Raw genomic sequence first — 57,671 nt, 5'->3', positions numbered from 1 at the left:
ATTTTAGATGCTTAGAAGAACAGCTCAAATTGCGAGTTAAAGAATATAAGAGTAAATATGATTTACTTTTTAAACAAAGAGAGATGTTGTTAAAGAGTCTTGATGTAGAAGATGAGAAAATTGATTTAGATGAATATTTGGATTCACTAGAAAAAAAGATAAAGATTAAAGCGATGGAGTACCAGCAAAATGCACAATATTATGAGCAAAAGGCAAAAGAGCTAAATGTCATTGAGATAAATAATCGTCGCTTAGAATATCTAGATGATTTAAAAATCCAGCTATCGAATTATTTAAGCAAAGAGGATTATTATCGAGAATTAGAGAAGATGATCAAAGATTTAAAAAGAGCCAATCAACTTCAAAATATCTATTCACTAATGATTAGTAGTAAAACTAAATTAGCTAAGCTAAGAGAAAAAGAAAAAGTCTTAAATGAACGCTTATCATTTGCAAAAAATGATTTAAAAAAGCAGGAGAAACAGTATGCTTTAGTCTCTAAATATCACGATGAAGTTGCTCAGGGACAAATTGAATTAGAAAAAATGGTAGAACTAAAACAAAATGTTTTAGTATATCAAAAAGATTTAAATCAGGGAAATAACTTAAGGAAACAGATTAAAGTAATTGAGAGTAAAAATATCGGTTTAAATGATAGATTACAAAAAAGTGCTAAAATTATCGAACGAGATAGTAATAGTATTGCTCATTTAGATAAACTTAAGGGTGATTATGAGTTGATAAATCAAAATTATCAAAAAATTCATGCTCATAAACTTGAGATTCATATCTTAAGCTCTGATTATGATAAATTTTTAAGAGAAGAGGAACATTGTTATGAGCTTCGTGAACAGTATCAAAAAATTGAAGAAAAATATTTGAATGAAAAAAATAAATATGATCAAATGGAACATCATTTTAGATCAAGCCAGGCTGGTATTTTAGCAAGCAGTTTAAAGGAAAATGAACCGTGTCCTGTTTGTGGTTCTTTAAACCATCCACAATTGGCAGATTTTGATCAAAAAATAGTTTATCAAGAAGATTTAAAAAAAGCAAAAAAGAATTTTGATAAGTGTAGCGAAACACGAAATGATATTTATAATGCTTTAATATTAAAACAGCAAGAAGTTACTTTATTAAAGAAACAAATGGAAAATGATTGTCAGCGCTTAGGAATTGAAGAAGAATTGGGGAAAGAAGTTTTTATTAAAGTATTAGGAAAGATCAATATCGATGAAAATAAATTATTAAAACAGGCTAAAGAATTGGATAATGAAATTATTTATTTAAATAACTTAAAAATAAGTTTAGCTAATCATCAGAAGGATCTAGATTTATTAGAACAGAATATTCAAAAAAATAATGCACAAGTACAAGCTTATAAAGATCAATTAAATCAAGTCATTGGACGAATGGAACAAAATAAACAATTAAAAGATTTAACGCATCATCAGGTTGATCAGCAAATTGAAGAAAAGCAAAAAGAATTGTTAGGTTTGACTAAAATAATTAAAGATATTGAAGAAAAATACCGTTCTATAAATGAACAGATTATTCAATTGGAAGCTCAAAATAGGTCGTATTGCCAGCAAATCAAAGATGAGGAAAATAATTATCAGCAAGTACTAAGAGAATATCGTGGGAAACTGAATAGTTTATTTACAGATGAAAAGGAATTTTTAGAGATTATTAAAAACGTCAGTCAGCTTGAAAATAAAGAAAAGGAGTATCAGGCTTATTTAATTGCCAAGGATTCTTTGAATAAACAAATTCATGAATTGCAACTTGAATTAAAGGGAATTGAAGTTATAGATGTTGAAGTCGTAAAAGAAAAACTAATTATTTTAAAACAAAAATTAGATTCTGCTTTAAATATTTTAAATAATTTAAATGCCCAATTAATGACAGTAACCAGTACAATCAAGAATATTAAAAATATTGATCAGGAATTAAGTAATAGCCATGATATTTATCAATGTTATTTAGATTTAAGTGAGGTTACATCTGGAAAAAACAGCTATCGAATTTCATTTGAACGTTATGTTTTAGCGGCATATTTTGAAAATATTCTAGTTTATGCTAATACCCTGCTAAAACGTATGTCGCAAGGACGCTATCAGCTTTATCGTCGTGATAACCGCTCTAAAGGGGCAGGAAAGCAAGGACTGGAATTAGATGTTCTTGATTTAGAAAGTGGACTTTTACGTGATGTTAAAACATTGTCGGGTGGAGAGTCTTTTAAAGCGGCATTATCTTTAGCTTTAGGGCTTTCTAAAATGATTCAAGGTTATGCTGGAGGGATAGAATTAAATACTTTATTTATTGATGAGGGCTTTGGTTCTTTGGATAGTCAATCATTAGATCAAGCAATTGACTGTTTGATTGATATTCAACAAGATGGTAAATTAATTGGAATCATTTCGCATGTTAGTGAATTGAAAGAGCGAATTGATCATAAAATTATTCTTTCACGGAAGAACAAAGAAACAAAGATTGCTATTGAATAATCACTTTATTAATAGTAAAATAGGGAAAGATTATAATGAAATGAGGAGAAATAATGGCAAATAATAAGAAAAATGATGCAATAACGGCGATGGAAGACGATTTTGCTCAGTGGTATACTGATGTCTGTCGTAAAGCAGAATTAATGGATTACAGCAGCGTAAAAGGATTTATTATCTATCGACCATATAGTTATGCGATGTGGGAAGCAATCCAACAATACATGGATAAACGTTTTAAAGAAACAGGACATGAGAATGTTTATATGCCGATGCTTATTCCACAATCATTATTACAAAAAGAATCTGATCACGTTGAAGGATTTGCACCAGAATGCGCAATAGTAACGAAAGGTGGGTTAGATGATCTAGAAGAAAATTTGATCATTCGTCCTACTTCAGAAACACTTTTTTGTGAGCATTATGCTAAAATAGTTAATTCATATCGTGATTTACCAAAATTATATAATCAATGGTGTTCGGTAGTACGTTGGGAAAAAACGACAAGACCATTTTTAAGAGGATCTGAATTTTTATGGCAAGAAGGTCATACTGTTCATGCGAGTGAAACAGAAGCTCGGGCTGAAACATTGCAAATGTTAGAAATCTATGAAGATACTGCTAAAAACTTATTAGCAATCCCAATGCTAACGGGACGGAAAACTGAACGTGAAAAATTTGCAGGAGCTGAAGAAACTTATACGATTGAAGCACTAATGCATGATGGTAAAGCTTTACAGTCAGGCACTAGTCATTATTTTGGACAAGGTTTTGCTAAAGCGTTTGATATGAAATTTTTATCAAAAGAAAATAAATTAGAATATGTTTATCAAACATCTTGGGGAGTTTCAACAAGATTGTTAGGAGCAATTATCATGGTTCATGGTGATAATAATGGTTTAGTTTTACCGCCACGGGTGGCACCGACTCAAGTAATGATTATTCCAATTCAACAACAAAAAGCAGGGGTTTTAGATAAAGCTTATGAAATTGAAAAACAGCTAAAAGAAGCTGGAATAAGAGTTAAAGTTGATGCAAGTGATAAATCACCAGGATGGAAGTTCTCGGAAGCAGAGATGCGTGGCGTACCATTAAGATTAGAAATTGGTCCTAAGGATATAGAAAATAATGCTTGTGTAATTGCAAAACGTAATGATGGAACTAAAGAGAAGTATGCATTAGATCAAGAACTAATTAATACAATTGAAACCCTTTTAGACACAATTCATGATGAAATGTATCAAAAAGCATTAAATCATCGCAATTCAAATATTCGTCAAGTTAACACATATGATGAATTTAAAACTACATTGGAAACTAAAGGCGGTTATATCAAAATGATGTGGTGCGGTGATGAGGCTTGTGAAGTTAAAATCAAAGAAGAAACTGGAGCAACCAGCCGATGTATTAAAGAAGAGGAAGAAGCATTTGGTGATGTTTGTCCTATTTGTGGTAAACCAGCTAAAAAGGTTGTGTATTTTGCAAAAGCATATTAAGATACGAAATTTTCGTATCTTTTTTGTTGTTAGTTGACATATCAACTAATGTTGGTATAATAGTTGACATATCAACTAATGGAGGTGCAAAATGGAAAGAATTGGACGGATTATTCATCATTTAGCAATATTAAATCGAAATGATAGTAATCAAAGATTAAAAGAGTATGGATTAACAAGTAATGAAGGTTCTGTCCTAATGTTTTTGAGTCGTCATAGTAAGGTTTATCAAGAAGAATTGATTAAAGAATTACAAATTGATAAAAGTGCTGTAACAAGATTGCTCCAAAATATGGAAAATAAAGGGTTAATCAAACGAATTCAATCGCCTGTTGATAAACGTTTTTATTTATTGGAGATGACAGCCTTAGGTCAAGAAAAACAGCAGATAGTTGACCAGACATTTGCTAAAAAAGATTTTATTTTAGTATCTGGGTTGAGTGAAAAAGAACAAGAAGAACTTCGAAGAATGTTAGATGTGATACAAACAAATCTAAAAGGAGGTAAAATAAATGAATGATGAGAGAATGGGAAATAAAAAAATCCTTCCATTATTAATAGAATTTAGTGTTCCAGCAATTATTGGGATGCTAGTTAATGCAATTTATAATGTGGTTGATCGAATGTTTATTGGAAATGCGCCACAATTAGGAGCGGTAGGGATTGCTGGAATTACAATAAGTTATCCAGTTACATTAGTATTAATGGCAATTTCATTAATGGTAGGAGTAGGTGGAGCTACTCGTTTCAGCATTTCTTTAGGACAAAAAGAGAAAGATAAGGCTTCAATCTATCAGGGTAATGCAATTGTTTTAACAGTTGTTTTTGGGCTGATGTTTACTGTATTAGGGAATATTTTTATAACACCCATGTTAGAAGTTTTAGGTGCTAGTAAAACAGTTTTGCCATATGCCAGCGATTACTTATCAATTGTTTTGTATGGAGCAGTATTTCAGTGTGTTGCAATGTGTGGGAATAATTTTTCTCGGGCACAAGGCAACCCTAAGAATGCAATGATTTCACAATTAATAGGGGCCGGATTTAATATCGTTTTTGATTATATTTTAATCATTCAGTTGCATATGGGAATGAGTGGTGCAGCTATAGCGACAATTGGTGGACAATTCTTAAGTATGATTTGGCAACTGTGCTATCTATGTTCAAATCGCTCTTTGATTAAGTTAGATATCGAACATATGAAACTAAAGCTGATCTATGCGTTAGATATTATTAAAACGGGAATACCAGCATTTTTAATGCAAATGGCTAATAGTGTTTTAAACTTTATTTTGAATAGTACATTAGGAATGTATGGTGGTGATATCGCAATTTCAACAGTAGGAATCATTACTAGTTTCCAAACTATATGCCAGATGCCTTTAACAGGTTTAATGCAAGGGCAACAACCATTGATTAGTTATAATTTTGGGGCAGGCAATTATCATCGAGTTAAAGAAACTTTAAAATATGCGATTATCGGTGGTACAATGATTGCAGTTGTAGGTTTTTTAGCAGTACAATTTTTCCCGGAAACTATAATTAGAATGTTTAATGGTGAGGCAGAAGTTGTAAAACTAGGCACAAAGGCAATTCGAATTTGGTTCTTATTTTTACCATTGTTAGGGGCTCAAATCATGACTGCTAATTATTTCCAATGTATTGGTAAAATTAAAGTAGCAAGTATTTTAAATTTACTTCGTCAAGTAATTATTTTGATTCCAATGATTTTATTGTTAGCGACTTTCTTTGGTTTGAATGGTATTTTCTGGGCTGTTCCAATTGCTGATTTAGGAGCGTTTGTAATTACAATTTTCTGTTTTATAAAAGCAATCAAAAAGCTAAAGTAAAAAGATTTCTACTCTATAGAATAAGACATGAAATAAAAAATGGATTATTCATAGAGTAATTTATTTTTTATTAAAAAATAATAACTTTATTAGCATTATTTCCTAAAATCGACATTAAATTCTCATCAGATAAAAAAGCCATGGATAGAAATCCATGACTTACATGCCTGATTATTTTAACATTTTAATTGAAGTAATTACAGGCTGGTTAGAAGCTTCAACAGTTCCATTATTATCAGTTACTGGAACAGTTGTAGCAATTTTGTCAACTACCTCGATTCCTTCATAAACATAACCAAAAACAGCATAATCCCCATCTAGTGAAGTAGTTGTTTGATGCATAATAAAAAATTGTGAACTTGCACTATCAGGATCAGATGAACGCGCCATTGAGATTGCACCGCGAGTATGTTTTAAAGGATTTTCAACACCGTTAGAACTAAATTCACCTTTGATTGTTTCGTCAGAACCACCAGTTCCATTCCCTTTTGGGTCACCCCCTTGAATCATAAAGCCGTCAATGATCCGATGGAAGGTCAACCCATCATAGAAACCTTCTTTAACTAGTTTTACAAAATTAGTTACAGTAATAGGTGCTTCATCAGCTTGAAGTTCAACTTTGATTACTCCATAATCCTTAACATCGATTTCGATTCGATAATTACCGCTTAACAAATCTTTGGATGCTGTTTTCTTATCTTGTTCATCATTACTTTTTCCACCACATCCGGCTAAGCTTAATGCTAATAGCATAACCATTGTAAATTTAAATAATTTCTTCATATTATCTCCTTATATCTATCTATTATTTATTATACAAAATAGTGGGTGGGATTGTCCATATAAAAATAATCAAAACTGTCATGGTTAAAAAATATAAAAATGTGATAAAATGAATGACAATGATAAGGGGATAAAATGAGATGAAAAGAATTGCTTTAATAAATGATGTAACAGGATATAGTAGATGTTCGATTGCAGCGCAGCTGCCGATAATTTCAGCAATGGGAATTGAATGTGTTTTTGTTCCAACTGCAATCCTATCAGTAAACACAATGCATCCAGAATATTATTTCGATGATTATACGGATCGAATGAATGATTATATTGAAACATATAAAAAAATGAAGGTTAGTTTTGATGGAATTGCTACAGGATTTCTTGGTTCAGAAAGACAAATCGATATTGTCATTGATTTTATAAAAACTTTTAAGAAAAAACATACATTTGTATTAGTAGATCCGGTAATGGGTGATCATGGGAAACTTTATCCGACTTATACTACTGCAATGCAAGATAAAATGCGTCAACTAATACCATATGCGACAATTATGACACCCAATTTAACTGAATTATGCGCACTTTTAGAGGTACCATATCCGCATGATATAATTAATCGGGATGAGCTGATTGAAATGTGTCGCCAATTGTCAAATTTGGGCCCACAAATGGTCGTTGTAACAGGGATTAGTATTGGTGACGAAATTATTAACTTTGCATATGAACAAGGGAAGGAACCTGCCATTATCAAAGTAAAGCGAATAGGCGATGATCGAAGCGGGACTGGTGATGTTATCAGCGGTGTTATTGCGGGAAGTTATTTAAATGGTTTGAATTTCTATCAATGTGTTGAAAAAGCTGCAAATTTTGCATCTAGGTGTATTGAGTATAGTCAAGCAGTTGGAGCTCATAATCATTTGGGACTATGCTTTGAGCCTTTCTTAAAAGAACTTTAGGAGGAAAGAAAATGGTGATTTTATATACGCTACATGGTAATGGATATATTGATTTAAAAGATCTAGATACGTATAAGGGAATAACTTGTTATGTTAACAGCACAAACAGATGTAGTTGTGCATGTACTTTTTGTTTACGTAATACAAAAGAAATGCTTGAATCAAATTCTCTATGGTTAAAAAGGGAGCCGACTGTAGAGATGATTATTGCGGAATTTGAAAAATATGATTTAACAGCATTTAAAGAAGTAGTATTTTGTGGTTTTGGTGAACCGTTAACTCGCCACGATGATTTAATGAAAGTTGCAAAATATATTAAAGAGAAAAGGTCAGATTTATCGATTAGAATCAATACAAATGGCTTATCATCAATTACGTTAGGGCGTGATATTGCGCCTGATTTTAAGGGAGTAATCGATACAGTATCTATAAGTTTAAATGCTCCAACTAAGGAAGAATATTATGAATTAACAAGAGCCTGTTATGGAGTTGATTCATTTAACTACATGCTCCAATTCACAAAAGCGTGTAAAAAATATGTACCAAGTGTTGTTTTGACAGTTGTAGATATAATCGGGGTGGAAAAAATTAAATTGTGTCAAAAAATTGCCGATGGTCTTGGAGTAGAGTTAAGAGTTCGGCCGTTTGAAGAATAATAAATTGTATCAAGATTATAATTATGATAGAATTTATAACAGTGAGGTAATTATAAAATGATGCAATTAAGTCGTGAAGAAAGAATGTTAGATGTAAAAAGTATGACTAATGTTCGTGATTTGGGTGGCTATGAAACTCAAACTGGTTTTTATACAAAAAGTCATAAATTTATTCGTTCAACCAATCCAAGTAAGTTATCAGATGATGAGAAAGAATATCTTTATGATTATGGAATTAGAATGCAAGTAGATTTACGAAGTGACTTTGAAGTCGAACAGTTACCAAGTCAATTAACGGGTTATCGTGATATTGAATACTATAATGTCAATTTAATGCAGTCTAAAGATTTAAATGTTCTCCCTAGTGAAGTAACAAATTATCAAGATTTAGCTGGTTTTTATATTTTTATGCTAGAGGCAAATAAACAGCAGTTTAAAGAAGTTTTTGAATTGTTTTATGATCATCCATACGATGCAATTATGTTTAATTGTTCAGCTGGAAAAGATCGTACTGGGGTGATTGCGGCATTATTGTTAGATTTAGCAGGTTGTCATGATTATGATATTGTTAAAGATTATTCAGAATCATATGAAAATAATCTTAAAATAATTTCTGAATTGGAACGTTTGGTTGATGATGCTAATCGCGCATTTTTAGAATCTGCTCCACAAATGATGATGAAATTTTTGGACTATTTGAGAGAACATTATGGAAGTGCTAAAGAGTATTTGGTAAGTTGCGGTCTTGAAGAAGAAAAGATTATTGAAATTATAGAAAATTTTGTAATTTAAAAAAAGTAATTCTCCTATTTGAGTTGTATATGATAATAGGAGGATTTTTTTATGAGAAAAACAAATAAACTGACATTTAAACAAAAACAAGAAGCAGTAGCGGAGCTGTTTAAGCAGTTTCACCGAGCTAAATTGAAATTGTATTGTTTAGAAAATACTAATTTCTATCCGCAGTTAAATATCGGGATGCTTCATGAAAAGAAAAGTGGATATAATGCTTCAATTGCTGAACGCTTAAATCAACGAATTGATGATAGAGATGAATTGGAGCGAGTGGTGGCAGCATTTGAAATTGTGATTCAAGCATTAAGTCCTGAGAGTCAATTAATTATTACAAATGAATTTGTTTTACAGAAGAATCATGAGTGGTGGCTTGAATTTTATAGTCGAGCAACTTATTATCGTTTAAAAACAAGAGCCTTGGAAGAAATATTATTTTATGTAAATATTTCATAATTGTCATATATTAGCGCTTTTTCCTTGAAAAGACTGGTATTTTAGATATAATAAAAAGGTATTTTTAAAAAGGAGAAAGACAATGCTTGAAAAGATTTTTAAATTAAAAGAAAAGGGAACAACGGTCAAAACAGAGGTTATTGCTGGAATTACTACGTTTTTAGCAATGGCTTATATTTTAGCTGTTAACCCGAACATGTTAAGTGAGACTGGGCTGTCTTATGATGGCGTTTTCTTAGCAACGGCACTATCTTCAGGGATCGCAACTTTGATCATGGGGTTATTAGCCAACTATCCAGTTGCTTTAGCACCGGGGATGGGAGTTAATGCATTATTTACATATACCCTTGTTTTTTCAATGGGGTATAGTCCTGCAGCAGCATTGGCAGCGGTTGTAGTATCAGGAATAATTTTCTTGTTAATTTCAGTTACTGGGGTGCGTAAAGCAATTATTAATGCAATTCCTCAACAATTAAAGCTTGCGATTGGAGCTGGAATTGGATTTTTTATCGCCTTTATTGGACTAAAAAATGCTGGAATCATTATTGGAAGCGAATCAACATTTGTGGCGTTAGGGAAGTTGACTGATCCAGTTGTATTATTAGCAGTATTTGGGGTCTTAATAACAATTATCTTAATGGCTCGTAAGACACCAGCAGCAGTATTTTATGGATTGGTGATTACCGCAATTGTTGGAATTGTAGCTGGTTTATGTGGTATCGAGGGAATGCCGGCAATGCCTTCAAAAATTGTTTCAATTGATTTAGATACTAGTGGGTTTGGTATATTTATGAATGGTTTTGGTGAGTTATTTAGCCATCCGGATTGTATTGTAGCATTATTTTCATTGTTATTTGTTGATTTTTTTGATACCGCAGGAACATTAATTTCAGTTGCGAACAAAACTAATTTAGTTGATGAAAATGGTGAGTTAGATAATATTGAACAAGCATTAGTTGCTGATTCTACAGGAACAGTTATTGGAGGAATTCTAGGAACCTCTACTGTTACTTCTTTTGTTGAATCAACAGCTGGGGTTGAAGCTGGAGGAAGAACAGGATTAACTGCTTGTACTACAGCAATATTATTCTTCTTATCAATTTTATTTGCTCCAGTACTTAGTGTTGTAACTAGTGCGGTTACTGCTCCTGCTTTAGTGGCAGTTGGAATTTCCATGGCAACTCAATTAGGTGGAATTGATTGGGATGATATCGTTTTCGCTGCATCTGGTTTCATCACAGTGATCATGATGATTTTAACTTATTCAATTTCAGATGGGATTGCATTTGGTTTTATTGTTTATGGTATTACTAGTGTAATTGCTGGTAGATCTAAAGAAATCAAACCGATTGTTTGGGCTTTAATTTTAATCTTCGTAGTATATTTTGCTTTAATATAGTGAAAAGATACTTGTGAACTATTTTAAGTAATAGTTTATCAAGTATCTTTTATTATTTAATAAATATGATTTAATTTAAAGTTTTATTAATAATATATGTGGGTTAGCCCCTTGCTGACTAAGATTATTTTTCAATACTTTCTAGTTTTGAATTGATTCAATCAGCTCGGTAATAAAGCAATTTGAGTGACAAGGTCAATCGTTGCAATTAAACCTGTGCTTCGTTAGTATAAAAATGTAATCAACTATTTTGATTTTTTACTATCTAAGTAATCTTGTTTATTAATTTACCAAAAGTAGTAACATTTATAATTACTATATTTCTTATTTTATTAATCATTTGATATTAGAGAATAATATTATTTTTTCCTAATAGCTATTCAATTATATCAAGTGTCCAATTTGACAAAGCAAAGTAATTGTCAATGGAAACTTACTTTAAAAAAATAAACTTAGTTTCTCGGCAACTATTTCTAATATAATATTCAAGACTTTAATTATTTACAAAAATCCAAAAATTTAAATATAAGGCAAAAAGTATCCAACCCATGTAAGGAAGTAATAAAAAAGCTGCTAAAGGACGGATTTGATAAAATAATTTGATAAGAATAGCAACTAGAATACATAGTGTAATCAATATTGCTAGTGCTAATAAAAAACTTTGGTAATTAAAAAAAGCGATAGGCCATGCAAAATTAATCAGTAGTTGAAAATAATAAATAATAAGAGCAGTTTCTTTATTTTTACTATTACTTCGATGAATTAGATAACTTGCTAAACCGATTAAAATATAAAGAAATGTCCAAACGATTGGGAATAGATATCCAGGCGGAGAGCACTTAGGAAGGTTAACTGTTTGGTATACATCCATTGCATTCATTGTAAAAATTGCACTTAAAGCACCGATTCCCAGAGAGATTGATAGATTTAATATAATATATTTGTATTTTTTCAATTTTATCACCTATATTAGTATAGACAGATTATCGGAAAATATTAAAAATCTTAAGAAGTGATAAAGAATGATAAATTTTTTTCTAATATAGAAAAAAACACTTCTATAGAAAAGCGCTTTCATGTATAATAATAGAGTGAGGTAAGAGAATGAAATTAGTATCATGGAATGTTAATGGAATTAGAGCCTGTATTACAAAAGGGTTCTATGATGTTTTAAAAGAAAGTAAAGCAGATATTTTTTGTGTCCAAGAAACAAAGATGCAAGAAGGTCAAATTGAATTAGAAAAGCATGGATATTATACTTATATGAATAGTGCTGAAAAAAAGGGTTATAGTGGAACTTTAGTGTTTTCTAAAGAAAAACCATTAAATTATAGTTATGGAATTGGTATCGAAGAACATGACCATGAAGGCCGCGTTGTTACGCTTGAGTATGAAAAATTTTATTTAGTCAATTGTTATACTCCTAATAGCCAAAATGAATTGAAACGATTGGACTATCGGATGCATTGGGAAGATGATTTTCTTGCATACTTGAAGTCTTTGGAGAAGAGTAAACCGGTTATTTTATGTGGTGATTTAAATGTAGCCCATCAAGAAATTGATTTAAAGAATCCTAAAACGAATCGTAAAAATGCAGGTTTTTCTGATGAAGAGAGAGCTAAGATGACAAATTTATTAGAAAATGGTTTTATAGATACGTATCGATATTTATATCCTGATCAAGAAGGTGTTTATTCTTGGTGGTCATATCGATTTAATGCCCGTAAGAATAATGCTGGATGGCGGATTGATTATTTTATTGTTTCAGATTGTTTAAAAGAAGGGATAAAAGAAGCGTTTATTTGTACTGATATTTTGGGCAGTGATCATTGCCCCGTTGGATTAGAAATAGATTTATAAGATATGTTAAAGGAGATTGTGTCAATGGCACCAGTTACATTATTATCATTTCTTACTCTTTTAGGAATAACCGTATTTTTCTTTGCATGTGTAGCGTACAATAAAATAAAAAACAAGTAATGATTTATTTCATTACTTGTTTTTTTAAATTGAAATAATCCCCATTGTTGATAAGACTGAACTAATTAATATTATTAATAGGCCAGGGACAACAACATATTTCATACAAAATAGATAAGCTTTTTTACGCTTGAATTTAGAACTGTATTCAACTTCGTCAGTAACTGTTTTAAAACCGGTTACTTTGATGATAAGTAGACATGTACAAGCTGCAGAAATTGGCATCATGATTGAGTTTGTCATAAAATCAAAGAAATCAAGAATACTTAAACCAAGCGGTGTAATGAAATCTAAAACACCAAATCCAAGTGAACATGGAATACCTAATAAAGCAATTCCTCCAAAAATAAGAACACAGCATTTTTTTCTTGAAAAATCATATCGATCTTGAATAATTGAAACACAACATTCCATTAATGAAATTGCTGAAGTTAATGCTGCGAACAGTACTAATAAAAAGAATACTAATCCAATAATGTTACCAAATGACATACTGGCAAATACTTTTGGCATTGTAATAAACATTAAGGAAGGACCGGCGTTTAGTGTATCTGGATTTCCACCAGAAAAAGCAAATACTGCGGGGATAATCATTAAACCTGCTAGAAAGGCAATTAATGTATCCATTATCTCTACTTGAGTAATTGATTGTTCCATATCAATTTCACGTTTCATATATGAACCATATGTAAATAAAATTCCCATCCCGATAGACAACGAATAGAACATTTGTCCCATAGCCGCTACTACTGTCATGATTGAAAAACGCGAGAAGTCAGGAATTAAATAGTATTTAACCCCTTCAATAGCACCAGGTGTAAATAATGCATATAAAGCAATGAATAGAGCCATTGCAACTAAAGCAGGCATTAATACTTTACTGCATTTTTCAATTCCTTTTTCAACACCTAGCATAACTACGCCAAATACCATTCCAGCAAAGACAAGTAACCAGATGACAGGCTGTAGTGTTGAAGATGAAAAACCAGTAAAATAGGTATCACTAACTAAGCTGGCAGAATTGTTTGTAATAAATTCAAATAAATATTTACAAACCCATCCCCCAACAACACAGTAGTAAGGTACGATGAGCATTGGCACGATGGCATTTAGCCAACCACCAAATTGAAGTTTTTTTGCACCCAATTGTTTATAGGCTGCAATCGGGCTCTTTTTTGTTTTTCTTCCCAAGGCAGTTTCACTAATTAGCAAAGCAAAACCAAAGGTAATCGCTAAAATAAAATATGTGAATAAAAAAGTACCTCCACCATATTTAGCTGCTAAATAAGGGAAACGCCAAATATTCCCGAGCCCGACAGCAGAACCAGCTACTGCCATAACATAGCCCAGGCGACCAGAAAAGCTACTTCGCTTGTGTTTTGTTTCCATTTTTATCTCCTATTATTAAATTTTCATGCCTTTTCATTATAATAAAATTTGTCTATAAAAGTCAATTAAATGGCACTAAATAGGATGTTTTTGTTATGATTTTGTTAATGCTGAGTTAAATTAGATCAATAGTGTTATGATATAAATATAAATAAGTAAAGAAGGGATAAAATATGGCACGAATAATTGCAATTATTATGGCCTTATTTGGTCATAAAGGGCATTCGTAATTTCGGTATTAAAAAAGATATCTACGTTTAGATATCTTTTTTATATATTGTAATACCATCTTTAATTGTCTCAATGATCTTAATCTGACGAATTTCCTCGATTGCAACTTTGCAAGGATTACGATCAAGGATTAAAAGATCAGCTTTTTTTCCTTCTTTAATAGACCCTTTCAAGTGTTCTTCAAAATATTGATAAGCGGCATTAATTGTTACTCCTTTTAATGCGTTGTAGACAGATATTTGTTCATCTGTCCCCAAAGTAACCCCGTTTTTGGTTTGGCGTTTTACAGCACACCAAATCGTTTCTAACATGTTTGGCTCAATAACAGGGGTATCTTGATGGAAGGTATAAGGTAAATCTAATTTTAAAGCACTATGAACACAAGAAATAGATTCAGCACGTTGTCCAAGATTACGGCGGTGAATATCACCCCAATAATAGATATGAGCAATGAAGAAACTAGGAATCATTCCAATGCTTTTTAGCCGCGGTAGTTGATCTGGTCTTAAGGTTTGACTATGAATCATTACAGGGCGTAGAGGTGTGTACTGATCATTAAAGGCATCAAGTAGTTGATTGGAAGCAGCATCACCGTTACAATGAGTTAGTAGTTGCGCTTTATCATTAATAGCCATATCTACGAATTTTTTAACATCTGAATCTAAGTAGATCGGATATCCACAATAGTCACCACTATTTTCATATGGCTTAGATAACCAGGCGGTTTTTCCTTGTGGAGAACCATCTAGAAATAACTTATAACCGCCTAGTTTAAAATGATTTAAGTAATGATGATATTGTTGATTATCCCGATATAAAGAATAATTATTTTTAATATCAACATAACCTACAACATCGAGAAATAATTTATTTTCTGTCGCCAAAGAGTTCAATAAATCAAATTCATGCTGTTTCATATATCCCTCTTGCACAGTTGTGATTCCATAGCTAGCATAGATTTTTAAGGCATCAAGGATTTGTGTTTTTAAATTTTTATTTTCCTTGCTTCCTTGGCTTGCAATCGTAATAAAAGCTTGTTCCTCAAGATAACCATTTAAATGACCATCCTCATCACGTCCGTATTTACCACCAACAGGATCGTTAATTTGATCAGTTAGTCCTAGTAGCTGCATTGTTTTAGTATTGACTACACCCATATGACCTGATGCATGAGCCGTCATAATTGGATTAGTGGTAGAAATTTTATCTAAATCACTTGCAGTAGGATGGCATTGTTCTTTGAGAAAATTATGATCATAGCCAAAACCTATTAACATTTCTTCTGAAGTAGGATTATTTTCTTCAATATAATTTTTAAAACATTGAATAATTTGAGCAATACTTGTTGCTTTACTTAAATCAACAAGTTTAAGTGTACTTGCTAAAGAAACAACATGACTATGACTATCAATAAAAGAGGGCATTAAACATTTTCCTTGTAAATCAATGAACTCAGTATCAGCACAGACTAGATTTTTTATTTCAGAATAATTACCACATTTTTTAATCACACCATCTTCTACATAAATAGCTTCATAATCACTATTTTCCATCGTTAGAATATCACCATTATAATATATTTTTTTCATATAAACCTCCTATTAATATTATAGCCATTGCAAATGAAATTAATATTAAGTTAAACAAAAAATCAGTTTAAAACTGATTTTATAAATCTTGACTTTCTATTAAAACACAATTTTGATAATAATTAAGATTATTTTCATTAATCAAAGAAATCAAATCATCATTATAAGTACCTGGCTGTAACCAGATATGTTTGATATTAAGCTGGTTACATTCTTTAATATAATCTATTCCAAATTTTGGACTAACAACAAACACAGCAACGTCAATTTTATTTTTAATGGCAGTTAGATTGGGAAAAGTTGACTTTCCATCAATTTCTTTATAAATAGGTGAAACCCCATACACAGTTTTTTCTATTTCATTTAAACGTTGATAAATCTTGTAGCCAAATTTATCAGGATTTGTCGTTACACCGATTACTGCAAAATTTTGATAATGAGTTAAGATATCTTTAGCATTCATAATTTCAGCTCCTTTATTTTGATAAATATATTATATCATGATAATGGCAAGATATAGTGATAGATGCTTCTTTACTTATAAAAGAAGCTAATTTTATAATACTAAAAAGATTATTTTTAGATGCTATACTCACTAATTTATATTGATAGACATACTACTATTTATTATATAGCAGTACTTAGCATTACTGAATACATGGACTTATAAGTAGGGAGGAGTAGTTGACTTGAAGGATATAACAGAGATATTAAAAGGAATATTAGAAGGCTGTGTTTTAGAAATAATTAATCAAGAAGAAACATATGGATATGAGATTACAAGACGACTCAATCAGTTAGGATTTACAGAGGTTGTGGAAGGAACAGTTTATACTATATTAGTTAGGCTTGAAAAGAGTGGATTAGTTAAGATTCAAAAAAAGTTGTCTAAAATGGGACCTCCAAGAAAATTTTATTCTTTAAATGAAAGTGGACGTGAAAAATTACGACTCTTTTGGACAAAATGGGAATTTATGACTGATAAACTTAATGAATTAAAGGAGAGTGGTAAAAATGAATAAATTTTTTGATGATTATTTTAATATTAAAATAATGATAAAAAGTAAAAAGGAATATCGAACGCATATGAAAAGGGTAGAGCAATTACCGGCTGATTAGCAGTGTGTTTAAAAAAAATTCAAGCATATATGTGGCAGTTTGTATCCGGGTCAGGATATGATATGCTTGAAATTCAATGGGGTTACTTGAATTATTTGAAGAAGGGCAGCAGTACGAAGATCAGTTTTAGAAATAACTGGAGATGATGTTGCTGATTTTGTAGAAGAGCTTTTAAAAAATACAAGAACTTATCCAACGGATTGGAAAAGTGAATTTAATCACGAAATTCAAAAAAGCTTAAAATAAAAGCTTCTAAACAATAAACTTTTATAATATAAAGTAATTGATTTGATAAGTTAATTGTTTTTATTAGATACTTTATAAAGTAAAAAGATGTTATATCTCTTTATTGTGATATAACATCTTTATTTAATAATTGTTTATATAAGGTGAGATCTTCTTTAAAAGTATTGATTGATGCTTGCCAGAATGACTTATCTTTTAAATTAATATTAACACTTGAACAAACATCTTCTAATGACATTTTCCCTGTTAAGGATAATAATTTTTCATAAGTATTGCTAAATTTTGAACCTTCTTTTTGGTAAATAGTGTATAATCCTTTAGCTAAAAGAAGACCGAAAGCATAAGGAAAATTATAAAAAGAACAATCTGCATAATAATAGTGTGGTTTCCAGGTCCACATATATGGATGAAGATATTGATGATCTAAACCATCTCCATAAGCATCTTTTTGAGCCTGAATCATTAGTTCTTTGATCTCTTCTACTGACAAAGCACCAGTTTCTCTTTTTTCAAAAAAACGACTTTCAAATAAGTATCTAGAGTAGATATCGACGATTACTTGGGTAGCTCCTGATAATTCATCTTCTAATAAGCTTAGTTTCGTCTGATCATTAGCTTTTTTTAAAGCAGCTTTAGTTACAATTGTTTCGCAAAAAGTTGAAGCAGTCTCCGCAATTGGCATAGGATAGTCACTATTTAAAATAGATTCATCATTTAAACATTCACCATGAAAGCCATGACCTAGCTCGTGAGCCATCGTAATTGCATCAGAAAAGCTGTCACCATAATTTAATAAAAAACGACTTTCCTTGATACTATGAAGATTGCAACAAAAGGCTCCGCCAACTTTACCGCTTTGGGGATAAACATCAATCCAATTATTTTCAATTGCTTTTTTCGCAAAAGTACCTAAATGTTCAGAAAAGGTACTAAATTGATTAATAATAAATTGGCAGCTTTTTTCGTATGGATGACTGTCATGATCTTCGATAACAGGGGCATAAAGCTCAAACCAAGGTAATCCGTTTTGATATCCAAGGGCAGTAGCTTTAGTTTTTAGATAATCCCTAAAGACACTAAGGTTTTCTTGCATCACAGTTAATAAAACATCTAATGTTTCTTTTGACATTCGTGCATTGATAAGGGTTCTTTCTAGTTCATTTTCATACCCTCTTAATTTAGTAGTATAGAGTACTTCTCCTTTGATTCCGTTTAAACAAGCAGCAATAGCCTGTTCTTTATCTTGATAACTGTTTATTTCTGCTTGGTAAGCTTTTTTACGTATTTCGCGATCCTTATCATAGGCCATATTTAAAACCGAAGTTAGAGGGTAGGTTTGGTCCTCGATAGTTACTTCAATTGATGAAATTAATTGATCTTTTAGTTTGCTAAAAGCATTACTACCAGTATTTTGCATGTGTGCAATGATGCTCTCACTCTTTTTATCTAAAGTGTATTTTTGATTTTGCTGAATTTCTTTTAAAATAAATAGATGTTCCTTGATTAAGTTTGATTTTAATGAATCAAGCTTAAAAGTACTGATCCATTGTTGATTTAAGACTTCATCTTCAACAAAAGAAGCTAAAAGGTTATCTAGCTGATCGCTATATTTTAAAGCAATGCTATTTGTTGTATCGACTGATAAAGTTAAACTAATATAATTAGCTACTTTTTCAATTAGTTGATTTAATTTTATTAAATCGACTAAATAATTTTCTAATGATTTTTCATCATTGTTATTACGATATGTATTTATTTGTTTTTGTAATTTAATGATTTGGTTAAAATCAGTAGTAAAACTAGAATCATCAAATGATTGATATAATTTCGATAAATCCCATTCTTTCATTTTCTATCACCTCGTATAATATATTTTGTAAAGATTACAGCACCTTTACAATCTTAATTTCATATTGGATTTTCCTAAGTAATAATATTCTTTTTCACCTTGCTGCATTCTACTTAATGAGTCCGTCTTTCAATTTTAGAATGAATTACCTCATCGAATATTGTTTATTCAATATATTTTGATGCGTAGCCTTGATTAATATTGTTTTATTCTTATGGCGAGATTATGACATATCTAAAGAACAGAGGTTAGTCAAGTATTTATTTTTAGTTATATTTCAATTGAAAGGTGCTGATTTTATGAATACACTCTATGTAGATATTGATGAATCAACTCAAAACAATCAAGTTTATGCAATGAACTTTAATCAGGACATTTTTAATATAACTTCCCTAACAATCCTGATAGATGTGATAATCTTATCTTAACTGTTAAGACTTTTGTCGATAAAGAAAAATTTGATTCTATAATCATCTTAGCTAATCTACTTCTATATACGACTATCATATTTGGGCTTATTTAATAGAGCAGCTCAATTGTTATTATACCAAAATATTGAAATAAATTAACAAACTTTATGCTGATAATGATTTAATTGTTTTCAGCAAGAAAAAAACTGATTAGCAGCAATGTGCATAATTTCTCATCATGTAAATCAACATTGGTAAGTTCCTTGATCTTTTCTAAACGATAAAGTAGTGTATTGCGGTGGATAGCCAATTGTTCAATTGTTTTATGAGAGTCACCAAAATTACAAATATACGATTTTAAAGTATGATAATAATCATTCTTAGTTGATTCATCAATTTGTTTTAGTTTTGTAATAAGTGGATGGAGATATATCTTGTATGAACTAGTAGTAAAAAATGATTCTAAAGCAATATCTTCAAAAAAAGTAAATTGCTGTTTACTTAAATCGTAAGCTTTCAGTGCTTGTTGTTTATAAATATTAATATCTAACAGATTATCGAAAATATAACTAATACCAAACTTTAATTTATAAATATTTACAGCAGTTATTAAACTTTTTACTTTATTAATAATATTGTTTTTTGTTGCTCTATTAAGCCCGGTAATTAAAATATATAAGCAGTTATCTTGGAGATAAGAATATGTATTTGGTAAAGTAATAATATGCTGATGAAGTTGATTTAAATACACTATCTCATTGCTTTTTAAGCCTACCTTTGTAGTAATAATACAGTAATCTCTGCTAAAATTATTGGGTTGTGCAGGTAATAATTTTTCTAAATCATGTTTATTTATATTGTCATTTGAGAATAAGTAATTCATTATTGCAAAATATTCGTAACGATTATAATTATAGCCGGTTTTGCTGTGACAAATAATAGATGCGATAGTTTTAGCTAATTTACTGATAAAACTGAATATTTCAGATGATGGCTTGCCATCTGCAAATAAAATGCATAAGTAACCAATAATATTATCATTGTCTGTTATTGCTGCAATAATTCGTGGAATTGTCTGCCCAACTCCGTAATCGACATAGATAACATTATTATTTTGATCCAAATCTTTTTGATAATTACCTAATTGGATAAATGGGAGCATCTCAACTGCTACTTTTTGATGTTCTTGCATGTGATCAAAGAGCATATCTCCAATTTGTTGATTTGGATGTTGTGCCAAAACTACATAATTCACATCACATAAGACCATTGGATGATGGAAATATTCGTATAATTGTTTCATAAACTGATGCAGATTATGATTTATTAATCCATTGAATAGAAATTCATACATATCTTTCATAAGCTCACCTCCTTTATATTATAAATGTAGTTGTGCAATTTGCACAACCAGTAATTAAATATTTGTATTTTTGCCCATGGTATTTTTTTAACAAGAAAGATAAAATTTAAATATCGACGGAGGTAATTTATATGAAATACGATGCATTATTTACACCTTTTAAAATAGGTAATATGGAAGTGAAAAATCGTTTTGTTATGGCACCAATGGGAACTAATTCTTCACATATTGATGGATGTATTGCTAATGATGAAATTGATTATTTTGAAGCGCGAGCTAAAGGTGGGGTTGGATTGATCATTATGGGATGTCAATTTTTAAATCCTGATTTAGCACAAGGATCATTAGAAGGAGTCTTACAAAATAGTTACGTTATTCCTCAATTGACAACTGTAGTTGAAGCGACACATCGTTGGGGGGCAAAAATTTGTTGTCAAATTAGTTGTGGAACTGGAAGAAATGCTTTTCCTAACATGTATGGAGAACCACCATTCTCTTCAAGTGATACACCATCAACATTTAATCCTGAAATGAAGTGTCGTCCATTGAGTAAAGAAGATATTAAAAAAATTATGACAGAGTTTGCTAATAGCGCAATAATTGCTAAAAACGCTGGTTTTGATGCAATAGAAATTCATGGACATGCGGGCTATTTGGTTGATCAATTCATGTCGCCTGTATGGAATAAGCGAACTGATGAATATGGTGGTAGTGCTGAAAATAGAATGCGTTTTGCTACAGAAATTGTGCAATCTATAAAACAGGCAGTTGATTTACCAGTTATATTTAGAATTGCTTTAGATCATCTATTTGCAGAGGGTAGAACCTTGGATGAAAGTATGGAATTAATTGAGATTTTAGAAAAAGCTGGGGTAGATGCTTTAGATATTGACGCAGGATGTTATGAACGGATTGATTATATTTTCCCAACTGCATATTTAGGTGATGCTTGTATGGATTATGTATGCAAAGAAGCGCGCAAACATGTAAATATTCCGATCATGAATGCTGGAAATCATACACCTGAATCAGCACTTCGATTAATTGAATCTAAAGATGCTGACTTTGTTATGTTTGGTCGTCAATTTATTGCGGATCCAGATACAGTAAATAAATTAATGAATGATCATGAAGAGGATGTTCGCCCATGTATTCGCTGCAATGAAGAATGTGTAGGGAGAATTGTCGGACGTCTTACTAAGTTGAGTTGTGCAGTAAATCCTCAAGCATGTGAAGAAGAACGTTTTGCAATTAAGCCATGTAGTCAAGTAAAAAATATTGTTGTGATTGGTGCAGGACCTGCTGGATTAGAAGCTGCTAGAGTAGCTGCTGCTGAAGGACATAATGTGGAAATTTATGAAAAGACTAATATGATTGGTGGACAATTAAGTGTTGCTGCGACACCAAAATTTAAGGATCAATTAAAGAAATTAGTTAAATGGTTTGAAGTACAATTAAATAAATTGGATGTAATAATACACTTTAATTATGAAGTAAAAGCAGATGATCAAATTTTAAAAAATGCAGATCAAATTATTGTGGCCTGTGGAGCAGATGAAATTATACCTCCAATAAATGGTATCAATAATGAGAATGTAATTAGTGTAATTGACGCACATATGCACAAAGGTATGGTTAAAGGTGAAAATGTCATTATGTGTGGTGGGGGATTGTCAGGTATTGATAGTGCCATTGAACTTGCTAGTGAACATGGTAAAAATGTTACAATAATTGAGATGGCTGATAGTATTGCTAAAGATGTATTATTTATTAACCAGGCTTCAATTTTTGCAAAGATTGATGAATATAAAATTAATGTGATTACCGGTGCTAAAGTTATTGAGTTTAATAATGATGGCATTACTTATCAAAAAGATGAACAAGAAGTTGTTTGTAAAGCGGATACGATTATTAGAGCATTTGGAATGAAACCAAATCGTGAATTAGCTGAAGAAATTAGAAATATTTATCCAACTAAAACAAGAATTGTTGGGGATAGTGAAAAAATTGGTAAGGTTGCTAATGCTATACGTGATGGATTCTATGCGGGAATGTCTTTATAAAAATATAAAAGTTCGTTATATTAGCGAACTTTTTATATAGCTGTTTTAGGTATTGTCTAGTAAAAATTTCATATAATTATTCTATTTTTTATGAAAGTATAAAAATCAATCTTTACTTTTAATTTTGTTGTTGTGTAATTTTCAAAGTAATTTTAATAATTGTCATTGCGTGAAATAAAGATTATATAAGCAAATTATACATAGATGATATAATAATGGAAAAATAAAATGAAACTATGAAAATTTATAAAAAATATATTAGGGAGTTTTTAAAAATTGAAAGAGTAAATATGTGATTAAATAAATATCATCAATTAATCAAAATGCTTTCAAATGATTATGATGAGATTGAAGCAAGGAAGATTTTTTTAATAATATTAAATTTATCATTAATTTAATATTATTTCTTTAGTCATAAGCCTATTTTCAAGTGTAATTTTAAATGTAATGTAGTTATGTAAAATAACGATTAGATTTTATTTGATCTAATCGTTATTTGTTATATAGTCGTAAATATCTTTTCTTATCTCATTTTCCAATTTATAAGTAAATTGAACAACATTATTGTTTGTATTGGACATAGTTGTTTGAATTGGTTCGCCATAAGCGTGCATTAGACCTAAATAGTAAAATTCTTTAGAGGCTTCATCATCTTTATTTTTTCTAATAAATAGATGGATTTTAACATGATTAGTTTTTTCACTATATATTTTAACTACATCTTCGGATTCAATCGTACGCCTTGGCTTAGAAAAACAAATTATAGTATTTTGATCTACTAATCTATCCTCGTATTTGATAGATTCGCTAATGCCTTCTTCTTTATCATAATTAATAAACACAGGAAAAGTGTTGGTATGTTTATCGTACTTATATCCACCTATATTAAGTGGAACTAAATTTTTTTCCCAATTTAATAAGCGGCAAACATCTTCATAAGTGTATTTTTTATATAGGCATAGTGAGGTATCTTTATATGTATTCGTATAATTTTGTTTATAACGATTTATTCCAAAATCGAGTAATTCAATTATTTGTTTTTTAAATTCTTGATCAGCTAATAACATTTTAAATTGTGCAGAAGTATTGAGGTTTTCATCAATAAATATAGCATCTTTAAATGTTGCTTTTGATGAGCCAGTAGCAAAATTTTGACTTAGAATATTAATGATTGTCTGATAAGTTATTTTAGGTAAATTAAGATTATAGTTATTCAACAAAGATTCTTTTAAATTATCAAGTAAATTAGTATGTTTTTCAATTGCAATTTTAATTGCTTCTAATTCATGAATTCGTTTTCCTGATGCAAGTTTGGTTGAGATATAAGTAAGATATTGTTCTTGAACAGAGCTGAATTTAACATTATATTCTTTTTCGTATTTTGTTAGGAATTTATGATATGAACCTAAATTTTTATTTTGAAAAATTCTTAAGACATCAATAGATTCATATTTATCAAAATCTTTTAAACTAGGAATTTTACCTAGTTTTTGTTTTAATTGTTGATAACTTTCCTTAATGATTTTAATATCACTAAAATTTGCTTTATCAATCGATTCAAAAATTTTCTTTTTAGAAATCAAATCAAAATTAACTGTTGATGCACCTGGAATAATTAAAGAACCTTCACTTACGAATCTTCTTAAAGTATCTTTGTTATAGCTTAGACTACCGCTTAATGCAATAGGAATCAAAAAGTTCTTTTCATAATTTCCAATAAAATCAATAATAACAACATATTCTTTAGAAGGATCTTTACGTAGACCACGTCCTAGCTGTTGAACAAAAACAATTGCTGATTCAGTTGGACGTAGCATGATAACTTGATTAACTTTAGGAATATCAATTCCTTCATTAAATATATCTACTGTAAAAATATAATCTAAGCAATTAACTAAATCATCACTTTCAAGTCTGTTCATCGCATCACGGCGTTGTGCTTCAGTATTTTCACCGGTTAAAGATATAGTCTTGTAACCACGGGTATTGAATAAGTTAGATAGTTCCGTTGCTTCATCTTTACGACTACAAAAAACTAATCCCCGAACACGATCGCCTGAATATCCATAACGATTTATTTGTTCTATTATATGCTTAACTCGGTCTTTGGAAACAAGATTGTTAAAATCTGTTTTATCATCCAGTGATTCTCCATTAACTTGAATATCTGTAATACCATAATAATGAAAGGGACATAATAAGTCATATTCCATTGCTTGTTGTAGTCTAATTTCATACGCAATGTTATAATCAAACATTTTATAAATATCGAAATCATCACTACGCTCTGGTGTTGCAGACATACCTAACATGAATTTAGGGGTGAAATAGTTTACTAACTCTTGGTATGAATTAGCTCCAGCACGGTGAACTTCATCAATAATGATATAATCAAAATCATTTGGATTAAACATTTCACGATATTCTTTTTTATGAATTGTCTGGATTGTCGAAAATATATAATCAGCATTAATATCTTTATTGTTACCTGTGAATACACCGAAACTATGATTATTTATTATTTTTTCAAATGACAACATTGCTGTTCTAGCAATATTTTCTCGATGGACAACAAATAACATTCTTTTGGGATTAACATTTTTCACATCAAAAGCACTTAAAAATGTTTTGCCTGTACCGGTTGCAGAAATAAGTAAAGCCTTATTTTTATTTTCGTTTCTAATTGATTTTAATGAATCTAATGCAGCTCGTTGCATTTTATTAGGTTTTATTTCTTTTTTTATAATATTAGTAACTGATTTAATAGGTTTAACATAATTTTTTTTATATTCTTCAATCCAATCATTTGTTAAAGAAATAGAGTTTTCCCATTGTTGATTAAATTCTTTTTTTATTTGTTCAACAATATTTGTATTATTGGTCGATGAAAACTTTAAGTTCCATTCTTGGTTTATTGATAAAGCAGATTGGGTTAAATTTGAACTTCCTACAATAATATTAAAAGTATTTTCCTTTTTGAAAATATATCCTTTTGGATGAAAACCAGCCTTTTCATCATCATAAATTCTAACATCTAAATTTTTAAATTTAAGTAATTCTTGAAACGTACGGGGCTCATTAAATCCTAGATACGTGGAAGTAATTATTTTTCCAGGAATATTCTTTTCTTCCAAATCTAATAAAGTTTGTTTGATTGTTGCAAGTCCTGACATGCTGATAAAGGCAATTGATAATTCAAAACTATCACAAGAGTTTAGTTGTTGTACAAGTTCATGAGATAGTTTCATACCTTGTTTATAATCATTAAACAACAATTGGGGTTGGTATGTTTTATCAACTGTATTTAGCGCATTTAAATTTTTATGATAATCAATTGTTAGTGTCATGTAAAATTCCTCGTTTTTTTAATGTATCAAATATTTGTATGTCGGCGGGAATCCAATTAATATTTTGTTCATCTAATGAAATCCATCTTATACTGTTATGGTCATTTAGTTTAATATGATTATCTTTTAAAGTACATAAATAGCAATCCATATCTAAGATAAATGTTGGATATTTATAATTCACATTCATAAAAAATTCTTCAATAATAATTGTTGTTTCTAGTTCTTCTTGAATTTCTCTAATAAGAGCTTGTTCTCCAGATTCTCCAGGTTCAATTTTTCCTCCAGGAAATTCAAACATGCCAGCAAACTCCCCTTTTTTTCTACTGGCAATTAGTATTTTGTTATCTTTTTTTATAATCGCAGCTACTACTTTTACTGTTTTCATTTAATTCACACTCCTAGAAGCTATTATATCAACAATAGGATTTTATTTAAAGAAAAGAGATATAAAATATTAATATGTGTACTTTCTTTATATTTAGATAGTGTATAATAAAGCATACTTATTAATGTTATCATTACATAAACTAATGATAAAATACATGTTTTCATTATTGTAACCTTTTTGTTCCAGTGATTTAAAAAAGTCTACTATTTCTAATAATGAAAAATCTTTATTAATATTAAATATACTAAAAACAATATTTGTGTGGTGATTTGTATAAGGAATTTTATCAATAAGTTCGTTATATGTGTTCCAATTTTTATAAACACCATCAAATTCCCATATTTTATTACCTAAACTTTTTAACAGCTCTTCATCGAGTTCCATAATTTCATTATCAGGAAAAGTTTTTAATAAATGATATATGTTATTACAATTTTTATTAAAAAATAGTGTTGCAATAGAGTTGTTACGTTTTAACGTAATAGTATTTTTATACAAATAGTTGATAAATATCCAACCCGTAAAGTTTTAATTGAGGAAATGCAAAAGATTTTATAAATAAAAAACTCAAACACCAAAATAGGTCGATGTTTGAGTCTTAATAAGATTACTCCATATTCTCTAATAAATTATTAATAAAACTATCATAATTATAACTATGAATAATACTTTGCTGTAACTTAGCATTATTAACAATTTCAATAAAGATATCATAAAGGTGCTCAATGTCTTGTTGGTCACCTTGTTTTATTGCTAGTAAAAAGATAATCTGAACCGTATCTTGTTGATACCAGGTTAATGGTTTATCGATGATAGCAACAGCAACTTTAGTATCTTTAGCACATAGGCGCATAGGATGTGGTAATGCAAATACTTCATTCATATTAGTTTTTGCTAAATTTTCACGTTCCATAACACAATCAAAATAATTGCTATCAACAATATTTTGTTTTTCCATTAATTGACACATTTGTTTTAATAAAGATTCTTTAGAGTCTATTCCATCTAAATGAATAAAGAGGTTTTTATCAAAAAATTTATTTGATTTCTTCATTTTATTTAAAGAAATTGATGTTAGAAATTTAGAGATTGCTTCGATATCTTGATTATTTAAAGCAAAGTCAACAGTAATGGTAGGAATATGTTCACTCTTTAATGGTATTGTAGAAATAACAAAGTCAATATTCAATAATTCTCTTTTTGTATAATTAATAAATTCGTTATATGAAGCTTTACGAACAATTGTTATCTTATCTTTAAAGAAAACATTTAATCTAGCTTCTAACATTCTTGTTGTAGCTTGACCAGAACCACAGACTAAAATAACACTTTTGTTTTGAAGGCTTCCTGAAAAACAACGCTCAATCGCAGCTCCGATATGCAAAGAAACATAACCAACTTCATCTTCAGTTAAAATATAGGGTGGCTTATTAAAGATTTTTGCGGTACACGTTAAAGTAATATCAAATGCTAAAGGAAAATTAGTTTTAATGGTATTTAATAATGGATTTCGTTTATTTAACGCAAATGATTTAGTATTTAAGATAGATTTAAAATGTAAAAAGAGGTCATGTGACAAAATTTCATCATTACGCAAATCAAAATTATAATCAAAATATATATTATTCAATAATTCTTCTACTAACTCCTTGATTTTATTATCATTATCGACTAAGTCGTTTAATTGTGTATTGGCTACTAAATGTGAATAAATATATTTTTTTTCACCTTCACTAATCGTAATATTAAAAGTATACTCAATTTCATTTGCAATATCATCAATAAAATCAGTATAATTATCATCAATTTTAATAGTATTGTTCGTATTGATATAACAGTCAAATTGAATTCTTGAGATCATTAAAGCAAAATGGATGATTAGGTTTTTAAAATTAAAATCATTTGTTTTTATATGTGCATTTTTTAATTTATTAGAGATAATTTGTTTAAGAAGATCTAGATCAATTCCCTCAAAAAGAGTATATTCATCTTTTGTAAAGCCGGTAACATAGTTTTGAAAGTTGTACGATAAAACATTTTCAACTAGACATTTGCGTTTATCATCTTCATTACCAATTATTTTGACCCCGACATTAGTTTTTGAGATATATTCAAGATTATATTTTGAAAAAATAGCTTTTAAAGTTTTAATATAGTTTTGTAACGTATTTTTACTCACATAGATATTATCAGCCAAATCATCTAGACTCATATATTCATCACTATATAATAATAAATTTAATAAATATTTAATCCGATCTTGAGAACTGTCTAATTCTAAATTACTAGTTCTTGTTTGTTTTATTGAGCATAAAAAAGTATTATATTTTTCTTGATCATTGATCTCAATATAATATCCAGCTTTTCTTTTTAATTTTATTTTTGCTCCATTTTTTTCAAGAATTTCATTAATTGCCTGAATATCACTACGGATCGTTCTATCTGTGATGTTTAATAGAACTGATAACTGACTTGCAGATACTATATTATCTTGTCTGACATAGTCAAATATTTCATTTAAACGATTGTATGGAAACATCATTATCACGATTCCTTCCTTATTATGTCTATATTGTATAGATAATTATTTTTGATTGCAAATAATTGATTTCCATTTTATTTTGGAAATCTTGATGTTTATAAAGTAAAAGTTTCCGTTAATAAGTGGAAATAGCATTGATTGAAATAAATTTAGATTCAAGATAGACTATAGTTGTAGCAAGGAGGTAGTAACGGAATGCTTAATGAAGATTATATATTTTTGGATGTGAAAGTGACGAATAAAAATCAATTATTAGGGTTTATTGCAGACAAAGCCCATGAATATAATATTTGTGACAATCGAGAAGGACTGCTTGAAGATTTAATAAAACGTGAAGCAGAATTTCCAACAGGATTGCAAGATGGATTCGCAATTCCGCATGCACGTAGTAACCATGTCAAAAAGGCTGCAATTTTATATTTAAGAACTGATGAAGCAATTGAGTGGGGAACTATGGATGATAAAAAAGTGAATTATTTATTTTCATTGTTAGTTCCTGAACAAAATGAAGGAAATCTTCATTTACAGATGATATCTAAATTAGCTACTTGTTTATTAGAAGATGAGTTTAAGAATACGGTAAAATCTTCAACTAATAAATCGGCGCTAAAAGATTATATATTAAAAAATATGGAGGTAGATTAAATGAAAATCGTTGGTATTGCCGCTTGTCCTGCGGGATTAGCACACACACCTATGGCAGCTAAAGCCTTAGAAAAAGCAGGAGCTAAATTAGGTTATGATTTAAAAATGGAGCAGCAAGGAAGTATGGGTCAGGTCAACAAGATTACTGAGGAAGAGGCTAAAGAAGCAGCTTTTGTAATTGTAGCATCAGATCAAAAAATTCTAGGAATGGAGCGTTTTGAAGGAAAACCGGTAATTAGAATTGATATTACAACTTGTATCAAAGCTCCGGAGGCGGTCATAAAAAAATGTGTTCAAGCAACACAAAAATAAAAAAGCAATTTAACTTGGCGGAGTCAAATTGCATACACAAAACTATAGTGAGTAGTGTGTACTCTCATTATAACATAAAATATGAAAAGAGAGGTAAAACGAATGAAAAAGTTTTTAAAAGATGCTAAAGGACATATAATGTCAGGAATTGGTTATATGCTACCTTTAATTATTGGGGCATCACTAGTTGTGGCTATTCCAAAATTGATAGGGGTAGCGATGGGAATCAATAGTCTTGATGCTTATGCAACAAAAGATGGGTTCTTACACATCTTATATTTATTAGAGCAGGTAGGTTGGACAGGTATTGGCTTAGTTAATACTGTATTAGCTGGTTTCATTGCCTTTTCAATTGCTGACAAACCTGCTATTGGAGCTGGTTTAATTGGTGGGGCATTAGCTAGTAATACAAAAGCCGGTTTTTTAGGAGCTGTTATTGCTGCGTTTATCGCTGGATATATTGTAAAATGGGGTAAAGAACATATCAAATTACCTGATTCAATGCAGCAAATGATGCCGTTAGTTATTTTACCATTTTTAGCAACTGGTGCCGTTGCTATAATTATGGGAGTTATTCTTGCGACTCCACTAGCCTCAATTAATGATGCTTTAGTATCGTGGTTAAGAGATATGTGTAGTGGTGGAACTAGCCAATTGATCCTTTCATTAGTTTTAGGAGCAATGATTGCTTCAGATATGGGTGGACCAATCAATAAGTCAGCATGGATGGCTGGAAATGTTTTAATGACAGAAGGAATTTATCAACCAAATGTATATATTAATTGTGCTATTTGTATTCCCCCATTAGCATATGCAATTGCTACTGTAATTAAGAAAAATCGTTTTTCACCAAGTTTTAAAGAAGCCGGTAAAGGTAACTGGGTTATGGGATTTATTGGTATTACCGAAGGAGCGATTCCTTTTACATTAGTTAAGGCTAGCCGTTTAATTCCTATTAATATGATTGGTGGAGCTTTAGGAGCAGGAATCTGTTGTTTACTTGGAGCAACTGCTGATATTCCGCCAGTTGGAGGAATGTATGGATTTGTTTCAATCACTGGTGGTTGGGCTTATCTTGTTGGAATTATTGTTGGAGCTTTATTTATTGCAATTGTAGCACCAATGGTTGTTGATTTTAATGATGATAAAGATGAAGAAGAGACAATATCAGTTGATGATATTGAAATAGTAATTGAATAAAAAATAGGAAGATGAAAATCTTCCTATTAAATTAAAGGAGTTAATATGAAAAGAAAAGTACATGTGATCCCTCATTCACATTGGGATCGAGAATGGTATTTTACAACTTCAAGATCAAAAGTTTATTTAATGAAAGATCTTAAAGACGTTTTAGATACATTAGAGACAAATAATGATTTTAAATATTTTATGGTCGATGCTCAAGGTTCATTATTAGAAGATTACATTAAATGGATGCCACAAGATAAACAAAGAATTAAAAAACTTGTCCAAGCTAAAAAATTAATCATTGGACCTTGGTATACTCAAAGTGATCAACTAGTAATTTCTGGTGAAAGTATCGTTCGAAATATGTATTATGGAATGAAGTGTTGTGAAACTTTCGGAGAGTATATGAATGTGGGTTATGTTCCTGATTCATTTGGACAGTCAGGTAATATGCCTCAAATATATCGCCAGTTTGGAATTGAAGATACTTTATTTTGGCGAGGCGTTAGTGATGATATGGTCAAACATACCGATTATAATTGGCGTGGTGATGATGGCAGTGTTGTTTTTACTACCCAAATTCCTTTTGGTTATTATATTGGTGGAAATATACCTGAAGATGATAAAGCAAGTGATGAGTTTTGGCAAAAAGAATGTTTTGAAAAAGCCGGCAGCCGTAGTGCTACAAAACATATTTACTTCCCTAATGGTTTTGATCAGGCTCCTATTCGTAAAAATCTTCCTGATTTGATTAAGGAAAGAAATGAAAAAGATCCTGATAATGAATACATTATTAGTTGTGTTGAAGACTATATTAAAGATGTAAAGAGTGAAAAACCTGATTTAGAAGAAGTGAGTGGTGAATTAGTAATTGCCAAGCATATGCGGATTCATAAATCGATTTTTTCATCGCGAAGTGATTTGAAAGTGTTAAATACGCAAGTACAAAATTATGTTACTAATATTTTAGAACCGATGTTAACAATGTCGTATCATTTAGGTAATGATTATCCCCATAGTGCAGTTAGTGAGATTTGGAAATTGTTATTTGAAAATGCAGCTCATGATTCAATTGGATCATGTATTTCTGATAACGCTAATGAAGATGTATATATGCGCTATAAACAAGCTCGGGATATTGCGGTTAATTTAGTTGAGTTACATTCACGTTTGATTGCAACTAAAATCAAGAATAAAACTAATAATGAGATCACCTTAACATTATTTAATACATTACCAAAAAAACGTAATGATACAATTATTTTTGAAACATATTTACCAGCTGATAATTTTGCAATTAAGGATAATCATGGTAACCATGTTAAATATACTGTAATTGAAAAAACAGATCTTACGGACTATGTTTTATCACAAACAATTCGATTAAATCCTAGTAAAAATATTTATTTGCCAAGTGTAGTCTATCAAGCAAAGATTGCCATCGAAGCTAGAGATGTACCAGCATTAGGTTATGTGCAATATACAATTGATTTGGATGATAAATCTAATGACGATCTTCAAGAAATAACAAGCATGGAAAATGAGTATTATCAAATTACAGTTAATAAGCAAGGAAGTCTTGATATCTATGATAAACTAGCTGATTATCATTATCAAAATCAAGCTGTTCTTGTTGAAAATGGTGATGATGGTGACAGCTTCAATTACTCGCCGCCACGTCAGGATTTAGAAATATTTTCTATTAACAGTGAATTTGATTACCAGATAACTGGCTCTAGTCTTTATCAAAAGACAACGATCAATTATAAAATGGATATTCCTGCTGATTTACAAGAACGGGCTAAACAACAGACAAGTATTAAGTTACCAGTAACTTTAGAAGTGGTTTTAAGAAAAGGTTCAAATATAATTGATCTAAACGTACATGTCGATAATCAAGGATTATCACATCGTTTATGCATCTTATTTGATAGTGCGCTGACGACTAAATTCAATTATGCTGATCAGCAGTTTGGTTTGATCAAACGACCAAACACTTATGATAAAGAAATGGAGTTATATCTTGAAGGGTTAGGAAACCAGGAGAAGGCAGAAAAACCAAAAGAATTAGCTAATTGGGTCAATGATCAATCTACTTGGCAAGAACCACCAATATCAATTGAACCAACGCAAAGCTATGTTGCTCTTGCCAATAAAAGTAGAGGAATTGCGGTTATTCCCCAAGGGGTTCGCGAATATGAAATCATTGGTGAGCAAGGAAATCAAATTAGATTAACATTGTTTAGAACATATGGTTTTATGGGTAAAGAAAATTTAGTTTATCGCCCCGGTCGAGCTTCAGGCGAAAGAATCATTGCAACTCCAGCTGCCCAGTTATTAAAAGAAATGGATTTTAAATTAGGATTTACAACTTTTAATTGTAATATTAACAATTCAAATATTGATGTTCTCGCAAAAGCATATAATACTCCAATCGAAGTATATGAATATGCTGATTTCTTAAATGGTAGATTGATTTTTGCCCAAGAAGATGAGAAACAAATTTTACCAGTTACTAATTCGTTATTTGAAAGTGAAAATAACTTAGTTGTTAGTGCAATCAAAAAAAGTGAAGATGGTGAAGGATATATAATTCGTCTATTTAATGGTAAAGATCATCAGGATATTGGTGATAAACTAACTTTTAATTTTGATATAAGTGAAGCATATTATACTAATTTAAAGGAAGAGAAGATTGAGCAAATAAATGTTGTTGATAATAGTGTAGTAATTAAACCAATATCACATTGTAAATTTATTACGATATTAATAAAATAATTATAATAAACCTATATAGAAAATTACAATCATTATGATTGTAATTCTAATAGGTTTTTTTATTATAATCACATATTTTTTATTAGAGCAATGATTAAAAGTAATAGTAGGGAGTTGATTTTTAAGGGGCTAAGTTAATATATTTTTTTATTAAGATATGAAAAGGGGGAAAAGTGCGTAAGTGAGAATAAAATTAATCAAAAAATAAAAACGTAAGTAATGAGGTGAAAAATGTAAATATAGATACTATAAATATTAGTATCAATCCTAAAAAAGACGCCTATTTAATATAGTATTAAACATAATTAAAAAATATTTTTACTAGAAAATAATAACAGTTAATTTTTGTTGTTATTAATGTAAGCGCTTTTGCTTATGAGATAAATATATATTATAATAAAAATATGTAAAAAAATGGAGAGTATAGAGATGGATGTATATGAAATAAAGATAAAATTATATTTATTGAAAGATATAAAAATTGAAGAAACACAGACTTATTTAGCATACTTTATTGATAGTGTAATGGTTAAAGATAATATGTTTTTAGGTATACATGAGACTAATCAGTATAAGTTTTATACCTTTGATAGTTTGTATCCTTTAGCTAAAAATGGGGTTTATCAAAAAGATAATTCGTATGTGTTTAGAATAAGAACGTTAGATTATCAATTAGCTCAATATTTATATGATACTTTAGCTAAAAATCGGACTAAAGAATTTCAAGGTTTGACCGCTGAGGTTAAAATAATTAAACCAAAATTAATCAAAAAAATATATACACTTACACCAGTGATTTTAAAAACAGAGCAGGGATACTGGAAAAACAGCATTAAAACAGAGAATTTTGAAAAACGATTAAAAACTAATTTAATCAAAAAATACAAAGATATAACTGGTGAAGAAATTAATGAAGATTTTCAATTATATTATCAAATCAATTTTAAAAATAAAGTTCCAGTATCAAGAAAATATAAAGGAATTAAATTGTTAGGGGATATGATTGAATTAGAAATTGCGGAAAATGATAATGCTCAAAAATTAGCAATGTTAGCTATTGGAGCAGGTTTGTTAGAAATGAACGCCAGAGGATTTGGTTTTGTTAATTACATATATTATTGAAAGGAGGTTATATAATGCTTGATGAATGTTTACGAATTTTTAAGCAAGAGCTTAAAGATAATACAAATTTAGTTTTAAATACAATAATTTTGGCTGACGGGGATTATGTTTTAGTACATAGCGACGGTACTTATGATGTTGAAAAAATTAAATATTCAAAAAAAGATCATTGTTTAATCGAAAAGCCAGAAGATGAAATATATGATAAATTATGTTTTTATGATTATCAAAGTCAGTTAGTGAGTATGAATAAACCACAAGATCCAGGAAAAACGATTCATTCCAATAATTATTTATCATTATTTGTAAAAAAGGAAAGTTTTAATAATGGTAAAATGAATGATGAAGCAATTGAAAGATACTTCAAGGCTTTAGAAAATCCCCAAGACAAATATAAAGGTAAAGATTTACAGATGTATAATTTTGTAAATGATAATATTAGTGGGATTGATCAACAAAGATTGTTACATAATAAGCAATGGTTAAAAGAGCATATATATAATTTAGAAGGCGTTGATTATAATGAGAAGGATTATTTAAAAATCTTTTTTGAAGTAGATGACCAATTATATATTGATGAAGGAAATCGTTATCTTTTAACCAAGATATTTAATTGCAATGATTATAATGTTTATGATAACGGTACGGTTTATGGATTACCCAATTATAATCTGCAGTTAAATGCTAAGAAGCCTTTTTTAGAAAATAAAACCAGGATGCATAAAATTCCATATATGGTTTCCTTAGAAGATGCATTATTACAAAAACAGTTTTTTGATTATTTGTTAAATCGAGTAAGTACTGGTAAGAGCAATGTATACATAAATGAAGACGATGATAAAAGAATCTATTGTTTAGATAATACTGAAAATATAGATAAGGGATTTAATGGATTTTATCTTAAAACTAAAAAAGGTAAAGAATTAGAAATACACTATATGGATGTTGTTACTGATTATAAACAATATCTAAATCCTTTATTTGATTTTGAAAATGTTATTGGTGCTTTAGACGACGAATGTTATCGAGAATATAAATATCGTAATGACGTTGAAAAATTAATTAATAATATTTTGTTTTCTAAGTATTTAATTAATAATTATTTTACCGCTCCGGATGACATAAAAGCTATCAAAACAGATAGTGTTTACAAGAGTAATCTTTTAACCTGTAGGAATGCAATTTTTGCTTGGACACGTGCTGGAAGAGTTGATAATATTGGATATATATTACCAAAAGCAGCATTAGGGGTTGTAATTAATTCAATTAGAAAAGAATATATAAGATTAGCTCAAAAGCAGTTAAATCTTTATTTTGCTTTAGATAAATATTTTAATAAACAGGAGAATAATATGGAAAATGTAAGAGAGAGCTTGCGAACTAAAATAAATAGCGAGCATCAAGATGTAATTGAAAATGATTTAGAGTATAGCTTTGCGGTTGGTCAAGCACTAGCTTATCTGCAATCAAAAAGTAAGGCTAAAAATAAAACTCAGGATATTATTAATCAATTTATTGTTATTAGAAATGATCGGGTTTTAAAAATAAAATTAAAACAGTTTTATCAGCGGTATAATTACAGTTTATTTGTAGGGAAAACACGGTTTAATTATATGTTTTCGATGATTATGGAATATCTTGATGTAAATAAAATTGATCAAGGAATGTTATTAGCTGGATATTTAGGAGAAAATTTAATTTATGAAAAGGGAGAAAAGGAAAATGGATAAAAGAGTATACGGAGTAATTGGAATATCTTCAATAATGTCGAATTGGAACGCTGATTTTTCTGGCTATCCAAAAAGCTTATCTGATGGAACGATTTTTGGTAGTGATAAGGCTTTAAAATACCCAATGAAAAAGATGTGGGATAATGAAGGTCAAAAAGTTTTATATATGAAATCAATGAAATTTTCACCACAGAAAGATGGCACTGTAACATTAGTACCTAATTCATTAAAAGAAAGATATGAAAAATTATTTGATGTTGATGATTTAGGAAAATGTAAAGATGCTAAAGAAGTATTGTCTAATTTAATGAGTGCGGTTGATGTTAAAAACTTTGGAGCAACATTTGCAGAAGCTAAAAATAATATCTCAATTACTGGTGCTGTTCAGTTTGGGCAGGGAATTAATAAATATAGTGAAAGTGTAGCTGAAGAACAACAAATCTTATCACCATTTAGAGATAGTTCAAAAGATAAAGAAAAAGATGAAGAAGCAAAAAATTCAACTTTAGGTACTAAGATCGTTAGTAATGAAGCGCATTATTTCTATCCTTTTTCAATTAATCCTAGTGCTTATAAAGAATTTGTGGCTTTAGGAGTCACAGATGGCTACACTGAAGAAGATTATTTAAATTTTAAAAGAACGGCTTTAGTAGCAGCAACTTCTTTTTCATCAAATGCTAAAGAGGGATGTCAAAATGAATTTGCTTTATTTGTGGAAACTAAATTGGATACATATTTACCAAATTTAAGTGAGTATATTAGTTTTGAAAAAACAGATGTTAACAAGATTACAATTGAATGTAACATGTTAAATGAATTAGAAGATGTTTTAAATATTGAAATATATTATAATCCTGAAACAACAGTTTTAGAATCTAATTTACAAAAAGCAAAAACTTATAACCTGATTACTAAAAAAGAGGTGTAATATATGCAGGCACTTAAATTTACTTTAAGTGGTAAAACAGCTTTTTTTAAGCGTCCGGAGGTCAATACATATTATTATTTTACTTTTGGTAATATTCATAAAGTTGCGCTATTAGGAATATTTGGGGCAATTTTAGGTTATCAGGGCTATAATAATACGATTGAACTACCAGAGTTTTATCAAAAATTAAAAGATATCAAATTATCTATTTTGCCTCATAATAAAAAAGGTTATTTTTCAAAAAAAATACAGTATTATAACAACTCGGTTGGTTATGCTTCCAAAGAACAGGGTGGTAATTTAATTATAAAAGAACAATGGCTAGAAGATCCTTGCTGGGATATTATTGTTTTGTTGGATAATGAGGAGGCAAATAAATTAGCTAAAGCTATAATAAACAAAAAATGTATTTTTATACCATATTTAGGTAAAAATGATCATCCAGCTAATATCACTGATCCTGTAATTGTTGATTTAGAGAAACGTAATATTGATGAAGAATCTTTGGCCTGTTTATTTCCTAAGGGAGATTTTGAAGAAGCTGAAGATATTGATATTGATTTTTATAAATATCAAGAAAGTTTACCAGTTAGATTAAATGAAAAAACGGGATTGTATGAGTATATGACATTTATTCATACTAACCTTTATATGGATGAAGGCAGTGTATATAGTTTTGATGAAAAAAACATTGTATTTTATTAACCCGCTATTAAGCGGGTTTTATTAAAGGGAGGATATTATGGATATAGATGGATATCTAGTTTCGCTAGAAAAAATAATAATTAATATTGATCAGTGCTATGGACATAGAGATGATAATCATCAAGAAACAATTAATGAACATATTCAATTATGCACGAAATATTTGAAAGAAATATTTAAATTAAAGAAATTGGATTCGATTTTAAAATCTTTTAACATTTCTTTAGGAGAGGGGTTATCAGATGAAGGAAAAGAAATGTTTAATGAGTTATTTTTTAACACAATTACCTTTCATGATACCGGAAAAATAAATCCAGTTTTTCAAAATGATAAAATGAATAATTCAGTAATGAATTATTTAAATCCACCTAAAAATTTAGAATCTGATCATTCAAAATTATCGGCATATATCTATTTAGGATATTATTTAAATAAACTAAAAACACTAACAAAAAGTGATATCAAATTATTAAAATCTATTATCTATATAAATGCTTTTGTAATTTCTCGACATCATAGTAAAATTGATGATTTTAGAACACGCTTTATTGATAAGTTTGATAGTGATGATGAATTAGAAAAGAGAATTATTGATTGGGTTAATGATGATGAATTTGCAAAATTGTTTAAAGATGGTTTTAGTCTTATACCTTTAAAACAAAAAGGACGTGATAATTTATTTAAAAAACTAAGAAAATATGAAACTAATAAGCAAATTGATTTATATGTCTATGTTAGATTCTTATATTCACTTCTGGTTTTTTGTGATTATTATGCAACAAGTGAATTTTATGGTGATAATAGAAATAATGTAATGCTTAAAGATGCTGATTTTAGTGAAATCATGGAACTATATGATAATAGTGAATTAGTTACAAAGATTAGAAAGAATGATGTTGGAAAAGAAAAAATCAATGGATTAAGAACAAAGATATTTTTAGAAGCGGAAAAAAATTTGATAAAGAATATTGATAAAAACATATATTACATAGAAGCACCAACCGGGAGTGGTAAAAGTAACACAGCATTAAATTTAAGTTTACGTTTAATTAAAAATGATGATAGTTTAAATAAGATAGTATATGTATATCCTTTTAATACATTAGTAGAACAAAATCTAGCATCGTTAAATAAAATTTTTGGTAATAGTAAGGCTATGAATAATATTGCTGTCGTTAATTCTACAACCCCATTAAAAAAGGATGAAGATGAAAACTTTTCGGGTGAATATCAAAAAGCATTATTGGATCGCCAATTTTTAACTTATCCAATTATTCTAACAACCCATGTAGGTTTATTTGATACTTTCTTTGGAAATAATCGAGAATCAGCCTTTGGTCTATGCCAATATGCTAATTCAGTAATAGTTTTAGATGAAATCCAAAATTATCGAATTGAAATATGGAACGAGATAATCATCTTCTTAAAAGAATTTACTAAAATTCTTAATCTAAAAATAGTTATCATGTCAGCGACATTACCAGATTTAGAGTTACTTACAGATGATCGTAGTAATTCAGTTTCATTAATAACAGATCCTCAAGAATATTTTTTAAATCCAATTTTTAAAGATCGAGTAAAAACAGATTATAGTCTAATAAATGTAGAAAATACTGAAGAATCGTTATTAAATCATGTTTTAGAGATGAATAAATTAAAGAAAAAAATAATGATTGAGTTTATTGTTAGAAAAAGTGCAGAAAAGTTCTATCGTCAATTAAAAGAGATAGAATTAGATTGTGAAGTTTTATTTATTAGTGGTTTTGATAGTGTATTAGAAAGAGAAAAAATCATTAGTACAGTTAAAACTTCAAAACATCTTATTTTAGTAGCGACCCAGGTAATTGAAGCCGGTGTCGATATTGATATGGATATCGGTTATAAAGATATATCTAAACTTGATAGTGAAGAACAGTTTATGGGAAGAATAAATCGCTCATGTAAAGAAGATGGAAAAGGAATAGTATATTTCTTTAATTTAAATAAGGCAACCAATATTTATAAGGGGGATGAACGTGTTGCACAGAAAAATTTAACATTGTTTAATGATGATATGAAAAAAGTATTGTTAAAAAAGAACTTTAATTATTATTACCAAAAACTTCTTAAGACTCTAGCAAATAGAGCTAAAAAGCCTGAAGAAAAAAATGTTCCCAATTTTTTTAGAGAAAGTGTTGCGTGTTTAGATTATCAGGCAGTAAGTAAACGAATGGAATTGATATTAGATACTAGAGACAGAGTAACGATATTTTTAGGAAGAACGGTAATTAATATTGATGGGGAAGAATTTGATGGTAAAGCTATTTGGAATCAGTATGTAGATTTATTGAAAAATAATGAAATGGATTATGCTAAAAAAGTATATGAGTTGTCAGTGGTTAAAAGTATGATGAATTATTTTATGTACCAAGTTATTAAAAAAAATCAATTTGATTTCAAAGAACAGGTTGGAGATATTTATTATATTGAAAATGGTGATGATTATATTTTAGATGGTAAATTGAATACTGCTCTTTTTGAAACTGAGGATGAGTTATTTATATAGAGGTAAGAATATGGAAGTAAATGGAACATTAATAAACTATTATTTTCATTGTCAAAGACAATGTTATCTTCATGGTAATCGACTTAATTTAGAGGATGAAAGTGAAAATGTGAAGATTGGTAAAGCATTGCATGAAGAAAAGTATAAAGATGATAAGAATTCAGAGATTGCAATTGGCAATATTAGATTGGATAAATTAACTGCAAAATATTTAACAGAAACAAAAAAGTCTGATGCTGATTTAGTTGCAGCAAAGTGGCAGCTTTTATATTATCTTAAAATTTTAAAGTCAAAAGGAATAATACGAAAAGGACGAATAGAAGTAATTGAAAAGAATAAACAAAATAAATCTTTTATTGAAGTGGAGCTAACAGAAATTGAAGAAAAAGAATTAGATAAAATTGTTATTAAAATTAAAGAACTATTAGAAAATGATGAAATACCACTAGTTTTAAATGAAAGTAAATGTAAAAAATGTGCATATTATGCATATTGTTATATATAGGAGGTGTTGTAATGAAAAGTACTAAATACATAACTAGTATGGGAGATTTAAAACGTAAAGATGATTCACTTTGTTTTAGAAAAAGTGGTAAGAATATATATTTACCAGTAGAAAATATAAAAGAGATATATTGTTTAAATGAAATTTCTCTTAATACTAAATTATTAGATTTTATCTCATCTAAAAATATAATTATTCATTTTTTTAACTATTATCAGGGTTATAGTGGTACCTTTTATCCAAAGGATAAATATACTAGTGGTAAATTGTTGATTAAACAGGTTGAAACATTTAATAATTATCGTATTGATATTGCAAAGGCAATAGTTAATGGCATTGCAATTAACGTTGATGAAACTTTATATCACTATTATAAGCATGGTAAAAATGAGGTTAAAGAAACAATAGACTGGTTAAGAAAAGAGGTGCCAAAACGTTTAAAAAAAGCAGAAGATATTAAAATGATTATGGCGGTTGAAGGAGAAATATGGCAACGTTTTTATAGTATGTTTAGATATATATTACCTGAAGATTTTATAATGAACAAAAGAGTAAAGAGACCGCCTGATAATCCAATTAATGCACTGATTTCTTTTGGAAACACTTTACTTTATACAAAAACAATTTCAGCGATATATCAAACTCACTTAAATCAAAGTATTTCTTTTTTACATGAACCTACAGAACAAAGATTTTCTTTGTCTTTAGACTTAAGTGAAGTATTTAAACCGATCATTGTTTTTAAAACAATCTTTGAATTAGTCAATACTAAAAGATTAACGGTTGAGAAACATTTTGATAAGAAAACTAATTATTGTCTTTTAAATGATAAAGGTAGGGATATATTTATTGAAGCTTTTGAAAATAGAATGGAAACTAAATTTTTACATACTAAATTAAAGAGAAAGATAACATATAAAACAGCTATTAAATATGATGGTTATAAATTAATTAAAACAATTTTTGAAAATAAATTATTTATACCATTTTCTATAAAGGATAAATATTAATGAAAATAAAAAATCATAACTATGTAATCGTCTGTTACGATATTGAGGAAAAAAGAGTAAATAAAATATTTAAGATATGTAAAAAATATCTTCCTCATTATCAATATTCTATTTTTAAGGGTCCTATTACCCCTTCTAAATTAATTTTATTAAAAAAAGAACTAAAAAAAGCTATAAACAAAGAAGAAGATTGTGTAAGTATTATTAAATTACAGAGTGAGGATTCATTTGATGAAGAAATTTTAGGGAGTCAAAAAGAGGGAAATGAAGATAGTTTAATTATATAATTTACCAGGCTCAATTTCTTTTTAATGTCCTAAAACTGTTGGGAGAGTAAGCGTTTAAGAGAATTTTACTAGCAATTATAAAAAAGTAAAATCATTTGGTAAAAAAGTAGAAAAGTATTGATAGATATAGGTTTTGAGGTATAATAGAAAGTGTAAAATGGCTTATTTACTAGGGTTTAATAACAACATAAGATGTATTGAAATTAACTTCGTGAATTGGATTAGAGGAGCGAGGTTGTAGTTTAATAACAACATAAGATGTATTGAAATTGTAAATCTTGTATTGTTAACAAACTGCATTTCCAAGTTTAATAACAACATAAGATGTATTGAAATATAGTTATATCAGGTATTACCTTAGAAATATGATCTGTTTAATAACAACATAAGATGTATTGAAATAACATTTCTTTAGCGCTTAATTCTTCTATCATTTTAGTTTAATAACAACGAGATATTAAAGTGAAAAAACATGACTATTTTGTTCATATTACTATTAATAAAATATTTTTTTGTTATAATAAAAGTAAAAGTAAGTAGAAGTGGGGTAATTATGACAAATAAGTATAGATTAAAAATAATATATAAAGATACTAAATTGACATTAGACATTGAGGAAAATATTACTTTTGATGAATTAAGCTCAATTATTAATGAAAAATTAATGCTAAGTGATTCGAGAGCTTATAAATATCAAAAAGATGATGATATTATTGTTACAAGAAAAAATAGTAAAAACAATAAACTAGCAGATCTTTTAGAATTAGATCAGAAGTTAGTTTATATTATTGGTACTGGTAATAATGTTTATAGTATTAATATCATCGTTTGGGACTACATTATTGAAGCTGATAAAAAAATATTAGAGAAGTTTAATCAAATGTTGAAAAATGTCAAACAAGTACGTCCTGAACAAGTATATTATTTAAATAGTAGTCAAAGAAAGTTTATTGACGGTCTTTTGGCTGACTGTTATGAAATGTTGAAAGAAATGAGTTTTAGTGGAATTTATAATTACCGCTTATTTAAAAATGGTGCTGATTTTTTAACAACGAAAGTCATCTATTATATTCTTGATGATAAATATGAAATTCATTTATATAACAATAATGATGATTTAAAGGAAGATAATACAGAATATTTAATAACTTTTTATGATACTAATCGAGCTTATTTTAAAGGATACCAAGGAGTTAATCGTAATATTTTCATTCTTCACAAAGATAAAACAATTAAACAAAATGATTTTGAATATCTTTATCACGCTTTAAATCGTATCATTCATATGTTCAAGGATGGTGATGAAGATACATTATTTGAAAGCCATGAAACATGTTTATGTTATGACATTGCAACTAATAAATTTTGGACTGAATAATAAAAAAGCATCGTCTTATTATACTAACGATAAGACGATGCTTTTTATTCAGAATGATCTTCAAAATTTAAATTTTCATCAAAGAACTCTTTACCAACAACTTTCTTTTTATCACGGGCATCTTCTACTAACTTAGAAATTAAATCTTTAACTTCTCGAGCATTTTTTATATTCTTTAAATGAATTTCACGTTCACTGTCAGCTTTAGTGTACAAAATTACTGTTCCAGTACCAAAGATTTTTTGTGATAAATTTCTTCGTAGACATAAATCGGTAATACGATACAAAAGCAATTCGTCATAGTGAGTACTAAATAGGCCAGTCTCTTGATATAGGCGATCATTTTTTATTTCATATTTAGTAAAACTAATTGGAAACCACATAAAATGTTTACGATCTTGCCAAATAATTTTATTTTCCATCATAAGTTCCTCCAATTACAACATTTTATCTATGATGATTATAACAGTAAAGAGTAGTCAATTCTATGATTATTGAAATAATCTCATTATAAATAAAAAAATAAAACAAATTATGCAAATAAGTTTGTATATATCGCGTAATTATGCTATACTCACCAAAGTGTCTAGAAAGGTATAAAGAATGATTGAAAACAAATTTAATGAATTAGGATTAAGTAATGAAGTATTAAAAGCAATTGAAGATATGGGGTTTTCTAAACCGTCAAAAATTCAAGAAGAAGCAATTCCTGTATTATTGACAGGAGTTGATGTAATTGGTCAAGCACAAACTGGTACCGGTAAAACTTTAGCATTTGGGAGCGTTTTGTTGTCAAAAATAACTCCATCTCAAAGAAAGTTACCACAAGCTATCATTTTGTCACCAACAAGGGAACTAGCAATGCAAATCCATGAAGAAATGGAACGTATTGGTAAATATAATGGAAGTCGAATTACTTGCGTATACGGTGGTAGTGATATAGAGCGACAAATTCGGACCATTAAAAAAGGAATCGATATTATCGTAGGGACACCAGGGCGAGTAATGGATTTAATGCGTCGTAATGTTTTGAAACTAAACGACGTAAAATTCGTAGTATTAGACGAAGCGGATGAAATGTTGAATATGGGCTTTGTTGAAGATATCGAAACTATTTTAGAAAAAGTTGATGATGATCGTCAAACAATTTTATTTTCAGCAACAATGCCAGCAGGAATTAAAAAGATTGCTCAAAATTATATGCATGATAATTTTGAACATGTAGCTGTATTATCAAAACAAACAACAGCTACATCTGTTAAACAATTCTATTACGAAGTGAAACAAAAAGATCGTTTTGAAGCAATGTGCCGTTTAATTGACGTCGCTAATGTTCAAACAGGAATTATTTTTTGTAGAACAAAACGTAGTGTTGATGAAGTAACTGAACAAATGCAGCAGGCAAATTATAATGTTGAAGCGATGCATGGAGATTTATCACAAAATCATCGTATGAATACATTGAGAAAATTTAAAAAAGGAACAATTAATTTTTTAATTGCAACTGATGTAGCTGCTCGTGGTATTGATGTTGAAAACGTAACACATGTAATTAATTATGAATTACCACAAGATATTGAATCATATGTTCATCGAATTGGTCGTACTGGTCGAGCTGATAAAGAAGGACAAGCTTATTCAATTATTACACCAAGAGAAAAAGGATTTTTACGTCAAATTGAGCGTGTAACAAAATCTTCTATTACCAAAGCGACTATTCCAACTCTGCAAGAAATTTCTGAAGCAAAAATTGGAACTCTGGTAAGTAAAGTTGAAGATCAAATTTTGGCTGGTAACCATAAGAAGTTCAAGCAATTGGTAAATGAAATTGATCCAACAATGTTAGCAGACTTTACGGCAGCATTAATGTATATGACATTCCAAGAACAGTTAGGATATGATTATAAACGTGATACGATTCAGGAGGCTTCTGAAGGTAAAAGGCGTGAACGTGGCCGTGGAAATAATAAAGATTATACAAGAATTTTTATTACTGCTGGTAGTATGGATCGTGTCAAAGCACCACAAATTGTTAATTTCTTTGTTTCTAAAGCAGGTGTGAGAAAAGAAGATATCGGAGATATTGATATCAAACGAAAATTTACATTTGTTGATATTAATAAGAAGGTAATCAATAAAGTTGTTGATAAGTGTAATAAGCAAAAGATTAATAATCGAAAGATTGAAATCGAAATTGCAAATAAAAAATAAATATTTGGTGAAAAGATTGTGTTTTAAAAATACAATCTTTTTTTGTATAAAAATATGGTATTTTAAAAGCGCTTACACTTGAATGAAAAGGCTAACACGTGTATAATATATTTATGTATTAATTCTAAGGAGGATTAGATTGAATGAAAAAATACGTTTATATGTTTAGCGAAGGAAACGAAATGATGCGTGACCTTCTAGGTGGTAAAGGGGCTAACTTGGCTGCAATGGTTAACTTAGGGTTACCAGTACCACAAGGATTTACAGTGACTACTGAAGCATGTAATGAATATTATGCTGATGGTAAGATCATCAATGATGAAATGAAAAAACAAATTGATGACTGCTTAGAAAGATTAGAAAAATTAGCTGATAAAAAACTTGGGGGATTAGATAATCCGTTATTAGTTTCAGTTCGTTCTGGAGCAAAATTTTCTATGCCTGGAATGATGGATACAATTCTTAACTTAGGTTTAAATGATGAAACTGTTGAAGTTGTAGCTAAACAAACAGGAAATCGTCGTTTTGCTTTTGATAGTTATCGTAGATTTATTCAAATGTACTCTGATGTAGTTTGTGAAGTTGATAAAGAGTTATTTGAAGCTAAATTAAGTGAATTAAAAACTTCAAAGGGATATGAAAGTGATTTAGATATCACTGCAGAAGATTTTGAAAATATCATTATTCCTCAATATAAAGAAATTTTCAAAACTCAATTAGGTAGAGACTTTCCACAAGAAGCTAAAGAACAATTAATGGGAGCAATTTTAGCTGTATTCAGATCATGGAATAATGATCGTGCTATTATTTATCGTAACTTAAATGGAATTCCTCATGATTTGGGAACTGCTGTTAACGTACAACAAATGGTATTTGGTAATATGGGTGATGACTCAGGTACTGGGGTATTATTTACTCGTAATGCTGCTAATGGGGATAATCATATTTATGGTGAGTATTTAATTAACGCTCAAGGTGAAGACGTTGTTGCTGGTATTCGTACACCACAAAAAATTGCTAAATTAGAAGAAGATATGCCAGAAATCTATAAACAATTAGTTACAATTGTTAAAGGATTAGAAAAACATTATAAAGATATGCAAGACTGTGAATTTACAGTTGAGAATGGTAAACTATATATTTTACAAACTCGAAATGGTAAACGTACTGGTAAAGCAGCATTAAAAATTGCTGTAGATTTAGTACATGAAGGTTTAATCAATAAATATGAAGCAATGACAAGAGTTGAACCTGATCAAATCTCACAACTATTACATCCGAACTTTACACCTGCTGCATTAGCTGCTGCTGAAGTGTTGATTGAAGGATTACCTGCTTCACCAGGTGCTGGTGCTGGTAAAGTTTATTTAACTGCTGAAAAAGTTCATGAACAAGCTGTAGCTGGTGAAAAAGTTATTTTAGTAAGACACGAAACTTCTCCTGAAGATATTCAAGGTATGGTTGATTGTGAAGGTATTTTAACTTCTACTGGAGGAATGACGAGTCATGCAGCTGTAGTTGCTCGTGGTATGGGTAAATGCTGTATCGTAGGTGCAAAAGCATTATCGATTGATTATGATGCAGGAACATTTACAATTGATGGAAAAACTTATCCAGAAGGAACAGAAATTTCATTAGATGGTACAAGTGGTAAAGTATATATGGGAATTTTAGATTCTGAAGAATCTGAATTAACAGGTGATTTTGCTGAATTGATGTCTTGGGCTGATGAAATCAAGAAATTGCAAGTTCGTGCTAATGCTGATAGCCCTCGTGATGCGGCTGTAGCTATTAAATTTGGAGCTGAAGGTATTGGTTTATGTCGTACAGAACATATGTTCTTTGAAGGAGATCGTATCGAATATGTAAGACAAATGATTTTATCTGATACAGTGGAAGAAAGAATTAAGGCATTAGATGAGTTATATAAATTCCAAGTTGAAGACTTCAGAGGAATCTATCGTGCGATGGTTGGATTACCGGTAACAGTACGTTTATTAGATCCACCTCTTCATGAATTTTTACCACATACTGATGAAGAATATCAAGCAGTTGCTGATAAACTTGGAAAAACATTAGAAGAAGTGAAAACTAAGGGCGCAACTTTAAAAGAAACTAATCCAATGTTAGGACATCGTGGTTCACGTTTAGCAGTAACGTATCCAGAAATCTATAATATGCAAGTTAGAGCAATTATTGATGCAGCGATTGATGTTGAAAGAGAATTAGGATGTACAATCGTACCAGAAATCATGTTACCATTGATTGGTAGTGAATCTGAAATCGTTTATGTGAAAGATAATGTTACAAAAGCAATTGATGCCGCAATTATGGCTAAAAATGCAAAAATTGAATATAAGATCGGTACAATGATTGAAATTCCAAGAGCTGCTTTAACAGCTGATGAAATTGCAAAACATGCTGAATTTTTCTCATTTGGAACTAACGATTTAACTCAAATGACATTTGGTTTCTCTCGTGATGATGTAGGAAGTTTCTTGCCTGAATATATTAATCGTAAAGTAATTCAAGTTGATCCATTCGTATCGCTTGATCAAAGTGGTGTTGGTCAATTAGTAGAAATGGCTGCAAACAAAGGTCGCAGTGTTCGTCCAAAAATTAAATTAGGTATTTGTGGTGAACATGGTGGAGATCCAGAATCAATTAAATTCTGTCATAAAACAGGTTTAACTTATGTATCTTGTTCTCCATATCGTGTGTTAATTGCACGTTTAGCTGCTGCTCAAGCTGCTGCTGAGGAAATTATCCTAGAACACACTACTGATAAAGTATTAGTTGCTGATAAATAGCTGATAAACGTCTCTTAATTTAAAGAGACGTTTTTTTATTTGTGTAAAGTAGGATATTTGGTATAATAGATATGGTGATAAAATGAAAAATATTATAATTGTAGCAACAGGTGGAACAATTGCAGGAAGTGGCAAAGTTGGAAAAGCAACTAATTATCAGGCTGGAAAAATCAATATTAAGGAAATAATTGACTCTATTCCAATGATTAATGAAGTTGCTAATTTAAAAGCAATTCAGCTTTTTAATGTCGATAGTAATGAGATGAATGAAGAACATTGGATAATTTTAGCTAATAAAATAAATGATTTGGCTTCTCAAAAAAATGTTGATGGTATTGTAGTTACTCATGGAACTGATACATTGGATGAGACAGCCTATTTTTTAAATCTTACAATCAATACATATAAGCCAGTCGTTTTGACAGGGGCAATGAGACCAGCGAGTGCAACTAGTGCAGATGGTCCGATTAATTTATATCAAGCTGTTTGTTTGGCTTCGTGTGATGATGCTTTGGGACATGGCGTAATGGCAGTCTTTTCAAGTACAATTTATTCAGGGCGAGATATCCAAAAAATTAGTAATTTTAAAACTGATGCATTTGATCAAAAAGATTTTGGATGTTTGGGTTATATGAATGATGATAAAGTTATGATGTTTTCAAGAACTTTTAAAAAACATACATTGCAATCAGTTTTTAGTGAAAAGCCAATTACTGAATTGCCTCCGGTAGGGATTGTCTATTACTATGCTGGTGCTAAACCTGATATTTTGACGATGATGGCTCAGAATCATCGAGGGATTGTGATAATTGGCAGCGGTAGTGGTAATTATAGTCAAGCATGGCTGAATGAAATTGAAACACTAGCTGCTAAAGGAATCATTTTTGTTAGAGCGTCTCGGGTTAATCAGGGAATTGTATATGAGAGTGATGTTTTTGATCCTCATAATGTCTGTATACCGTCTAATACTTTGTCAGGACAAAAAGCTAGAGTGCTTCTAATGCTTGCTTTAAGTGTTACTCAGAATACAAAAGAAATTAAAAGAATTTTTAATGAATATTAAAGGGGGCACATGTACGTGGAACGAATCAAACTTAATTTAGATAGTATTGCAATGATGCTGTTTTGTGCTCGATTAAAAGCGTATAAAGAGGTCCCGCTTTCTAATGAGGAATGGTTGTTAATTGAGCGGATTATAAAAAAGAAGGGGTTAAAAGGACCTGCTAGTTTGCTGTCGATGAATCAGACAGAACTTGAAGAAATTTTAGAAATAAATGAATTTATTGCTTATAAAATGGCACGAAGAATTGAAACGATGAATATTTTTTTAAGTGTTCTTAATAATCTGGAGGGGAATGGAATTAATGTTACTACAAAATATGAAGATAATTTCCCTAAATTGTTAACTAAACACCTAAAGAAAAGGGCTCCATTATATGTGTTTTATTGTGGTAATATTGAATTAGTTGGAGAAGGAATTTCTTTGATGGGTCTTAATAAGGTTACTAAAAAAGATCGCGCCTATACCAAAAGATTGGTAGATAAAGCAATTGAAGATAATCTAATTTACATTTCCAATGATGCTAAAGGAATTGATGATGTTGCTTTGCATTACGCACTTTATCATGGTTGTCATTGTATTAGTTTTGTTTGTGAGCGACTTGGTGCTAAAAGCAAAGACTATACTAGATATATTAAATCCGGACAATTAGTGATGCTGAGTGCTGAGGATCCAAACTGCTATTTTGATGTAACTAATGCAATTGAGCGTAATAGCTATGTATGTGCATTGTCAAAATATCAAATTATTGTTTCAAGTAGTATTAATAATGGCGCAACATGGTTTACTTCGTTGCAAAATTTACACAATAAATGGACTACACCTTTAGCTGTTGAAGGGTTATATTTAGGAAATGATCGGTTACTTGATATGGGAGTGACACCAATATATATAAAAGATGTATTGTCTGATTATTCGTTCGATATGATTTATGATAGAAACAAAAAAATTGTTGAAGATGCAGAAGTCAATATTGATCAGATGTCAATATTTGAATTTATAGGAGAATAGAATGAATTTTGATTATAAAAAATATCCAGTGACAGCCGGGGTGATTGGAATATGTATTTTAGTTTATTGTTATACAACCGTTAAATACGGTTTTGAAATGAATGCTTATCAAGGAATCAGAGCAGGTGGATTTAATCCAATTTTGGTTTTGGCAGGAAATCAATATTGGCGATTAATTAGTGCAAACTTTATTCATTTTGGAATTATGCATATTTTTTGTAACTGTTATTCATTAGTTAATCTAGGCTCAGTTATGGAATATTTGTTGGGAATGAAGCGTTATTTGATTATTTTGATTGCTTCTGCCCTTGCAACTACGATTTTACCAACAGTTTTTTATATTTTGACTGGAAATGGTGCTAGTAGTATTATGGGAGGTATTTCTGGAGCTATTTTTGGATTGATGGGAGCTTTATTAGCATTGGCTTGGAAATTTAAAGATGTTTATGCATATTTATTCAAGCAAATATCGTCAAGTGTTCTATTGATGCTGCTGATTTCTATATTGGTGCCTTCGATTTCTTTATCTGGACATATTTCAGGTATGATTGGTGGTTTTATTGCAACTTTACTAATTATCAAATTTATGCCTTTACGCATTTGGAAAAAGAAAAAACCGGAAAATTATCATAATCTTGTCAATTAATAATCAGATATAGTAAAATATAAACATATAGAGGAGAGTACAATGAAACAAAAAGTAAGAAAAGCAATTATTCCAGCGGCTGGATTAGGAACAAGATTTTTACCAGCAACTAAAGCACTAGCAAAGGAGATGTTGCCAATTGTTGATACCCCAACAATTCAATATATTATCCAAGAAGCAGTGGATAGTGGAATTGAAGAAATTTTGATTATTACTAATTCAAATAAACATGCGATGGAAAATCATTTTGATAAGTCGTATGAATTAGAAGCGCGTTTAACAGAATCAGGTAAAATGGAACAAGTTAAAATGATACAAGATATTGCTGATATGGCAAATATTTATTATATTCGTCAAAAAGAGCCAAAGGGATTAGGTCATGCGGTATTATGTGCAAAATCATTTATTGGTGATGAGCCATTTGCAGTATTATTAGGTGATGATATTGTTGTAAATGATGGTGGTGAGCCAGCATTAAAGCAATTAATAGATGCGTATATAAATAAAGAAGCATCAGTTGTTGGGGTACAGACAGTTGAACATAAAGATGTTTGTAAATATGGAATTGTCAGTCCGTCACATTCGCATCCTCGTGAAAATGGTGGGCGTTTAGTTAAGTTAAATAATATGGTGGAAAAGCCGGCAGTTGAAGAAGCTCCTAGCGATATGGCAGTATTAGGAAGATATGTTTTGACACCAAAAGTATTTGAATTGCTAGAAACTCAAGGGAAAGGTGCTGGTGGAGAAATCCAGTTAACAGATGCTATCAAACGTTTAATGGATATTCAAGCGGTCTATGCGTATGACTTTGAAGGGATTCGTTATGATGTTGGTGATAAGTTTGGTTTTATTAAGGCAACGATTGATTTTGCATTAAAGCGCGAAGATTTAAAAGAAAAGGTTCAAGCATATATAAATTCACTTGTAAAGGATGTTAAATGATGAGTTTTCAAGAGAAATATGAAGAGTATAAACAAAGAAAAGAAGCGCAAGCGTTTTTTAATCAAAATAATGATCAAAAAGTATATGGGAAAGATTATTTAATAGCTATTTTAGTTGGATTTGGTTCAACGATCGTTATGGGATGTATTTTAACCTGGATTATTTCTAAAATAGGTTTTAATTTTTCATACTTTACTATTTTAATTGGAATTTTTGAAGCTCAGGCAATAAAAAAAGTATTGAATAAAAGTGGTCAACAATTAGCCATTATTGCTGCAGTTACTTTTGTTTTAGGAATTGTCGTGGCACAAGCAATTTTTATAAGTATAACGCTACCTTTTTTTAATGTCAGCATGCTAGTTGAAACATTCAAATATTGTTTCCAAAATATGATAACAGGTGATGTGTTAAGTACAATTATCTATTTATTTGGTGCGATTGCGGCATATATGGCATTAAAAGATTAAATATATTAATTTAAAAGAATATAATTGGCTGATCGGTTTTAGTGATCAGCTTTTTTGTTATATTATTTTTAATAAAGATTGATGGATTCAAGGTAAATGGATTGTTAAATAAAAACATTCTTTTTATTTAAAATGAAAAAATAATGCCTTTCTATATTTGTGAGGGTCTTTTAGTAATTATAACTAGCAATACAAAAGGCTACGTAGTATAATAATGGTATGCAAAAGGAGGATTTTTAAAAATGGCTAAAAAGTTTTTATCAATGGATGGTAATACTGCTGCAGCGCACGTTGCGTATGCGTTTACTGAAGTAGCAAGTATTTATCCAATTACACCTTCATCTCCAATGGCTGAAAATGCGGAAGCATGGTCTGCCCAAGGTAAAAAAAATATCTTTGGTTCACCTGTTAATGTAATTGAAATGCAATCAGAAGCCGGAGCTGCTGGTGCTGTCCATGGGGCGTTACAAGGTGGTGCACTTGCAACTACTTTTACTGCGTCTCAAGGTTTATTATTGATGATTCCTAACTTATACAAGATTGCTGGGGAATTATTACCTGGTGTATTCCATGTATCAGCAAGAGCACTTGCAACAAGAGCATTAAATATTTTTGGTGATCATCAAGATATTTATGCTTGTCGCCAAGTTGGAATGCCAATGATTTGTTCACACTCAGTTCAAGAAGTAATGGATTTAGGAGGAATTGCACATTTAACGGCAATTAAATCATCTGTTCCTGTAATGCACTTCTTTGATGGATTTAGAACATCTCATGAAATTCAAAAAGTAGAAGTAATGGATTATGATGTATTAGAAAGTCTTTTAGATAAAGAGGCTCTTGCTAAATACAAGAAAAATGCAATGAATCCACACACTAACCCAATTGAGCGCGGTGGGGCTGAAAATGATGATATTTATTTCCAAGGTCGTGAAGCTCAAAACAAGCATTATGATGCAGTGGTAGAAGTAGTTGCTGATTATATGAAAAAGATTTCTGAAATTACCGGTAGAGAATATGCTCCATTTACATATTATGGGGCACCTGATGCAGCAAGAGTAATCGTTGCAATGGGATCAGTAACAGAAACAATTAAAGAAACAATTGATGAAATGAACCGTCGCGGTGATCGCGTAGGTTTAATTAAAGTACATCTATATCGTCCTTTCTCTGCCAAATACTTATTAAAAGTATTACCTAATACAGTGGAAAAAGTAGCTGTTCTAGATCGTACTAAAGAAATGGGTGCTACTGGAGAGCCTTTATACTTAGATGTTGTTAGTGTCCTTAAAGACGTTAAACATGTAAGAGCAATTGTTGGTGGACGTTATGGTATGGGTTCTAAAGATACTACTCCTCGTCAAATCAAAGCAGTATATGATCATTTATTAGAGGATGCTCCATTTACTTCATTTACAATTGGTATTAATGATGATGTAACTAATCTATCATTAAAAGAGGATCCTGAATTTAATGTTGATGCTGATTATACAGCATGTCTATTTTATGGTTTAGGTTCAGATGGTACTGTTTCAGCTAATAAATCTTCAATAAAAATCATTGGGGATCATACTGATTTATATTCACAAGCTTATTTTGCTTATGATTCTAAAAAAGCTGGAGGGGCAACACGCTCTAATTTACGCTTTGGGAATACTCCAATCAGAGCTACTTATTATGTAAATAATGCGGATTTTATTTCTTGTTCATTAGACAACTATGTAATTAAATATGATATGTTAAAAAATCTTAAAGATGGTGGAACATTCTTATTAAATACAGAGTTCTCAAAAGAAGAAATTATTGATTATTTACCAAATCGAGTAAAAAAACAATTAGCAGATAAAAAGGCTAAATTCTATATAATTAATGCCAATAAAATTGCTGGTGAAATTGGTATGGGAAGAAGAACTAATACAATTCTTCAATCTGCATTCTTTGCATTAAATCCCCAAATCTTACCAATTGAAAAAGCTGTTGAATATATGAAAGAAATGGCAAAGAAAACATATAGTAAAAAAGGTGATGCTATTGTCCAACTTAACTACAAAGCAATTGATGCAGGTAAAGACGCAATTGAAGAAGTAGCTGTTGATAATTTTTGGTCTGATTTAACAGTAACTGCAACTAGAAGTACTACTGGAGATGAACATTTTGATGAATTTGTTTCAGTAATCAATAGTTTAGATGGTTATGATTTACCTGTTTCTGCTTTCATGGATAAATTAGATGGTTCAATGAAATCAGGAGTGGCAATCAAAGAAAAGCGTGCAATTGCAACTGAAGTTCCTCGTTGGAATAAAGATAACTGTATTCAATGTAATAACTGTGTAATGGTTTGCCCTCATGCAACGATCAGAGCGTTCTTACTTGATGAAGAAGAAATGGCTAATTTACCAGAAAACATTGGTGATGATGTTTTAGTTCCAATGGGTAAAGATATGGGTGGATTAGTATATCGTATCCAAGTTTCACCGGATAACTGTGTTGGATGTGGTTTATGTGTTACTGAATGTCCAGGTAAGAAAGGTGAAAAAGCTCTTGAAATGGTTAGTGTGAAAGATGAATTAGTACATGCTCCATTAGCTGATTACATGTATGCTAATGTTAAATATCGTGATGATAAGTATCCATTAACTACAGCTAAAGGTGTTGGTTTCATGAGACCGTATTTTGAAGTTTCAGGTGCTTGTGGTGGATGTGGTGAAACACCATACTATCGTTTGGCTTCACAATTATTTGGTAAGGATATGATGATTGCTAATGCTACTGGATGTAGTTCAATTTATAGTGGTTCTACTCCTTCTACACCTTGTGCGATTGATGGAAATGGTCAAGGACCAGCATGGGCTAACTCATTATTCGAAGATAATGCTGAATTTGGTTTCGGAATGAAATTAGCTGAAAATTATAAAGTTGGGCATCTATTACGTATTATTGAAGAAAATAAAGATGCTTGTGAACCGGAACTGAAGGCTTTATTGGAAGAGTATGTTGAAATCAATGGTGATCGCGCTAAAGAAAGAGAGCTTGTGCCTCAAATCATGACTGCGGTTAAAGCTTCAAGCAACGAAGCAATTAAAGAATTGTTAAATCATGAAGGAGATATGGTAAGTAAATCTCAATGGATCATTGGTGGTGATGGATGGGCTTATGATATCGGCTATGGTGGATTAGATCATGTTATTGCAAGTAATCAAAATGTTAATATTTTAGTACTTGATACTGAAGTATATTCTAATACAGGCGGACAATCTTCTAAATCATCTCAAGCTGGATCAATCGCCAAATTTACTGCTGGGGGTAAATCAGCTGCTAAAAAAGATTTAGCACAAATCGCTATGGCATATGGACATGTTTATGTTGCTCAAGTTGCTATGGGAGCAAATCCTGTACAAACAATTAAAGCATTCAAAGAAGCTGAAGCTTATAATGGACCTTCTTTAATCATTGCTTACTCTCCATGTATGGAACATGGTATTAAAGGTGGTCTTGCAAATCATCAAAGACAACAAAAAGATGCTGTATCCTGTGGATACTTCAACTTATTGAGATATGATCCTCGTCTTGAAGATGCAGGAAAGAATCCTTTGCAAGTTGATTCTAAAGCACCAGACTTTGATAAATTTAAAGATTTCTTGTTATCTGAAAACCGTTTTGCACAATTGTTAAAGGTTAATCCAGAACATGCGGAGGCATTAATGGAGAAATGTTTAGCTGATGCTAAAAAACGTCGTTTAAGATTAGATAGAATGGCATAAAAAGTTTAAATCAGAGGAAAAATCCTCTGATTTTTTCTTATTCGACTGCAAATATAGTTGATTATTACACTGTTTTTTGGAAACTTAATAAAAAAATAAAAAAAATGTATAAAATTCTTTACAAGAGCAAATATTAGTGATAGAATAATCATGCACTCGAGATAAGAGTGGAGATCATTGAAAACTAAACAGAATTAAGAAACACACGTCAATATCCAGAAGGAT

General features: G+C 30.0%; 45 protein-coding genes and 1 pseudogene (1 of these 46 running past the window's edge). 34 read left to right on the top strand and 12 right to left on the bottom strand.

Annotation, left to right across the window (positions count from 1 at the left end):
* The 4 genes from KTF99_RS12975 to KTF99_RS12960 all read left to right on the top strand — a co-directional run.
* Positions 1–2,507 carry the 3' portion of an SbcC/MukB-like Walker B domain-containing protein gene (locus KTF99_RS12975; RefSeq protein WP_217215605.1) on the top strand. Its footprint begins 526 nt before the window's first position, so 2,507 of the gene's 3,033 nt are visible here — the last part of the coding sequence; its start codon lies beyond the left edge, outside the window; its stop codon occupies positions 2,505–2,507.
* Positions 2,508–2,560: 53 nt separating this feature from the next.
* Entirely contained in the window at positions 2,561–4,000 is a 1,440-nt protein-coding gene (gene proS / locus KTF99_RS12970) for a proline--tRNA ligase (RefSeq protein WP_003537972.1), read from the top strand.
* 91 nt (positions 4,001–4,091) lie between these two features.
* Positions 4,092–4,520, top strand: coding sequence for a MarR family winged helix-turn-helix transcriptional regulator (locus KTF99_RS12965; protein WP_003537973.1), 429 nt, complete (start codon positions 4,092–4,094; stop codon positions 4,518–4,520).
* Complete coding sequence (locus KTF99_RS12960; RefSeq protein WP_003537974.1) at positions 4,513–5,847, top strand: MATE family efflux transporter; 1,335 nt, start codon at positions 4,513–4,515, stop codon at positions 5,845–5,847. The genes KTF99_RS12965 and KTF99_RS12960 overlap by 8 nt, the downstream gene beginning before the upstream one ends.
* Before the next feature lie 171 nt (positions 5,848–6,018).
* On the opposite strand, the gene KTF99_RS12955 is transcribed toward KTF99_RS12960, so the two are convergent.
* Positions 6,019–6,630: a peptidylprolyl isomerase gene (locus KTF99_RS12955; protein ID WP_003537975.1), complete on the bottom strand. Its 612-nt coding sequence runs from the start codon at positions 6,628–6,630 to the stop codon at positions 6,019–6,021.
* A 140-nt stretch (positions 6,631–6,770) separates the two neighbouring features.
* On the opposite strand from KTF99_RS12955, the gene KTF99_RS12950 reads away from it, so the two are divergent.
* From KTF99_RS12950 to KTF99_RS12930, 5 genes are all read left to right on the top strand, one after another.
* Positions 6,771–7,583: a pyridoxamine kinase gene (locus tag KTF99_RS12950; protein ID WP_008793012.1), complete on the top strand. Its 813-nt coding sequence runs from the start codon at positions 6,771–6,773 to the stop codon at positions 7,581–7,583.
* Between the two features lie 11 nt (positions 7,584–7,594).
* Positions 7,595–8,239: a TatD family nuclease-associated radical SAM protein gene (locus KTF99_RS12945; RefSeq protein ID WP_003537978.1), complete on the top strand. Its 645-nt coding sequence runs from the start codon at positions 7,595–7,597 to the stop codon at positions 8,237–8,239.
* Between the two features lie 57 nt (positions 8,240–8,296).
* Positions 8,297–9,031: a tyrosine-protein phosphatase gene (locus KTF99_RS12940; RefSeq protein ID WP_003537980.1), complete on the top strand. Its 735-nt coding sequence runs from the start codon at positions 8,297–8,299 to the stop codon at positions 9,029–9,031.
* Between the two features lie 51 nt (positions 9,032–9,082).
* Complete coding sequence (locus KTF99_RS12935) at positions 9,083–9,487, top strand: MG284/MPN403 family protein (protein WP_003537981.1); 405 nt, start codon at positions 9,083–9,085, stop codon at positions 9,485–9,487.
* 82 nt (positions 9,488–9,569) lie between these two features.
* Entirely contained in the window at positions 9,570–10,886 is a 1,317-nt protein-coding gene (locus tag KTF99_RS12930) for an NCS2 family permease (protein ID WP_003537982.1), read from the top strand.
* A gap of 493 nt (positions 10,887–11,379) precedes the next feature.
* On the opposite strand, the gene KTF99_RS12925 is transcribed toward KTF99_RS12930, so the two are convergent.
* Positions 11,380–11,850: a TspO/MBR family protein gene (locus KTF99_RS12925; RefSeq protein ID WP_003537983.1), complete on the bottom strand. Its 471-nt coding sequence runs from the start codon at positions 11,848–11,850 to the stop codon at positions 11,380–11,382.
* Between the two features lie 140 nt (positions 11,851–11,990).
* Between KTF99_RS12925 and KTF99_RS12920 the strand changes: the two genes are divergently transcribed.
* Positions 11,991–12,746 (top strand): exodeoxyribonuclease III, encoded by a 756-nt coding sequence (locus KTF99_RS12920; RefSeq protein ID WP_003537984.1) that lies wholly within the window; start codon positions 11,991–11,993, stop codon positions 12,744–12,746.
* 144 nt (positions 12,747–12,890) lie between these two features.
* On the opposite strand, the gene KTF99_RS12915 is transcribed toward KTF99_RS12920, so the two are convergent.
* The 3 genes from KTF99_RS12915 to KTF99_RS12905 form a co-directional block, all read right to left on the bottom strand.
* Positions 12,891–14,255, bottom strand: a complete 1,365-nt coding sequence (locus KTF99_RS12915; protein ID WP_003537985.1) for a sodium-dependent transporter — start codon at positions 14,253–14,255, stop codon at positions 12,891–12,893.
* 257 nt (positions 14,256–14,512) lie between these two features.
* Positions 14,513–16,075, bottom strand: a complete 1,563-nt coding sequence (locus KTF99_RS12910) for an amidohydrolase (RefSeq protein ID WP_217215603.1) — start codon at positions 16,073–16,075, stop codon at positions 14,513–14,515.
* A gap of 79 nt (positions 16,076–16,154) precedes the next feature.
* Positions 16,155–16,538 (bottom strand): CoA-binding protein, encoded by a 384-nt coding sequence (locus tag KTF99_RS12905; protein ID WP_003537988.1) that lies wholly within the window; start codon positions 16,536–16,538, stop codon positions 16,155–16,157.
* A 226-nt stretch (positions 16,539–16,764) separates the two neighbouring features.
* On the opposite strand from KTF99_RS12905, the gene KTF99_RS12900 reads away from it, so the two are divergent.
* Both KTF99_RS12900 and KTF99_RS17665 read left to right on the top strand, forming a co-directional pair.
* Positions 16,765–17,097 carry a PadR family transcriptional regulator gene (locus KTF99_RS12900; RefSeq protein WP_003537989.1) on the top strand — a complete coding sequence of 111 codons (333 nt, stop codon included), beginning with the start codon at positions 16,765–16,767 and terminating at the stop codon, positions 17,095–17,097.
* A gap of 214 nt (positions 17,098–17,311) precedes the next feature.
* A pseudogene (locus KTF99_RS17665) lies at positions 17,312–17,440 on the top strand (DUF1048 domain-containing protein); the annotation flags it as partial.
* A 100-nt stretch (positions 17,441–17,540) separates the two neighbouring features.
* On the opposite strand, the gene KTF99_RS12890 reads toward KTF99_RS17665, so the two are convergent.
* Together KTF99_RS12890 and KTF99_RS12885 are read right to left on the bottom strand one after the other, a co-directional pair.
* A complete protein-coding gene (locus tag KTF99_RS12890) occupies positions 17,541–19,289 on the bottom strand; it encodes a M3 family oligoendopeptidase (RefSeq protein WP_009009388.1) in 1,749 nt (582 codons plus the stop codon).
* Between the two features lie 591 nt (positions 19,290–19,880).
* Positions 19,881–21,062: a PucR family transcriptional regulator gene (locus tag KTF99_RS12885; protein ID WP_003537993.1), complete on the bottom strand. Its 1,182-nt coding sequence runs from the start codon at positions 21,060–21,062 to the stop codon at positions 19,881–19,883.
* 131 nt (positions 21,063–21,193) lie between these two features.
* On the opposite strand from KTF99_RS12885, the gene KTF99_RS12880 reads away from it, so the two are divergent.
* Positions 21,194–23,125 carry an NAD(P)/FAD-dependent oxidoreductase gene (locus tag KTF99_RS12880; protein WP_029481310.1) on the top strand — a complete coding sequence of 644 codons (1,932 nt, stop codon included), beginning with the start codon at positions 21,194–21,196 and terminating at the stop codon, positions 23,123–23,125.
* 485 nt (positions 23,126–23,610) lie between these two features.
* Here the strand turns inward: KTF99_RS12880 and KTF99_RS12875 are convergent, their stop codons facing one another.
* The 4 genes from KTF99_RS12875 to KTF99_RS12860 form a co-directional block, all read right to left on the bottom strand.
* Positions 23,611–26,472 carry a DEAD/DEAH box helicase gene (locus KTF99_RS12875; RefSeq protein WP_003537996.1) on the bottom strand — a complete coding sequence of 954 codons (2,862 nt, stop codon included), beginning with the start codon at positions 26,470–26,472 and terminating at the stop codon, positions 23,611–23,613.
* Positions 26,456–26,860, bottom strand: a complete 405-nt coding sequence (locus KTF99_RS12870; protein WP_003537997.1) for a (deoxy)nucleoside triphosphate pyrophosphohydrolase — start codon at positions 26,858–26,860, stop codon at positions 26,456–26,458. The genes KTF99_RS12875 and KTF99_RS12870 overlap by 17 nt, the downstream gene beginning before the upstream one ends.
* 93 nt (positions 26,861–26,953) lie before the next feature.
* A complete protein-coding gene (locus KTF99_RS12865) occupies positions 26,954–27,247 on the bottom strand; it encodes a hypothetical protein (RefSeq protein ID WP_226814621.1) in 294 nt (97 codons plus the stop codon).
* 223 nt (positions 27,248–27,470) lie between these two features.
* Entirely contained in the window at positions 27,471–29,405 is a 1,935-nt protein-coding gene (locus KTF99_RS12860) for a BglG family transcription antiterminator (RefSeq protein WP_003538000.1), read from the bottom strand.
* Positions 29,406–29,600: 195 nt separating this feature from the next.
* Between KTF99_RS12860 and KTF99_RS12855 the strand changes: the two genes are divergently transcribed.
* The 13 genes from KTF99_RS12855 (at position 29,601) to KTF99_RS12795 (ending at position 44,538) form a co-directional block, all read left to right on the top strand.
* Positions 29,601–30,050, top strand: a complete 450-nt coding sequence (locus KTF99_RS12855; protein WP_003538001.1) for a PTS sugar transporter subunit IIA — start codon at positions 29,601–29,603, stop codon at positions 30,048–30,050.
* Positions 30,051–30,362: a PTS fructose transporter subunit IIB gene (locus tag KTF99_RS12850; RefSeq protein WP_003538002.1), complete on the top strand. Its 312-nt coding sequence runs from the start codon at positions 30,051–30,053 to the stop codon at positions 30,360–30,362.
* 102 nt (positions 30,363–30,464) lie between these two features.
* The gene (locus KTF99_RS12845; RefSeq protein WP_008793022.1) at positions 30,465–31,562 is read left to right on the top strand and encodes a PTS fructose transporter subunit IIC; all 1,098 of its coding nucleotides are present in this window, start codon (positions 30,465–30,467) and stop codon (positions 31,560–31,562) included.
* A gap of 45 nt (positions 31,563–31,607) precedes the next feature.
* On the top strand, positions 31,608–34,328 hold the full coding sequence (mngB, locus tag KTF99_RS12840; RefSeq protein WP_217215601.1) for a mannosylglycerate hydrolase: 2,721 nt from the start codon (positions 31,608–31,610) through the stop codon (positions 34,326–34,328).
* A 429-nt stretch (positions 34,329–34,757) separates the two neighbouring features.
* Positions 34,758–35,450, top strand: a complete 693-nt coding sequence (gene cas6 / locus KTF99_RS12835) for a CRISPR-associated endoribonuclease Cas6 (protein WP_029481308.1) — start codon at positions 34,758–34,760, stop codon at positions 35,448–35,450.
* 14 nt (positions 35,451–35,464) lie between these two features.
* Positions 35,465–37,180 (top strand): hypothetical protein, encoded by a 1,716-nt coding sequence (locus tag KTF99_RS12830; RefSeq protein WP_029481306.1) that lies wholly within the window; start codon positions 35,465–35,467, stop codon positions 37,178–37,180.
* Entirely contained in the window at positions 37,173–38,108 is a 936-nt protein-coding gene (locus tag KTF99_RS12825) for a type I CRISPR-associated protein Cas7 (protein ID WP_029481304.1), read from the top strand. Before KTF99_RS12830 ends, KTF99_RS12825 begins: the two co-directional genes overlap by 8 nt.
* A gap of 3 nt (positions 38,109–38,111) precedes the next feature.
* Positions 38,112–38,813 (top strand): type I-B CRISPR-associated protein Cas5b, encoded by a 702-nt coding sequence (gene cas5b / locus KTF99_RS12820; RefSeq protein ID WP_029481303.1) that lies wholly within the window; start codon positions 38,112–38,114, stop codon positions 38,811–38,813.
* Between the two features lie 37 nt (positions 38,814–38,850).
* A complete protein-coding gene (gene cas3, locus KTF99_RS12815) occupies positions 38,851–41,358 on the top strand; it encodes a CRISPR-associated helicase Cas3' (protein WP_217215599.1) in 2,508 nt (835 codons plus the stop codon).
* A 10-nt stretch (positions 41,359–41,368) separates the two neighbouring features.
* Positions 41,369–41,863: a CRISPR-associated protein Cas4 gene (locus KTF99_RS12810; RefSeq protein ID WP_008793028.1), complete on the top strand. Its 495-nt coding sequence runs from the start codon at positions 41,369–41,371 to the stop codon at positions 41,861–41,863.
* 11 nt (positions 41,864–41,874) lie between these two features.
* Positions 41,875–42,873 carry a type I-B CRISPR-associated endonuclease Cas1b gene (gene cas1b, locus KTF99_RS12805; protein WP_008793029.1) on the top strand — a complete coding sequence of 333 codons (999 nt, stop codon included), beginning with the start codon at positions 41,875–41,877 and terminating at the stop codon, positions 42,871–42,873.
* Positions 42,873–43,160, top strand: a complete 288-nt coding sequence (gene cas2 / locus KTF99_RS12800) for a CRISPR-associated endonuclease Cas2 (RefSeq protein WP_029481301.1) — start codon at positions 42,873–42,875, stop codon at positions 43,158–43,160. Before cas1b ends, cas2 begins: the two co-directional genes overlap by 1 nt.
* Positions 43,161–43,713: 553 nt before the next feature.
* Complete coding sequence (locus KTF99_RS12795; protein WP_008793030.1) at positions 43,714–44,538, top strand: hypothetical protein; 825 nt, start codon at positions 43,714–43,716, stop codon at positions 44,536–44,538.
* A 44-nt stretch (positions 44,539–44,582) separates the two neighbouring features.
* On the opposite strand, the gene KTF99_RS12790 is transcribed toward KTF99_RS12795, so the two are convergent.
* Entirely contained in the window at positions 44,583–44,960 is a 378-nt protein-coding gene (locus KTF99_RS12790) for a PH domain-containing protein (RefSeq protein WP_008793031.1), read from the bottom strand.
* Positions 44,961–45,141: 181 nt separating this feature from the next.
* Here KTF99_RS12790 and KTF99_RS12785 point away from each other — a divergent pair, with 181 nt between their 5' ends.
* From KTF99_RS12785 to nifJ, 8 genes are all read left to right on the top strand, one after another.
* Entirely contained in the window at positions 45,142–46,749 is a 1,608-nt protein-coding gene (locus KTF99_RS12785) for a DEAD/DEAH box helicase (RefSeq protein WP_003538020.1), read from the top strand.
* A 143-nt stretch (positions 46,750–46,892) separates the two neighbouring features.
* Positions 46,893–49,559: a pyruvate, phosphate dikinase gene (ppdK, locus tag KTF99_RS12780; RefSeq protein WP_003538022.1), complete on the top strand. Its 2,667-nt coding sequence runs from the start codon at positions 46,893–46,895 to the stop codon at positions 49,557–49,559.
* Between the two features lie 82 nt (positions 49,560–49,641).
* On the top strand, positions 49,642–50,622 hold the full coding sequence (locus KTF99_RS12775; protein ID WP_008793032.1) for an asparaginase: 981 nt from the start codon (positions 49,642–49,644) through the stop codon (positions 50,620–50,622).
* Between the two features lie 9 nt (positions 50,623–50,631).
* A complete protein-coding gene (locus KTF99_RS12770; protein ID WP_009010074.1) occupies positions 50,632–51,630 on the top strand; it encodes a DNA-processing protein DprA in 999 nt (332 codons plus the stop codon).
* A 1-nt stretch (position 51,631) separates the two neighbouring features.
* Complete coding sequence (locus KTF99_RS12765; RefSeq protein ID WP_003538025.1) at positions 51,632–52,276, top strand: rhomboid family intramembrane serine protease; 645 nt, start codon at positions 51,632–51,634, stop codon at positions 52,274–52,276.
* A gap of 42 nt (positions 52,277–52,318) precedes the next feature.
* Complete coding sequence (gene galU / locus KTF99_RS12760) at positions 52,319–53,218, top strand: UTP--glucose-1-phosphate uridylyltransferase GalU (protein ID WP_003538026.1); 900 nt, start codon at positions 52,319–52,321, stop codon at positions 53,216–53,218.
* The gene (locus tag KTF99_RS12755; protein WP_226814575.1) at positions 53,218–53,685 is read left to right on the top strand and encodes a hypothetical protein; all 468 of its coding nucleotides are present in this window, start codon (positions 53,218–53,220) and stop codon (positions 53,683–53,685) included. The genes galU and KTF99_RS12755 overlap by 1 nt, the downstream gene beginning before the upstream one ends.
* Positions 53,686–53,927: 242 nt before the next feature.
* Entirely contained in the window at positions 53,928–57,446 is a 3,519-nt protein-coding gene (gene nifJ, locus KTF99_RS12750; protein WP_029481296.1) for a pyruvate:ferredoxin (flavodoxin) oxidoreductase, read from the top strand.
* The last annotated feature ends 225 nt before the right edge of the window (positions 57,447–57,671 follow it).

Origin of the sequence: Erysipelatoclostridium sp. MSK.7.34, from assembly GCF_019041935.1 — a bacterium.
Taxonomy (GTDB): Bacteria; Bacillota_I; Bacilli_A; order Erysipelotrichales; family Coprobacillaceae; genus Thomasclavelia; species Thomasclavelia ramosa.
This window is presented reverse-complemented; position numbering and strand designations above follow the sequence as displayed.

Excerpts from the sequence above, each read along its gene's own strand:
- KTF99_RS12905 (WP_003537988.1), bottom strand. The coding sequence starts at position 16,538 with ATGAATGCTAAAGATATCTTAACTCATTATCAAAATTTTGCAGTAATC.
- KTF99_RS12860 (WP_003538000.1), bottom strand. The coding sequence starts at position 29,405 with ATGATGTTTCCATACAATCGTTTAAATGAAATATTTGACTATGTCAGA.
- KTF99_RS12955 (WP_003537975.1), bottom strand. The coding sequence starts at position 6,630 with ATGAAGAAATTATTTAAATTTACAATGGTTATGCTATTAGCATTAAGC.
- KTF99_RS12920 (WP_003537984.1), top strand. The coding sequence starts at position 11,991 with ATGAAATTAGTATCATGGAATGTTAATGGAATTAGAGCCTGTATTACA.
- KTF99_RS12755 (WP_226814575.1), top strand. The coding sequence starts at position 53,218 with ATGAGTTTTCAAGAGAAATATGAAGAGTATAAACAAAGAAAAGAAGCG.
- KTF99_RS12785 (WP_003538020.1), top strand. The coding sequence starts at position 45,142 with ATGATTGAAAACAAATTTAATGAATTAGGATTAAGTAATGAAGTATTA.
- KTF99_RS12930 (WP_003537982.1), top strand. The coding sequence starts at position 9,570 with ATGCTTGAAAAGATTTTTAAATTAAAAGAAAAGGGAACAACGGTCAAA.
- KTF99_RS12790 (WP_008793031.1), bottom strand. The coding sequence starts at position 44,960 with ATGGAAAATAAAATTATTTGGCAAGATCGTAAACATTTTATGTGGTTT.
- cas2 (WP_029481301.1), top strand. The coding sequence starts at position 42,873 with ATGAAAATAAAAAATCATAACTATGTAATCGTCTGTTACGATATTGAG.
- KTF99_RS12775 (WP_008793032.1), top strand. The coding sequence starts at position 49,642 with ATGAAAAATATTATAATTGTAGCAACAGGTGGAACAATTGCAGGAAGT.
- KTF99_RS12935 (WP_003537981.1), top strand. The coding sequence starts at position 9,083 with ATGAGAAAAACAAATAAACTGACATTTAAACAAAAACAAGAAGCAGTA.
- KTF99_RS12825 (WP_029481304.1), top strand. The coding sequence starts at position 37,173 with ATGGATAAAAGAGTATACGGAGTAATTGGAATATCTTCAATAATGTCG.
- KTF99_RS12850 (WP_003538002.1), top strand. The coding sequence starts at position 30,051 with ATGAAAATCGTTGGTATTGCCGCTTGTCCTGCGGGATTAGCACACACA.
- KTF99_RS12890 (WP_009009388.1), bottom strand. The coding sequence starts at position 19,289 with ATGAAAGAATGGGATTTATCGAAATTATATCAATCATTTGATGATTCT.
- proS (WP_003537972.1), top strand. The coding sequence starts at position 2,561 with ATGGCAAATAATAAGAAAAATGATGCAATAACGGCGATGGAAGACGAT.
- KTF99_RS12915 (WP_003537985.1), bottom strand. The coding sequence starts at position 14,255 with ATGGAAACAAAACACAAGCGAAGTAGCTTTTCTGGTCGCCTGGGCTAT.
- mngB (WP_217215601.1), top strand. The coding sequence starts at position 31,608 with ATGAAAAGAAAAGTACATGTGATCCCTCATTCACATTGGGATCGAGAA.
- KTF99_RS12885 (WP_003537993.1), bottom strand. The coding sequence starts at position 21,062 with ATGAAAGATATGTATGAATTTCTATTCAATGGATTAATAAATCATAAT.
- KTF99_RS12770 (WP_009010074.1), top strand. The coding sequence starts at position 50,632 with ATGTACGTGGAACGAATCAAACTTAATTTAGATAGTATTGCAATGATG.
- KTF99_RS12875 (WP_003537996.1), bottom strand. The coding sequence starts at position 26,472 with ATGACACTAACAATTGATTATCATAAAAATTTAAATGCGCTAAATACA.
- ppdK (WP_003538022.1), top strand. The coding sequence starts at position 46,893 with ATGAAAAAATACGTTTATATGTTTAGCGAAGGAAACGAAATGATGCGT.
- KTF99_RS12965 (WP_003537973.1), top strand. The coding sequence starts at position 4,092 with ATGGAAAGAATTGGACGGATTATTCATCATTTAGCAATATTAAATCGA.
- KTF99_RS12845 (WP_008793022.1), top strand. The coding sequence starts at position 30,465 with ATGAAAAAGTTTTTAAAAGATGCTAAAGGACATATAATGTCAGGAATT.
- KTF99_RS12945 (WP_003537978.1), top strand. The coding sequence starts at position 7,595 with ATGGTGATTTTATATACGCTACATGGTAATGGATATATTGATTTAAAA.
- KTF99_RS12795 (WP_008793030.1), top strand. The coding sequence starts at position 43,714 with ATGACAAATAAGTATAGATTAAAAATAATATATAAAGATACTAAATTG.
- cas1b (WP_008793029.1), top strand. The coding sequence starts at position 41,875 with ATGAAAAGTACTAAATACATAACTAGTATGGGAGATTTAAAACGTAAA.
- KTF99_RS12960 (WP_003537974.1), top strand. The coding sequence starts at position 4,513 with ATGAATGATGAGAGAATGGGAAATAAAAAAATCCTTCCATTATTAATA.
- nifJ (WP_029481296.1), top strand. The coding sequence starts at position 53,928 with ATGGCTAAAAAGTTTTTATCAATGGATGGTAATACTGCTGCAGCGCAC.
- KTF99_RS12870 (WP_003537997.1), bottom strand. The coding sequence starts at position 26,860 with ATGAAAACAGTAAAAGTAGTAGCTGCGATTATAAAAAAAGATAACAAA.
- KTF99_RS12830 (WP_029481306.1), top strand. The coding sequence starts at position 35,465 with ATGCTTGATGAATGTTTACGAATTTTTAAGCAAGAGCTTAAAGATAAT.
- cas3 (WP_217215599.1), top strand. The coding sequence starts at position 38,851 with ATGGATATAGATGGATATCTAGTTTCGCTAGAAAAAATAATAATTAAT.
- KTF99_RS12865 (WP_226814621.1), bottom strand. The coding sequence starts at position 27,247 with ATGGAACTCGATGAAGAGCTGTTAAAAAGTTTAGGTAATAAAATATGG.
- KTF99_RS12765 (WP_003538025.1), top strand. The coding sequence starts at position 51,632 with ATGAATTTTGATTATAAAAAATATCCAGTGACAGCCGGGGTGATTGGA.
- KTF99_RS12910 (WP_217215603.1), bottom strand. The coding sequence starts at position 16,075 with ATGAAAAAAATATATTATAATGGTGATATTCTAACGATGGAAAATAGT.
- KTF99_RS12810 (WP_008793028.1), top strand. The coding sequence starts at position 41,369 with ATGGAAGTAAATGGAACATTAATAAACTATTATTTTCATTGTCAAAGA.
- KTF99_RS12940 (WP_003537980.1), top strand. The coding sequence starts at position 8,297 with ATGATGCAATTAAGTCGTGAAGAAAGAATGTTAGATGTAAAAAGTATG.
- KTF99_RS12880 (WP_029481310.1), top strand. The coding sequence starts at position 21,194 with ATGAAATACGATGCATTATTTACACCTTTTAAAATAGGTAATATGGAA.
- KTF99_RS12950 (WP_008793012.1), top strand. The coding sequence starts at position 6,771 with ATGAAAAGAATTGCTTTAATAAATGATGTAACAGGATATAGTAGATGT.
- cas5b (WP_029481303.1), top strand. The coding sequence starts at position 38,112 with ATGCAGGCACTTAAATTTACTTTAAGTGGTAAAACAGCTTTTTTTAAG.
- galU (WP_003538026.1), top strand. The coding sequence starts at position 52,319 with ATGAAACAAAAAGTAAGAAAAGCAATTATTCCAGCGGCTGGATTAGGA.
- KTF99_RS12855 (WP_003538001.1), top strand. The coding sequence starts at position 29,601 with ATGCTTAATGAAGATTATATATTTTTGGATGTGAAAGTGACGAATAAA.
- cas6 (WP_029481308.1), top strand. The coding sequence starts at position 34,758 with ATGGATGTATATGAAATAAAGATAAAATTATATTTATTGAAAGATATA.